The organism is Chloroflexus islandicus (assembly GCF_001650695.1).
Taxonomy (GTDB): domain Bacteria; phylum Chloroflexota; class Chloroflexia; order Chloroflexales; family Chloroflexaceae; genus Chloroflexus; species Chloroflexus islandicus.
Window position 1 is genome coordinate 57672 of record NZ_LWQS01000125.1, and the last position, 57300, is coordinate 114971.

General features: G+C 60.6%; 51 protein-coding genes and 1 tRNA gene (2 of these 52 running past the window's edge). 29 read left to right on the forward strand and 23 right to left on the reverse strand.

Annotation, left to right across the window (positions count from 1 at the left end; genetic code table 11):
• Window positions 1–758, reverse strand: partial view of a malate synthase A gene (gene aceB / locus A6A03_RS19580; RefSeq protein WP_066791598.1) — the start only. It extends 841 nt beyond the left edge of the window; the window shows 758 of its 1599 coding nt (coding positions 1–758); its start codon is at window positions 756–758; its stop codon lies off the left edge, out of view.
• 835 nt (window positions 759–1593) lie between these two features.
• On the opposite strand from aceB, the gene A6A03_RS19585 reads away from it, so the two are divergent.
• The 4 genes from A6A03_RS19585 to A6A03_RS19600 all read left to right on the forward strand — a co-directional run bounded on the left by A6A03_RS19585 (window position 1594) and on the right by A6A03_RS19600 (window position 5060).
• Window positions 1594–2256 carry a Uma2 family endonuclease gene (locus tag A6A03_RS19585; RefSeq protein ID WP_066791600.1) on the forward strand — a complete coding sequence of 221 codons (663 nt, stop codon included), beginning with the start codon at window positions 1594–1596 and terminating at the stop codon, window positions 2254–2256.
• 79 nt (window positions 2257–2335) lie between these two features.
• Complete coding sequence (gatB, locus tag A6A03_RS19590) at window positions 2336–3790, forward strand: Asp-tRNA(Asn)/Glu-tRNA(Gln) amidotransferase subunit GatB (RefSeq protein ID WP_066791602.1); 1455 nt, start codon at window positions 2336–2338, stop codon at window positions 3788–3790.
• Window positions 3787–4824, forward strand: a complete 1038-nt coding sequence (locus A6A03_RS19595) for an SH3 domain-containing protein (RefSeq protein ID WP_066791604.1) — start codon at window positions 3787–3789, stop codon at window positions 4822–4824. The genes gatB and A6A03_RS19595 overlap by 4 nt, the downstream gene beginning before the upstream one ends.
• 150 nt (window positions 4825–4974) lie before the next feature.
• A tRNA-Leu gene (locus tag A6A03_RS19600) sits at window positions 4975–5060 on the forward strand.
• Window positions 5061–5765: 705 nt separating this feature from the next.
• On the opposite strand, the gene A6A03_RS19610 is transcribed toward A6A03_RS19600, so the two are convergent.
• The 3 genes from A6A03_RS19610 to A6A03_RS19620 form a co-directional block, all read right to left on the reverse strand.
• Window positions 5766–7385 (reverse strand): FAD-dependent thymidylate synthase, encoded by a 1620-nt coding sequence (locus A6A03_RS19610; protein ID WP_066791609.1) that lies wholly within the window; start codon window positions 7383–7385, stop codon window positions 5766–5768.
• Window positions 7386–7864: 479 nt separating this feature from the next.
• The gene (locus A6A03_RS19615) at window positions 7865–8056 is read right to left on the reverse strand and encodes a hypothetical protein (RefSeq protein ID WP_066791611.1); all 192 of its coding nucleotides are present in this window, start codon (window positions 8054–8056) and stop codon (window positions 7865–7867) included.
• A 12-nt stretch (window positions 8057–8068) separates the two neighbouring features.
• On the reverse strand, window positions 8069–10501 hold the full coding sequence (locus A6A03_RS19620) for a ligand-binding sensor domain-containing protein (RefSeq protein ID WP_066791613.1): 2433 nt from the start codon (window positions 10499–10501) through the stop codon (window positions 8069–8071).
• Between the two features lie 810 nt (window positions 10502–11311).
• On the opposite strand from A6A03_RS19620, the gene A6A03_RS19625 reads away from it, so the two are divergent.
• Both A6A03_RS19625 and A6A03_RS19630 read left to right on the forward strand, forming a co-directional pair.
• Window positions 11312–11983, forward strand: a complete 672-nt coding sequence (locus tag A6A03_RS19625; protein ID WP_066791615.1) for a histidine phosphatase family protein — start codon at window positions 11312–11314, stop codon at window positions 11981–11983.
• 193 nt (window positions 11984–12176) lie between these two features.
• Window positions 12177–12980, forward strand: coding sequence for an RDD family protein (locus A6A03_RS19630; protein WP_066791617.1), 804 nt, complete (start codon window positions 12177–12179; stop codon window positions 12978–12980).
• On the opposite strand, the gene miaA is transcribed toward A6A03_RS19630, so the two are convergent.
• Window positions 12950–13840: a tRNA (adenosine(37)-N6)-dimethylallyltransferase MiaA gene (miaA, locus tag A6A03_RS19635; protein WP_066791721.1), complete on the reverse strand. Its 891-nt coding sequence runs from the start codon at window positions 13838–13840 to the stop codon at window positions 12950–12952. The two genes, A6A03_RS19630 and miaA, sit on opposite strands and share 31 nt — an antisense overlap.
• 281 nt (window positions 13841–14121) lie before the next feature.
• On the opposite strand from miaA, the gene A6A03_RS19640 reads away from it, so the two are divergent.
• The 3 genes from A6A03_RS19640 to trmD are packed head-to-tail and all read left to right on the forward strand — an operon-like array spanning window position 14122 to window position 16416.
• Window positions 14122–14715, forward strand: coding sequence for a GNAT family N-acetyltransferase (locus tag A6A03_RS19640; RefSeq protein ID WP_066791619.1), 594 nt, complete (start codon window positions 14122–14124; stop codon window positions 14713–14715).
• A 4-nt stretch (window positions 14716–14719) separates the two neighbouring features.
• Window positions 14720–15637, forward strand: coding sequence for an alpha/beta hydrolase (locus A6A03_RS19645; RefSeq protein WP_066791622.1), 918 nt, complete (start codon window positions 14720–14722; stop codon window positions 15635–15637).
• Between the two features lie 5 nt (window positions 15638–15642).
• Window positions 15643–16416 carry a tRNA (guanosine(37)-N1)-methyltransferase TrmD gene (gene trmD, locus A6A03_RS19650; protein WP_066791624.1) on the forward strand — a complete coding sequence of 258 codons (774 nt, stop codon included), beginning with the start codon at window positions 15643–15645 and terminating at the stop codon, window positions 16414–16416.
• Window positions 16417–16457: 41 nt separating this feature from the next.
• Here trmD and A6A03_RS19655 read toward each other — a convergent pair whose 3' ends face one another.
• The gene (locus A6A03_RS19655; RefSeq protein WP_066791626.1) at window positions 16458–17723 is read right to left on the reverse strand and encodes a glycoside hydrolase 5 family protein; all 1266 of its coding nucleotides are present in this window, start codon (window positions 17721–17723) and stop codon (window positions 16458–16460) included.
• Window positions 17724–17820: 97 nt separating this feature from the next.
• On the opposite strand from A6A03_RS19655, the gene A6A03_RS19660 reads away from it, so the two are divergent.
• Entirely contained in the window at window positions 17821–18855 is a 1035-nt protein-coding gene (locus A6A03_RS19660; RefSeq protein ID WP_066791628.1) for a methyltransferase domain-containing protein, read from the forward strand.
• A gap of 43 nt (window positions 18856–18898) precedes the next feature.
• Here A6A03_RS19660 and A6A03_RS19665 read toward each other — a convergent pair whose 3' ends face one another.
• From A6A03_RS19665 to A6A03_RS19680, 4 genes are read right to left on the reverse strand one after another with little or no spacing between them, the layout of a single operon-like run.
• Entirely contained in the window at window positions 18899–19999 is a 1101-nt protein-coding gene (locus tag A6A03_RS19665; RefSeq protein WP_066791630.1) for a hypothetical protein, read from the reverse strand.
• 9 nt (window positions 20000–20008) lie between these two features.
• A complete protein-coding gene (gene hisA / locus A6A03_RS19670) occupies window positions 20009–20740 on the reverse strand; it encodes a 1-(5-phosphoribosyl)-5-[(5-phosphoribosylamino)methylideneamino]imidazole-4-carboxamide isomerase (protein WP_066791631.1) in 732 nt (243 codons plus the stop codon).
• A gap of 3 nt (window positions 20741–20743) precedes the next feature.
• Window positions 20744–21379, reverse strand: coding sequence for an imidazole glycerol phosphate synthase subunit HisH (gene hisH, locus A6A03_RS19675; protein WP_066791634.1), 636 nt, complete (start codon window positions 21377–21379; stop codon window positions 20744–20746).
• Window positions 21376–22434 (reverse strand): histone deacetylase family protein, encoded by a 1059-nt coding sequence (locus A6A03_RS19680; RefSeq protein WP_066791636.1) that lies wholly within the window; start codon window positions 22432–22434, stop codon window positions 21376–21378. Before A6A03_RS19680 ends, hisH begins: the two co-directional genes overlap by 4 nt.
• 217 nt (window positions 22435–22651) lie before the next feature.
• On the opposite strand from A6A03_RS19680, the gene polA reads away from it, so the two are divergent.
• The 3 genes from polA to A6A03_RS19695 all read left to right on the forward strand — a co-directional run bounded on the left by polA (window position 22652) and on the right by A6A03_RS19695 (window position 27583).
• Window positions 22652–25465, forward strand: coding sequence for a DNA polymerase I (polA, locus tag A6A03_RS19685; protein WP_066791638.1), 2814 nt, complete (start codon window positions 22652–22654; stop codon window positions 25463–25465).
• Between the two features lie 87 nt (window positions 25466–25552).
• A complete protein-coding gene (locus tag A6A03_RS19690; RefSeq protein ID WP_066791640.1) occupies window positions 25553–26572 on the forward strand; it encodes a glycosyltransferase family 2 protein in 1020 nt (339 codons plus the stop codon).
• 54 nt (window positions 26573–26626) lie between these two features.
• Complete coding sequence (locus A6A03_RS19695; RefSeq protein ID WP_245669070.1) at window positions 26627–27583, forward strand: SPFH domain-containing protein; 957 nt, start codon at window positions 26627–26629, stop codon at window positions 27581–27583.
• A 48-nt stretch (window positions 27584–27631) separates the two neighbouring features.
• Here A6A03_RS19695 and A6A03_RS19700 read toward each other — a convergent pair whose 3' ends face one another.
• From A6A03_RS19700 to trxA, 3 genes are all read right to left on the reverse strand, one after another.
• Window positions 27632–28144, reverse strand: coding sequence for a DUF3592 domain-containing protein (locus tag A6A03_RS19700; RefSeq protein WP_076798292.1), 513 nt, complete (start codon window positions 28142–28144; stop codon window positions 27632–27634).
• A gap of 88 nt (window positions 28145–28232) precedes the next feature.
• A complete protein-coding gene (locus A6A03_RS19705; protein ID WP_066791645.1) occupies window positions 28233–31769 on the reverse strand; it encodes an ATP-binding protein in 3537 nt (1178 codons plus the stop codon).
• A gap of 142 nt (window positions 31770–31911) precedes the next feature.
• Window positions 31912–32691, reverse strand: a complete 780-nt coding sequence (gene trxA / locus A6A03_RS19710; RefSeq protein ID WP_066791647.1) for a thioredoxin — start codon at window positions 32689–32691, stop codon at window positions 31912–31914.
• A gap of 292 nt (window positions 32692–32983) precedes the next feature.
• On the opposite strand from trxA, the gene A6A03_RS19715 reads away from it, so the two are divergent.
• A complete protein-coding gene (locus tag A6A03_RS19715) occupies window positions 32984–35497 on the forward strand; it encodes a hypothetical protein (protein ID WP_156525401.1) in 2514 nt (837 codons plus the stop codon).
• A gap of 189 nt (window positions 35498–35686) precedes the next feature.
• Window positions 35687–35953, forward strand: a complete 267-nt coding sequence (locus A6A03_RS19720; RefSeq protein ID WP_066791651.1) for a hypothetical protein — start codon at window positions 35687–35689, stop codon at window positions 35951–35953.
• A gap of 240 nt (window positions 35954–36193) precedes the next feature.
• On the opposite strand, the gene argC is transcribed toward A6A03_RS19720, so the two are convergent.
• The 9 genes from argC to A6A03_RS19765 form a co-directional block, all read right to left on the reverse strand.
• Window positions 36194–37228, reverse strand: coding sequence for an N-acetyl-gamma-glutamyl-phosphate reductase (gene argC / locus A6A03_RS19725; protein WP_066791653.1), 1035 nt, complete (start codon window positions 37226–37228; stop codon window positions 36194–36196).
• Window positions 37229–37287: 59 nt separating this feature from the next.
• Window positions 37288–38136, reverse strand: coding sequence for a lysine biosynthesis protein LysX (lysX, locus tag A6A03_RS19730; protein ID WP_066791655.1), 849 nt, complete (start codon window positions 38134–38136; stop codon window positions 37288–37290).
• A gap of 11 nt (window positions 38137–38147) precedes the next feature.
• Complete coding sequence (gene lysW, locus A6A03_RS19735; protein WP_066791658.1) at window positions 38148–38315, reverse strand: lysine biosynthesis protein LysW; 168 nt, start codon at window positions 38313–38315, stop codon at window positions 38148–38150.
• Between the two features lie 37 nt (window positions 38316–38352).
• Window positions 38353–38520 carry a lysine biosynthesis protein LysW gene (lysW, locus tag A6A03_RS19740; protein WP_066791658.1) on the reverse strand — a complete coding sequence of 56 codons (168 nt, stop codon included), beginning with the start codon at window positions 38518–38520 and terminating at the stop codon, window positions 38353–38355.
• Between the two features lie 14 nt (window positions 38521–38534).
• On the reverse strand, window positions 38535–39533 hold the full coding sequence (locus A6A03_RS19745; protein ID WP_066791660.1) for an isocitrate/isopropylmalate dehydrogenase family protein: 999 nt from the start codon (window positions 39531–39533) through the stop codon (window positions 38535–38537).
• Complete coding sequence (locus A6A03_RS19750; protein WP_066791662.1) at window positions 39533–40033, reverse strand: LeuD/DmdB family oxidoreductase small subunit; 501 nt, start codon at window positions 40031–40033, stop codon at window positions 39533–39535. The genes A6A03_RS19745 and A6A03_RS19750 overlap by 1 nt, the downstream gene beginning before the upstream one ends.
• A gap of 28 nt (window positions 40034–40061) precedes the next feature.
• Entirely contained in the window at window positions 40062–41312 is a 1251-nt protein-coding gene (locus A6A03_RS19755) for a 3-isopropylmalate dehydratase large subunit (RefSeq protein ID WP_066791725.1), read from the reverse strand.
• 51 nt (window positions 41313–41363) lie between these two features.
• Entirely contained in the window at window positions 41364–42491 is a 1128-nt protein-coding gene (gene lysS / locus A6A03_RS19760) for a homocitrate synthase (protein ID WP_066791664.1), read from the reverse strand.
• A gap of 989 nt (window positions 42492–43480) precedes the next feature.
• Window positions 43481–44419 (reverse strand): prohibitin family protein, encoded by a 939-nt coding sequence (locus A6A03_RS19765; RefSeq protein ID WP_066791666.1) that lies wholly within the window; start codon window positions 44417–44419, stop codon window positions 43481–43483.
• A gap of 442 nt (window positions 44420–44861) precedes the next feature.
• Here A6A03_RS19765 and A6A03_RS19770 point away from each other — a divergent pair, with 442 nt between their 5' ends.
• From A6A03_RS19770 to A6A03_RS19795, 6 genes are all read left to right on the forward strand, one after another.
• On the forward strand, window positions 44862–45680 hold the full coding sequence (locus tag A6A03_RS19770) for an ABC transporter ATP-binding protein (protein ID WP_066791668.1): 819 nt from the start codon (window positions 44862–44864) through the stop codon (window positions 45678–45680).
• A gap of 82 nt (window positions 45681–45762) precedes the next feature.
• On the forward strand, window positions 45763–46083 hold the full coding sequence (locus A6A03_RS19775) for a cupin domain-containing protein (protein ID WP_066791670.1): 321 nt from the start codon (window positions 45763–45765) through the stop codon (window positions 46081–46083).
• Window positions 46084–46093: 10 nt separating this feature from the next.
• Window positions 46094–46915: a YwiC-like family protein gene (locus tag A6A03_RS19780; RefSeq protein WP_066791672.1), complete on the forward strand. Its 822-nt coding sequence runs from the start codon at window positions 46094–46096 to the stop codon at window positions 46913–46915.
• Between the two features lie 217 nt (window positions 46916–47132).
• Window positions 47133–47690, forward strand: coding sequence for a flavodoxin (locus tag A6A03_RS19785; RefSeq protein WP_066791674.1), 558 nt, complete (start codon window positions 47133–47135; stop codon window positions 47688–47690).
• Between the two features lie 199 nt (window positions 47691–47889).
• Window positions 47890–48843: an ABC transporter substrate-binding protein gene (locus A6A03_RS19790; RefSeq protein WP_066791675.1), complete on the forward strand. Its 954-nt coding sequence runs from the start codon at window positions 47890–47892 to the stop codon at window positions 48841–48843.
• 16 nt (window positions 48844–48859) lie between these two features.
• Complete coding sequence (locus A6A03_RS19795; RefSeq protein ID WP_066791677.1) at window positions 48860–49267, forward strand: hypothetical protein; 408 nt, start codon at window positions 48860–48862, stop codon at window positions 49265–49267.
• 134 nt (window positions 49268–49401) lie between these two features.
• Here A6A03_RS19795 and A6A03_RS19800 read toward each other — a convergent pair whose 3' ends face one another.
• On the reverse strand, window positions 49402–50442 hold the full coding sequence (locus tag A6A03_RS19800) for an NAD(P)H-dependent flavin oxidoreductase (protein ID WP_066791678.1): 1041 nt from the start codon (window positions 50440–50442) through the stop codon (window positions 49402–49404).
• A 182-nt stretch (window positions 50443–50624) separates the two neighbouring features.
• Here A6A03_RS19800 and A6A03_RS19805 point away from each other — a divergent pair, with 182 nt between their 5' ends.
• The 8 genes from A6A03_RS19805 to lon all read left to right on the forward strand — a co-directional run.
• Complete coding sequence (locus tag A6A03_RS19805; RefSeq protein WP_066791680.1) at window positions 50625–50846, forward strand: DUF2905 domain-containing protein; 222 nt, start codon at window positions 50625–50627, stop codon at window positions 50844–50846.
• Window positions 50847–50867: 21 nt separating this feature from the next.
• Complete coding sequence (locus A6A03_RS19810; RefSeq protein WP_066791682.1) at window positions 50868–52037, forward strand: VLRF1 family aeRF1-type release factor; 1170 nt, start codon at window positions 50868–50870, stop codon at window positions 52035–52037.
• 54 nt (window positions 52038–52091) lie between these two features.
• A complete protein-coding gene (locus A6A03_RS19815) occupies window positions 52092–53021 on the forward strand; it encodes a DnaJ C-terminal domain-containing protein (protein WP_066791684.1) in 930 nt (309 codons plus the stop codon).
• Between the two features lie 278 nt (window positions 53022–53299).
• Window positions 53300–54487 carry a S1C family serine protease gene (locus tag A6A03_RS19820; protein ID WP_066791687.1) on the forward strand — a complete coding sequence of 396 codons (1188 nt, stop codon included), beginning with the start codon at window positions 53300–53302 and terminating at the stop codon, window positions 54485–54487.
• Window positions 54488–54534: 47 nt separating this feature from the next.
• Entirely contained in the window at window positions 54535–54852 is a 318-nt protein-coding gene (locus A6A03_RS19825; RefSeq protein ID WP_066791692.1) for a chaperone modulator CbpM, read from the forward strand.
• Between the two features lie 22 nt (window positions 54853–54874).
• A complete protein-coding gene (locus A6A03_RS19830; RefSeq protein ID WP_066791694.1) occupies window positions 54875–55135 on the forward strand; it encodes a hypothetical protein in 261 nt (86 codons plus the stop codon).
• An 18-nt stretch (window positions 55136–55153) separates the two neighbouring features.
• On the forward strand, window positions 55154–55561 hold the full coding sequence (locus A6A03_RS19835; protein WP_066791696.1) for an Hsp20/alpha crystallin family protein: 408 nt from the start codon (window positions 55154–55156) through the stop codon (window positions 55559–55561).
• Window positions 55558–57300, forward strand: the 5' portion of a protein-coding gene (lon, locus tag A6A03_RS19840) for an endopeptidase La (RefSeq protein WP_066791698.1). The gene runs 624 nt beyond the window's last position; only the first 1743 of its 2367 coding nucleotides appear in the window; it begins with the start codon at window positions 55558–55560; its stop codon lies beyond the right edge, outside the window. The genes A6A03_RS19835 and lon overlap by 4 nt, the downstream gene beginning before the upstream one ends.

Below are 57300 nucleotides of genomic sequence, written 5' to 3' on the forward strand. Positions count from 1 at the left end.
GCGAGGATGGTCTCGATCAGCACGGTGGCCTTGATCGTGCCGCGGGGAATGCCGCGCAGCTCTTGCGCCAGCACAAAGATGTCGTTCCACAACCGCGCCTCAAGGTGGCTCTCCATCTTCGGCAGGTAGAAGTACGGGCCGCCTTGCACATCAATCGCGGTTTGGACATTGTGGAAGAAATAGAGGCCGAAATCGAAGATCGACCCCGACATCGGCTCGCCGTCAACCAGCACATGCTTCTCGTTGAGATGCCAGCCGCGCGGGCGCACGAACAAGATGGCGGGATTGGGATTGAGGGCGTAGTATTTGCCTTCGGGACTCGTGTAGGTGATCGTGCGGCGAAGCGCATCGCGCAGGTTGATCTGGCCTTCGATCTGATTTTGCCACGTGGGAGTATTGGCATCCTCGAAGTCGGCCATAAAGACCTTCGCGCCCGAATTGAGCGCATTAATGACCATTTTGCGGTCAACCGGCCCGGTAATCTCAACCCGGCGGTCGTTGAGCTGAGGCGGGAAGGGCGCGATCGTCCAGTCGCTCTCGCGGATGTGAGCCGTTTCGGGGAGGAAATCGGGCCGTTCACCGGCATCGAGCGCGCGCTGGCGCTCGGCGCGGCGGGCCAGCAGCTCAAGCCGGCGCGCGTTAAAGCGGCGATGCAGAGTCGCGAGAAATTCCAGTGCTTCCGGGGTCAGAATCTCGGCATATTCGGGTGTGATCGGGGCGGTGATCGTCACTCCGGCAGGGAGTTGGGGGGCGGTCATGCAACCCTCCTTTCATCATGCGGAAACAATTTCCGTGGACTATTATACCAGAAAAGCGGCTGTGGGCTGTCAACACTGCGGTAACACATCCTCTACGCCTTTGCATTACGCCCTCACCCCCGGCCTTCGCTCCCACCTGACGGCGGGAGAGGGGAGCCGCTGGATGGGGGGAATAGCCACAAAAAGCCGCAAAACTCACAAACATATTGTTGTGGCGCTTGGGTCGCTTGTGGCTATAATCTCCCCTCTCTCAGCGGGTTTTCCAAGGGCGGACAGAACGTATAAGCTTAGATACGGTTAATAGCTTTGAGATGTGCCGTTTCGCCCTCACCTCGGCCCCTCTCCCATGCTAGCGAGTGAGGGGATGGGGGTGAGGGATCACCCCTCCTCCGCGGGGGAGGGGTTGGGTGTGGGGGCAACGCCAAGGCGCAAACATCCTGTTGTGGGGCGCTTAAAGCGTGTCTGGCCCTTTCCCCTAGCACGGGGGAAGGGTGGGGGCAAGGGCAAAGGCGTTCCGCCCTCACCCCCGGCCCCTGTCCCATCTGACGGCGGGAGAGGGGGAGCTGCGTGCATTGCGGGACAGGCATCGTCGAGCAGGAACCGTCGCGCCTCTCACCCGCGCCAGTGGGTGAGGGTGAGGGAACACCCCTCCCCCAGCGGGGGAGGGGCCGGGGGTGGGGGTAAATAACAAGTACCAATAGCCACGAAGAGCGCAAAAGGATACTGTCCATTCTATGAGTTTTGCGTCCCTTCGTGGCTATTCCCGCCCCCCACCCTTGCACGATAGACGCAAACATAGTATAATCAAACAAATGTTCGTATGAGGAGGTGGATGATGACCAGCCAGCCGGTTGCTGCCACGCCAATCGTCTACCCCGATAGTGACGGGATGCCAATGGCAGATAATACCAAGCAATTTCGCGCCATCGTCACCATTCAGGGGAATCTCGACGCGCTGTTTCGCGAGCGGTCTGATGTGTTTGTCGCTGGCGATCTGCTCTGGTACCCGGTGGAAGGCCGGCCCGACATCCGCCGCGCGCCGGATGTGATGGTTGTCTTTGGCCGGCCCAAAGGTGACCGCGGCTCGTACCGCCAATGGGAAGAGGATAACATCGCGCCCCACGTGGTGTTTGAGGTGTTGTCGCCAGTGAATACCCTTACCGAGATGGCGGCCAAGTTGGAATTTTACGACATCTACGGGGTCGAAGAGTACTATCTGTACGATCCTGACACTGGCGATATGAGCGGCTGGCAGCGGATCGATGGCCGGTTGCGGGTCATTCCCGAACTCGATGGCTGGATCAGCCCGCGGCTAGGGGTGAAGTTTAGCCGCACCGCCGATGGCATCCAGATGTATTGGCCCGATGGGCGGCCATTTGTCAGTTTTGTCGAGTTGCAGGCCCAAGCCGAGCAAGAGCGCCAACGCGCCGAGCAAGAGCGCCAACGCGCCGAACGGCTCGCGGCGCGCCTGCGCGAGTTGGGCATCGATCCAGAATGACGGCGTTGCGACCTCCTTCGCGCACCAGCACCGAAAACCGAGTACAATAAGGGCAAGGTGACGTTGCGTGAGGAAGTCTATGCCTGAATATATCGCCACGATCGGCCTTGAGATCCATGCCCATGTGCTGACCGCCTCGAAAATGTTTGACGGTTGCAGCACCGATTACGCTGGCGCGCCACCCAATACCCGCGTCTCGGTGGTAAGCCTTGGCTTGCCCGGCGCGCTGCCTGTACTCAATGCCCGCGCCGTCGAACTGGCCGCACTGTGCGGGTTGGCGCTGGGTTGCCGGGTCAACGAACGCTCGATCTTCGCCCGTAAGTCATACCCCTATCCCGACTTGCCCAAAGGTTTTCAGATTACCCAATACGATGAGCCGCTGTGCAGTGACGGCGCGATCGAAATTCGCACCGCCGCCGGTGAAGTGCGCCGGATCGGGATCGAACGGCTCCATATCGAAGAGGATACCGGTCGCTTGGTGCATAGTCCCGACGGCGCATCGTTGATTGACTACAACCGCAGCGGGATGCCGTTGATGGAAATTGTCACCCGCCCCGATATCCGCACGCCTGAAGAGGCCCGCTTGACCTTTGAGAAGATCCGCCAGATTTTGGTTTGGATCGGGGCCAACAGCGGCAATCTCGAAGAGGGGGCCTTGCGCTGCGACGCGAATGTCAGTGTGCGTCCGGTTGGCACGGATCGGTTCGGCGCCAAGGTCGAGATCAAGAACATCAACTCGTTCCGCTTCGTCGAGCGGGCGCTGGCGTATGAGATCGAGCGGCAAATTCGCGTGCTCGAATCCGGTGGCGTGGTTGAGCAAGAGACGCGCGGCTGGCGCGAGGATTTGGGCCGCACCGAGGGCCAGCGCTCGAAAGAGTATGCCCACGACTACCGCTACTTCCCTGAACCGGATATTCCGCCGTTGGTGCTGGCGCCAGAATGGATCGCCGCTCGCAAGGCTGAGTTGCCCGAATTGCCTGACGCGCGCCGCGCTCGGCTAATGGCGACCCACGGATTGTCATGGCAAGACGCCGATTTGCTCACCCAAGAGCGGGCGATTGCCGATTATTACGAAGCGGCGGTCGCGACGGTCAATCGGCCCGATGGGGCGAAGGAAGTGGCAAACTGGGTGCTGAACGAAGGCTTTCGGTTGTTGAAAGATCGCGGCGAGCCAGCGACGGCGTTGATCGACCGTATGCCGGTGAACCGGCTGGCGACGTTGATTGATCTGGTGCAAACCGGGACGATTACGCGCGCGGTGGCCAAGCAACTGTTTGAAGAAGTGTTCGCGACCGGGGCTGATCCGGCGGCGCTGGTGGCCGAGCGGGGCCTGACCCAGATTAGCGATGACGGTGCGTTGTTGGCGGCAGTGCGGGCCGCGCTGGCTGATGAGAAGGCGGCCAAAGCGATTGCCGAGTACCGCAAAGGGAAAGCGACCGCCATTCAATTTCTGGTCGGGATGGTGATGCGGGCCACGAAGGGGCAGGCCAACGCGCAGCGGGTGCGTGAATTGTTAGAGGCGGAACTCGGATGACGCTGACAGGGGATGAGTCAACCACGCTGAACCCGCTCACGTTGCTCGAGTCGGCGCGTGAGAAGTATACGCTGGCGCGCGCTCGCCGTGAGGTGCCTGAATTGGCGTTGCTCAGTATTCACGGCGCGATCGAAGATGCGTTGCGCGCCCACCTGTTGCGCATCAATTCACCGGCGGCGCTCGGCCCGTTTGCCGGCGTACTGGCTGCGATGCAGGCTCTTGAGCGAGTGCCGCTCAGCGCCGAAGAGGTGGATGCGGTACAGCGCCTGCACCGGTTGCGCGGGCGGATTGCCCGCGGTGAACATCTGGCCGTCACCGGCGAGACGCTGGCCGCCTATCAGCGTCTCGCCGTCATGCTGTTGCCGCGCTATGGCGTGCAGGCACTGCCTACAACCGAAACGGAACGACCTCGCCCACGTCCAACCCAACCGATGCGCGCGCAGACCGCCTTGCCCGATGATGAACCGGTGCGGGTGCGGTTGCGCGACCGCCATACCGCGTATGATGAAGAGCGCCGTATTCGTGCTCTGGGCAATCGCGCGTTTGATGAAGAGACGTCGCGCGGGCCATTAGTGCCGGGCTGGGTCGCGCCAACCCTGATTATCGTCAGCATTTTTGTGATCGGCTTAGCAATCGCTCTCAGCCTGCAAAGCCCAGCGCCAGCCGTTGTACCGACGGCGCCGGCAGGCAACCCCTCGCCGGCGCCAACCGAGTTGGCGGCGACAGCCCCACCGGCGATCACTTCCCCTGAACCGGCGACGACGGTAGTGACGGAACCGGCGGCGACGGCTGTACCATTGCCATCGCCGGAAGGGTTGGCAATTGGGCGCACAGCGATCGTCAGCGCCGAGATTCCGGCGCTCAATGTGCGCGCCCTGCCGAGTATCGCCTCCGTCATTACGCTGGTGCTAGCGCCGGGGACGCAGGTCGAAATCATCGGCGGCCCGGTCGAGGCCGAGGGCCGGGTGTGGTGGCAGGTGCGCAGCGCTGGGATTGAAGGCTGGTGCGCCGGCGATTTCTTACTGCCGCAGTGAGACTATCACAGACGCTAGATTGATACCTTTGCCACGAGGCTGAGCGCATCACCGATCGAGCGTCAGTTTCCGCGCAGCGCACGGAATGGCGCGTTTGTGGCTATGCCATTGGTTTGCCCAAATTTGCTATAATAGGAAAAACGTGAGTTTGCCGGAGTGGCGAAATGGCAAACGCTGCGGTCTTAAAAACCGCTGGGGGAAACCCCTTACGGGTTCGAGTCCCGTCTCCGGCACCATTTCCCAGTTTAACACCAATCTGTTAAGGGTAAACAGCACATCTGTATGAAGAGCCCGGCCCTAATGGGCCGGGTTATGCTTGCACAGCTCGCTGTGTGGGCTGATGGCCCTTACCCCCTGCCCCCCTTTCCCATCTTACAGCAGGAGGGGGGAAGCCGCTGGATGGCGGGCAAGGTCGTGCCGGAGCGGAACACAGCAAAACCCCTCTCTCGCGCCAGTGGGAGAGGGGCTGGGGGAGAGGATCACCCCTCCCCCGCTGGGGTTTACGAGCGGACAGAACATCTGTCCGGCACCCGGCCCTTCAGGGCCGGGCTAGGGTTACAAAGCCCGCTGCGCGGGCTGATGGCTCACCCTCCGGCCCCGATCCCCTCTCCCACCTAACGGCAAAAGAAGGGGCTAGGGGTGGGGATCCCAATAACCCTCTGCGTCTCTGCGGTAAAAAATTCTCTACACCCCGCTAGGGGGAGGAGTCTGGTTCTCCTTGCCGGTGGAGGATGGCAAGAGTGGGGGACAGTTTACCGCGAAGGGGCGCTGAGGGTGCAGTAGATGAACCCATTCCAAACCCTTTGCGACCCTCTGCGTTCTCAGCGTCTTTGCGTTCCATCCTCTGCGCCTTTGCTCGCTTTGCGTCTGAATGGAGACAGCAACGGAGCGCCGAGCGCGCTTTCGCTAGCGGCCCGCGCTCCGCGGGATGGCTCCCGGCGTTACCGCCCCTGTCGCTTCTGATCGATCCGCTGCTCGGCGGCCAGCCGTTCGAGGTCGTAATCGTGCTGGTCAACAAACCGCATGCCGGCGGCGAGGGTGGGATGCACCGCGTTGATGGCCTGAAACATCAACTGGGCAATCTGGCGGTAGGCGGGGTGGCCTTGGCGCGCGCTGCGCAGTTCGATCAGATGGTAAGCTTCGCGCAGATTGAGCTTCACCCGCCAGCGGATGCGGAAGGCGAACGGCACTGCGTACTGCGCTTCATTGGGGAAGTCGCGTTGCAGGTCGGTCACTAATTTGGCGGCCTGCTCAAGCGCGGCGCGGTACTGCGGCGCAACGCCGATCAGGTCAAGTTCGGGCGGGGTGACGTAGCCGTGGCTGACGGTAAAGCGCTGCCGTTCTTGGGTCAGCACGCGGTGGCGCTGGAGATCGCGGTAGGCGCCGATGTCGGCCAAGATATCAAAGGTGTAATACGGCTCCTCGAAGGCGCGACCGGGCCGGTGGAAGCGGCTGGCCCGCTCGCCAACGGCGGCGGCGATGATTGCTTGCCGTTCATGCGCCGGCATCGCTTTGACGTGGGTGAGGATCGCATCCAGCGGCAGATCGAGATGCGGGTAGAGGATGGCGGCGACCGTCTTTTCTTCCGCCTGCGGATCGTAATCAACCAAGCGCACTGCAAGCTCTGTCCCCTCTGCCGGTGCGAGGTCGAGCTGCGCAGCCAGCGTTGCCGCCTGCTCGCGGGTAGCCGCTAGATACGCGGCATACGCCTTGCCGCGTTCGCTGCGCGCGCGTTTGACAAAGGCCGGAATGACATAATCCAACTCGGTTTGGATCGCCTCGCTCAAGGCGCGCGCTTCGGCGAAGGGGGCCGCAGCGAGCTTGATGATCAGATACTCAAAGGCGCGGCCATTGCCAAACAACCCGACGTTGGTTTGGGTTGCCATCGGCAACAACCCGCGCAACAGATCGAGCGCCTTGGCCTGAATCGCATTGCGGTAGGCGCGCGGCGTCGTCGCCTCGTCGCGGGGGAACGTCGCTTGCAGCCACGCTTGCACCGGATCGAGCAACGCACTATACGTCGCGAAGAGGTTATCCATCGTCGCCGTGTAGCGTTCCGCAAACGGTGACGCCATCAGCGCCGGCTCGCGCAGGTAGCGGTAGCCATCCGGCCCCGGCAGATCAAACCGGACATAGCGGGTCGATTTTTCCAGCGGCGACAAGCCCAACCGGCTGTCTTCGAGCAGCTTTGCGGCGATGTTGCTCACGCCTTCGCAGGCCAAGTGCGCGCCACCCAATTCGGCCACCGAGTCGTCGCCATACCCGATCAGCACCCGCTCGTAAAAGGCCTCGGCTTGGCGCGCGGCGACCAATTGCGCTGCCGGACTATCGCCTACTGCCGACACAATCGCGGCGAACCCCGACTCTGGTTCAGTGATGAATTCGTCGAGCAAGAGGCGGCGCAAGCTCTTCGTGCTGCGGCTATAGCGCGCAAACAGCGCCCCTTTCACCACTTCCGGCAAATTGCGCAAACAGAAGACTGGCCGGTCAACATTGGTGACAAACGGCTGGAGCAGGGCAATCTCTTGCGGTGTGAATTGTTCAGTCGTGTGGGTGAACATAATTTGTCCGAGTGTCTTCGTTTGAACCTTGGCCCATCATACCGCATCTTTACCATGGACAAAACGAGCCTCTTATCGTGAATTGAGCGAGAGATTGGACGCAAAAGGGAAGGGCTTTCGCTGAAGAAGGAGATTGCTTCGGCGCAGGGCAGAGCAACGCTCTGCCTATGCACCTCGCAATGACAGGAGGGGGGCGTATGGGCCGCGCGGGGCGCATTTTGCCTGTCATTGCGAGGGCGCGTAGCGCCCGAAGCAATCTCCTGCTGTAGAGGGAGAGGTGTGCTTAGAGAAATGGCTTCCGCTGAAGGGGGAGATTGCTTCGGCGCGTGGGCAGAGCAAAGCTCTGCCCACGCACCTCGCAATGACAGGAGGGGAGCGGGAGGAGCGGGCGCACAGGGGCAGCGCTCTGCGCTGCCCATGCACCTCGCAATGACAACCGGAGCGTGCGCCTGCCCAATGAGCGGCAGCAGACCAATTCCTCACCGGTTGATCGCCGGCACAAACACCCGGAACACGTCAGGCATTTGGTAGGCCGCTACGAAATCGGCGAACAGGTCGTTAGCAACGTTTTCAAAGCTGCCCCCAATGTACAATTTGCCCCTACTATCGATGGCCAGTGCATTGACGGTGTTATAGAGAATTGCGCCATCCCCATTGCCATCGCTACCCACCGCGCTCCATGTCTAGGTGATCGGATCCCATACAACCAGCGCATCGGCAGCGGCGATCCCACCCCCATCGCTAAATATGCCGCCTATGTAGACCCGTTCCTTTGCATCCACTGCCAATGCCGCAACATAGCTATATTCACTCTGTAAACCATTACCAAGCGCACTCCACCGTCCAGTTGCCGGATTCCACACTGCTACGCTATCGGCCGCAGCGATTCCGGCTAAATTATCAAAAGTGCCGCCGACATAGACCCGGCCGTTCGCATCAATGGCAAGGGCTGATACATCAACATACTCGCCGCTAATGACGCCATCGCCGCTGCTATTGCTGCCAAGGGCGCTCCATCGCTGGGTCGATGGATTCCACATGGCTACGTAATCGGCAGCGGCAATGCCAGCAACATTTATGAAATCCCCGCCAACATACACCCGCCCGTTGGCATCGATGGCCAACGCATAGACACGTGGGTAGTCTGAGCCTTGTCCGACAGCACCATCGCCGCTGCCATTGCTACCGAGAGCACCCCACTGTTCGGTAACGGGATCCCATACCGCTACATAATCGGCGGCGGCGTTCTCTGCGGCATTGGTGAAGCTGCCACCTGCGTATACCTTGCCATCGGGGGCGATGGCTAGTGCGTAGACCGTATTGCTCAATGCGCCATCGCCGCTGCCGTTGCTGCCGAGAGCGCTCCATTGCTCGTTAACCGGATCCCATATCGCTACGTTATCAGCTTCGGGAATGCCGGCAACATCGTCAAAAGCGCCACCCACATATACCTTGCCTTCGGGAGCGATGGCGAGGCTAAAGACGCTGCTACGAACACCTGCAATCGCCCCATCACCGTTGCCATTGCTCCCCAATGCGTTCCACTGCTGGGTAGCCGGATCCCACATGGCTATGTTATCAGCTTCGGGAATGCCAGCAGCATCTTCAAACCAGCCACCCACGTATACCTTGCCATCGGGGGCGATGGCCAGCGCATAGACAGAGTCATCTAATGCACCATCAGGGCCATCACCCAACGCGCTCCACGTTTGGTCCGCCGAACTCCACATAGCGATATTGTCAGCATTGAAGAGACCGGCTACGTCCTTAAAACGGCCCCCGATATAGATCCGGCCATTGCTATCGATTGCCAATGTATCGATCCCGCTCCATGGTATGGTGACAATCGAGCTGCCATCACTTCCCAACGCAGTCCACGTCTGGGTTGCCGGATTCCACATCGCCATCGAGCCATCCACCACAAACCAGCCGCCGTCAATGCCGCCACCGGCGTAGAGCCGGCCACTGGTATCGATGGCCAAGGTAAAGACCGCTATTCCCAACGCGCCGTCACCACTGCCATCGCTGCCGAGGGCACTCCATGTCAGGGTAGATGGATCCCAGCGTGCGACGTAATCAGCCTCAGCGAGGTCAGCCGCATCGGTAAACCGTCCACCTACGTATACCTTGCCACTAGTATCGACAACAAGCGCATGAACGCGATCATTCAGTGCGCCGTCGCCGCTGCCATTACTCCCCAGCGCATTCCATGTTTGAGTGACCGGATTCCACATCACGATATAGTCAGCAGCGGCGATGTTGTGCCAATTGAAGAACCATCCACCCACATACACTCGGCCACTGTTATCAACAGCGAGCGCCTGAATCGCATCACCCATCAAAACGCCGCCATTGACAGTGCCTAATCTGCTCCATGTTTGCGAAATCGGATTCCACACTACCACCCAGTTAGCGCCGCTGATTCCGGCAGCATTGGTGAACAAACCGCCGACATACACCCGGCTATTGCTCGCGATGGTGAGGGCGGTTACATCGCCGTTCAATGCGCCATTGCCACTGCCATTGCTGCCTAACGCACTCCACGTTTGGGTCGTGGGGTTCCAGCGCGCGATATAATCGGCAGTGGCGATACCGGCAGCATTGGTGAACGAACCGCCAACAAACACCCGGCCATTGCTATCGATGGCTAATGCCTTGACGTCGCCATTCAGCGCGCCATTGCCGTTGCCATTGCTGCCCAACGCGCTCCACGTTTGAGTGGCTGGATTCCACATAGCCACATGATCAGCCGTGGCAATCCCGGCGACATCGGTAAACGCGCCACCCACGTATACCCGGCCCGTGCTGTCAATCGCAATTGCATTGACCTCATCATTCAGTGCGCCGTCAATCCCCGATCCCAAATGCTCCCACCCCGTCGTGCTCGCCAGCGTGGCGGGGCGGAACACCGGCCCGCGTGCTGGGTCGAGGGTGACATTCCAGCCGGTAAGATCGAGCGCACCGGGGGCGAGCGCATCGGCCCGCAAGGCGCCATCAGCGGTTAGCAGCGGCGCTACCGGCATTGCGGCGGCCGCGACCGGCAGCGCCAACGGCATACCAGCCAAGGTGAGGGTAAGAACCGTCAGTAAGGCGACATAACGAAGCACGCTTGACATGTTGGGAACTCCTGCAACAATCGCTAAGACCTCAGGCGAACGAACACCAAGGTGTGCCACAACGCGGCTGCGCGTAAGCGAACGCTTACGACGCCATAGCCTGCGGTGGAAACAAACCTTGCGGCTGACAGATTACCTGCCCCTATTACCACATTATTACCAGCATATCTAGTATTTGATACACGGTGATGTTTACGTAAGAAAACAATGTGTTAGGTGATGAGGAAATGCGCTCACCTGTATTCCGCCGGTCATTGCGAGGGCGCGGAGCGCCCGAAGCACTCTCCTGCTGTGGCGGGAGAGGTGTGCTTAGAGAAATGGCTTCCGCTGAAGGGGGAGATTGCTTCGGCGCAGGGGCAACGCGATGCGTCGCCCCTGCACCTCGCAATGACAAGAGGGGAGCGGGAAGGGTGGGCGCGCAGAGCAGCGCGGGGCGCATGCCGCCTGTCATTGCGAGGGCGCGCAGCGCCCGAAGCAATCTCCTGCTGTGGCGGGAGAGGTGTGCTTAGAGAAATGGCTTCCGCTGAAAGAGGAGATTGCTTCGGCGCAGGGGCAACGCGATGCGTCGCCCCTGCACCTCGCAATGACAAGAGGGGAGGGGCACTGACCGGCATCTCCTCCGCTGAAGGGGGAGATTGCTTCGGCGCATTGGCGGAGCAATTGCTCCGCCTATGCATCTCGCAATGACAACAGGGGAGCGGGGGAGTCCACAGCCACGATCGCCAATCCTCTTGCCGGTCGTTTAACATTCCGGTCATAACTCTGTGTTACCATAGCAAGAGAACCAATGGCTTCTTCGCGGAGAATGACATGACCACCGTCTATTTGATCCGTCACGGCGAGACTGACTGGAATATGCAGGGACGCTGGCAAGGCCATGCTGACATTCCGCTCAACGAGATTGGCTACCGGCAGGCGCGTTTGTTAGCCAACCGGCTGGCGCGCGAGGGGGTGACATTTGCCGCTATCTATAGCAGTGATCTGTCACGCGCGTACCAGACGGCGTGGGAGATTGGCGCGGTACTGAAGGTGCCGGTGCAATTGTTGCCGGCGTTGCGCGAGATTGATACCGGGCGTTGGAGCGGTCTCACCACGGATGAGGTGCGGACGCAATTCCCTGATGAATGGGCGCAGATTATGCAGGGTCACGATTTGCCGCGCGGCGGTGGCGAGACGGTGGCGGCGCTGCGGCAGCGGGTGGTGACCGCCGTCGAGGCGATGGTGGCTCAGCATCGTGGCCAAACGCTGGCTTTTGTCACCCATGGCGGCTGTGTGCGGGCCTTGTTAGCCCATGCCGAAAACTTTCACGACACGCATTTTGGCCGCTACCCGCATATCGGCAACACATCGATCACGATTCTCGAAATTGGTTACAAGCACTGGCGGGTCAAAGCGGTGAATGATATGAAGCATCTGGAGGCGGAGCATGTACCAGAATTGGTCTCGGCGCCGCCTGATGATGCCGAGTTGCCGAGCCAGTAACGGGTTGGTGATGGATGGGCAGGTGGCGTTGAGCGCATCATTGATGATGGCTGGAAGTGGGTGTATGCTGCGCTCTGTCCTGCTCTGATCGTGATGGCAGTGTGCGGCAGTGGAACTGCCGCACTCCATAGCTGAAGAATCGCAGCGTGCGGCAGTGGAACTGCTGCACTCCATAGATTGCTACTCTACCCGAATGCTTACCGCCGATCGCATTGCCAATACGTATCGCGTCGAGACGCCCGAAGGCGTCATCATGACCTATACCACCGCCGGATTGGCCAGCCGGAGTCTGGCGGCGGTGATTGATTATACGATTTTGATCACGTTCCTGATGATGGCTTTCACCGTCATGTCTACTAGCAACAGTTTTGGGGTTGGCAATGAAGACCTGCTGTGGGCATTGTGGGCGGTGTTCGCTTTTGTGCTGAATTGGGGCTATTACGTCTTTTTCGAGTTGATCTGGAACGGCCAGACGCCGGGGAAGCGGTGGTTGCGGTTGCGCGTGTTGCGCGAGGGAGGCCGTCCGGTCGACGGTGCAGCGGTTGTGGTGCGTAATCTGATGCGGGCGATTGACTTTTTGCCGTTCGGTTACGGCATTGGCCTGCTCACCATCTTTATCGATCGCCACAACCGCCGGCTGGGTGATCTCACCGCCGGTACGGTAGTGGTGCGCGAAGGCAATCTCATCACGCTTGACCACATCTTAAGCCCGGTCAGAGTACAGGTGCCGCCGCGTGCGCCCGATGCGCCGCCAACGCCGTTGTTGCCGCACCTCGAGCGCTTATCGCTGGCGGATATGGCGCTCGTGTTTGACTTCTTGCGCTGCCGCGATACGCTCAGTGAAGATGCGCGCCTCGCGCTGGCCGGGCAGCTTGCAGCCTTAATGCGCCAGCGGCTCGAATTGCCCCCGGCTGATGGCCATCCCGAACGGTTTCTTGAGCATGTGGTGCGCGAATACGATGTTTTTCAAGCGATGATGGCGCGCCAAGCCGGGTGATCAGGCGTCCAGATTTCAAGGTTGGGCAAACGGCGGAACCACATCTCTTGCCGGCGAATGAAGGCGTGGGTGTCGAAGCGCAGCCGTTCGATGCAGGTTGTCAGGTCAGCAGTCCCTTCAAAATAAGGCCGGAACTGAATATAACCAAGGCTCGACATGGCCGGCAGCGACCAATCGTAGCCGCGGGCCAGCAGGTTTGCGACCTCTGCAACCAAGCCGGTAGCGATCATGCGTTCGATGCGGGCATCGGCGCGGGCGTAGAGTTCGGCGCGTGGCCGGTGCAACCAGATTGTGCGCGGGCGAAAGGGAGGCGGTTGCCGCTCTTGGAGGCGCGAGATCGGTTCGCCGCTGACCAGATAGACTTCGAGTGCGCGTATGACCCGCCGCACGTTGGTGGCCGGAATGCGCGCCGCCGCGACCGGATCAACCGCGGCGAGGCGGGCATGGAGCGCGGCAGCGCCCTCTTGCGCCGCAACGTGTTCAAGTTCGGCGCGTAGTTCTGGCTGGGGGGCGACGCGCGGAATCTGCCAGCCTTCCAAAACAGCCGCCAGATATTGCCCGGTGCCGCCAACCAGCAGCGGCGTGCGCCCGCGCGCTTGAATATCGGCGATCGCTGCCAGCGCCAGATCGTGAAATTCGGCCAACGAAAACGACTGGTCGGGGTCGCGGATGTCGATCAGGTGGTGCGGCGCTTGCGCGCGTTCGGCAAGGGTTGGCTTGGCGGTGCCGATGTCCATGCCACGGTAGATTTGGCGCGAATCGGCAGAGACAATCTCGCCGTTCATCTGCTGCGCCCATGCGACCGCTAGTTCGGTTTTACCCACGGCGGTGGGGCCAACAATCGCAATCAGTTCAGGCAAACGATCCTCACTGTTCATTGGCGATAAGCAGTTCATGGCGCAGTCTGCCTACTGGCCGTCCGGCAGGCCGGCGCGAGCGCAGGCAGTTTGGTTGTCATTCTTCCATAACGCATTGCGTTATGGAAGTGCAACAGTGTACCATTCTCATGCTACAATACCTTTAGCGCCGTATGTGCAGCGCAGCGGCGGCACGCATCAGCTCAGATGCTCGAAGGTGTGCAATCTGCCGTATCTGCTCTGTTTCCTCTGCTGCCAGAGCACGAGCGATGCCGGAGGTCGGTATGAACGAACAACGTGTTAGCCAGTCAATGCCGCTCACCATTACCACCCGTGATGGCCGCACGTTGCGCGTGCGCAGCCTTGCCGCTGCAGATGCCGAATTGCTCGAGCGGATGTTTTATCGCTTGTCGCCGGAATCGATCTATCGCCGGTTTTTCATCGCCGCTGAGCATGCCTCGCCGGAACTAGTGCATAAATCGGCGCAACGGTTGGCGGCGATTAATCCACGCCGCGAGGTGGCGTTGGTGGCGTTGGCCGATGAGCATGGGCGCGAGGAGTCGATTGCGGTCGCCCGTTTTGCCCGCTTGCCGCATAACCCCAAAGCGGCTGAAGCGTCGATTCTGGTGCGAGATGACTATCATGGGACTGGGGTCGGGCGTAAAATGCTGGAACTACTGCTCGCCGAGGCGCGGGCCGCTAACCTTGAGCGGTTGATCTTTTTGACGCATGCCGATAATACCGCTATGATCCGGCTGGCGACCGGCTTGGGCGTGCCATTCCATGGCCGGCATGCCGATGGGTTGTATGAGATCCATCTGCTCTTGCAGCCGCAGGCCACGCCGGTGTTTGAGTTTGTCGGAACTGCGCGAGGATAGGAGTATGGCAGCAAAATCTGGCTGGAGTCTGTTACCGATGGCGCTGACCGGCGCCATCGGTGTGTTAGGGGGGATTACCGGGACGGCGTACTATGTCAGTTTGCGGGTCAGCCCGCCGCCGCGCCGTACCTATCTCGATAGCTATACCTTTACGCCGTGGGAGTTAGGGGTGCCGTTTGAGACGGTTGAGTTTCGCAGCAGCGATGGTCTGCGGCTGGTGGGATGGTGGCTGCCGCGCCCTGAAACGAATGCGGTGATCGTGGGCAGCCATGGCCATGCCGGCAGCAAAGACGAATTATTGGGCATTGGCAGCTATTGCTGGCGAGCCGGTTACAATGTGCTGCTGTTTGATTATCGTGGCCGCGGCGAATCGGATCCATGGCCGCAGACGCTGGTGAGCCGCGAGGTTGACGATTTGCTGGCGGCGCTCGAATATGTCCGCCAGCGGATGCCTAGCGCCGCTATCGGCGTCGTTGGCTATTCGATGGGGGCAGCGGTTGGTATTCTGGCGACCGCTCGTGATCAGTCGGTGCGGGCGCTGGTGGCCGATAGCTCGTTTACCGCTGGTGATGATGTGGTGGCGCATAGCATCACTCAAGTGCTGCGCATCCCGCCCAAGCCATTAGTACACTTGGCCGATGCGATCGTCGCTCGCCGCCACGGCTACCGCTTTAGCCAAGCCCGTCCGATTGACGCCATCGGCCAAATTGCGCCACGTCCGGTCTTTATCATCCACGGTCTTGACGACTCGTTGATCCCGGTGAGCCATGCGCGCCAATTGTATGACGCTGCCCGCGAGCCGCGCATGCTGTGGGAGGTGCCCGGCGCCGAGCATTGCGGCGGGTATTTTGTCGATCGGGTGACGTATTGCCGGCGCGTTGTCGAGTTTTTCGACCAGTATCTGCGTAGCGTCGAGGCATAAGCGGCATGCGGTTTGACATTCTTACTCTCTTTCCGGCGATGTTTCAGGGGCCGCTGACCGAGAGCATTCTCAAGCGGGCGCAGCAGGCGGGCAAGATTGCCATTCACTTGCACGATATTCGCCAGTGGGCGACCGATCGCCATCGCACCGCCGATGACACGCCGTATGGCGGCGGCGCTGGTATGGTGATGAAGGCTGAGCCGTTGGCAGCAGCGATTCGGGCGGTGCGCGCCGCTGACGAGCAAGCCGGGCCAACCATTCTGCTTACGCCTGACGGCGAGCTGTTTAACCAGAGCATTGCGCGCGAATTAGCGGCCTTGCCGCGCTTGATCCTCGTTTGTGGTCACTATGAAGGGATCGATGAGCGGGTGCGCGCGACGCTGATCGACCGTGAGCTGAGCATCGGTGATTATGTGTTGACTGGCGGTGAGCTGGCGGCAATGGTGGTGGTGGATGCAGTTGCCCGTTTGGTGCCGGGTGTGATCGATAGCGAGTCGATCGTCGAAGAGAGCCACAGCGACTTTTTGCTTGAATACCCGCACTACACCCGTCCGGCGGTTTGGGAAGGGTTGAGTGTGCCGCCGGTGTTGCTTTCCGGCCACCACGGTGAGATCGCGCGCTGGCGGCGAGCCGAGCGGCTGCGCCGCACGCTGGCCCGCCGGCCCGATCTGCTAGCGCGCGCAGCGGCGGCTGGCGTCTTGACTAAGGCCGATCTGGCGTTGTTGGCCGGATGGGGTTGGCAACCGCCGCATCTTGGTGGGGAAGAGGACACGGATTGACACAGTTGGCCCGGCCCGTGCCAAGCCGTGTCCCATTGCGCTCACACCATCTCGGCCCGGTATTCACGCCAGAGGCGGCGCAGCTCGGTAGCCGGATCGCGCCAGAAGCGGTCGGGTTCCACCGGCAGGGTTGGCAACGTCCCCTGCGCCGGCAGGCTGCCAATCGTCTCGCGCAGCGCCTCCCAACCCGCTTTCGGGCGGCCATCCGCCGTCCACAAGCCCCATGTGCGCGCCGGCCAACTGCGGTCGAACGGGGGAATCTTCCATTGTTCTTCCGTTGGATCGACCATCCCGGCTAGCCAGACTGCGGCGGCGCCGGCGCGGGCCAGTGCTGGCAAGGCGGTTTGCAACGCAGTAGCGACGGCTTCTTCGTCGGCCAAGAAGGTTTGGGCCGGTTGGGCAAAGATTTCACTGCTCTGCCAGCCGCGCCATTGTGGACGAGGGGCGGTGGGCCAGCCGAGATCGGCGACCACCACCTGCGTGGCGGCGGTGTCGTTCACTTCTTCGGCCAGTAAACCGGCAACCACGGCGTGCAAGAAGCAGACTGCCTCACCGCGTGCCGGCGGCCCATCGCCGAGCGGCGGCCATGGCCCCGCGCTCACCACGACTTCGCCACCGGCCATCGCGATGTCATAGGGGCGCAAACTGGCCGGGTTGCTCAGCGCAGCAGCATCAATCTGGCCAAACAGCCGGTTGGCGCCGTGGGCGCGAGCGCGCTCGGCCAGATCGGCCCACCACGCTGCCATATCACGGTGATCGGTGGGCGGGCGCACCCGCTCGATCCCAGCCGCTAGCAACCAGCCGTGAATAGCCGGATGGGCGGCGAAATTACCGATCACTTCACGGAGCAGGTAGCGTTGCGCGGCCCGCATGTCGGGATCGGCGTACAGATCGCGCACCGGTTCGCGCCGGTAGAAGGTGTTGTCAAGAATCGTCAACGCCGGTGTCGCCAAAATCTCGCTCACCGCTTGGTTGGTCAACGCTTGCGCCGGCACCCCCAGCGCCCAATCGGGCAAATGGAGCGCCGGGCCAAGGGTGGCGCTCATCAGCGAGACAACCACGTGCAGACCGTTGGCTTGGGCGAGATCAAGGCCGCGGTGGAAGCCATCGAGCGCAGCGACCGCAATCCGCTGCGCACTTGGCTGCACCTCTGCCCAGCGCAGATCAAAGCGTACGTGTTGCAAACCGATCTCACGCGCGCGTTGCAAGTATTCACGCAGCGCGCCGTGGTCGTAGCGCGACCAACTGGCGGCCAGCGCCTGCGGTCGCGCCAGCATAGGTGGCCAAATAGTTGTTCCGATGTCCATAGGCGTTTTGCGTGTATACTAACAAGGCGATAGCGCTTAACCTCAGCTAAAGACGTTCGATAACAACGTCTCTTCATTGTCAATTAATAGTATAACAATGTCGCACCGAATTGAAATCATTATCCCCGCTGGCTTGGAAGGATTGGCGCGCGCGGAAGCGCAGCGGATCGCCGGCATCAGGCTCGACCCGCCGGGAGAGAGCGGTGTGATCAGTGCGACGATGCGCGGCCCGTTGCCGGCGCTGTTCGATATACGCTGCGCTATTTCAGTCTTTCTCGTGCGTAGTTTTGCCATTCCGCGGCCACGGGCTCTGCTCGGTGACGAGCACTTTCGCGCGGTGACAGCGATGATCGACACGGTGCGCCGGTTGCATCCCGCCAACACGTTTCAAACCCTCTTTCTCAGCGCTGCCGGCGCTGAGAGCAGTGTGCTGCGACGTTTCAAACACGAGCTCAGTGAGCGGCTTGGCCTTGCGCTGGGTGAAGAGGATGGCGATCTGGTGCTGCGCTTACGCCCCAGCCGTGATCGGGCCGGTTGGGATGTGCTGGTGCGGTTGACGCCGCGCCCATTGGCGACGCGTCCATGGCGGGTGTGCAATCGCGAAGGGGCGCTCAATGGGCCGGTAGCGCACGCGATGGCGCTGCTGAGCAAGCCGCGCGCTAGTGATCGCGTGTTGAATGTGGGATGCGGTTCGGGTACGCTGCTGATCGAGCGGTTGTTGACCGGGCCGGCAGCGCAGGCGATCGGGTGCGATACCGATCCCGAGGCGTTGGCATGCGCCTATCGCAACCTTGCCGCCGCCGGCCTGAGCCACAAGGTGACGTTGCACGATTGGGATGCGCAACAATTGCCATTGCCGCCGGCGAGTGTTGATGTGGTGTTGGCTGACCTGCCGTTTGGGCATTTAGTCGGTTCGCACGCCAGCAATGTCATGCTCTACCCGGCATTGCTGCGCGAAGCTGCCCGCGTCACGCGGCTCGATGGGTGCGCAGTGATCATCAGCCACGAAGTGCGGCTCATGGAGCGCACCTTAGCCGAGTTGCCGGAATGGCAGCTTGAGCAACACCTGCGCGTTGATCTCGGCGGGCTCTACCCGCGCATTTTCGTGTTGCGGCGGGTAGCGCAAGCGTGATGCCAAGGCGCTGAAGCGGGCAATTGCCGCCAGCGCCTTGCATTTATGATCGCTGATCGCCACCGCCCAATTCGAGATGGGCAGCACGCACCTGTTCGAGCCGTTGGCGCAGTGTGGTTAATTGGGCATTGAGGGTTTCTGCCTCGCGTCGCTCCAATTCCATAATTCGCAAGAGCTGCGCCTTTTGTTCAAGCTCCATCCGATCAGTTGTGCGCGTGAGGCGCTGCTCAAGCTCGCGCAACCATCCATCAACCCGTTCGAGCCATGCCGTCAATTGGCGTAAATATTGCTCATCAGTCTCTTGCAAGGCGCTCATGCGCTCATCAGCCATCTGGCGCAACTCTTCCAACCGTTCTTGATTCATCAGGAAACGTTCGGTCGAGATCCGCTCAATCCGCTTTATTTCGCTCACGAGGTCAGGCAGCCTTGCGTTCAACTCTTTGATTTGCGCCGGCAATGCTTCGGCGAAGAGATCGATTTGCTGGCGAATCTCTTCCAGCCGGTCGATCCGTGAACGCTGTTCATCAACGACGGGGCGGAGATCAGCGACAAACTGTTGCGCTTCCACCGCCATCCGTCGCATTTGCTGTTTCTCGACCTGTAGTTCATCATTGAAACGACGCACTTCTTGCATCACGGCGGCGTCAGCTTCGCGCAAGCGTTCGAGTTGGAGAGCGAACTGGCGTTGGCGCTCATCAAGTTCTTTGATCTGTGACGATAACGCGGCGATTTGGCGCTCGGCCTGCTCGATCCGGCTCAGCCAGCCGGCCAGAAAGTCGCGATCTTGTTTGCGCGCTTCGGCAATTTGCTGAATCTGCGACTGCATATCACGCAGCGGGCGCACACCTTCTTCAATCTTCACCAGCGCCGCCGCTACTTCGCGTCGCAACGCGACCACATCGCGGCGCACAATCTCGTTCGCCTGCGCCACTTCGCTCGTATGCCGCTCGAAGAGGCTTTGCATCTGCGCGATGGCGCCTTCATTCTTGCGCACCTGCTCCATCGCCCATTGATACTTGTTGGTCTGATCTTTGAGCAGACGGCGCAATTCGTCGATCTGGCCTTGCAAGTAAACCAGTTGCGACTGCTCTTGGGCGCGCAGGCGCTCTTCTTCGTAACGCGCAGTGAGGTCTGAATTCGACATACCATCCTCTTATGATTGTGAAGTCACCGTTTGGGCGACGGCCAATGCTTCGGGCAAGCTGATCGCTCCCACGTACAACGCCTTGCCGATAATCGCTCCCTCGACCCCAAGCTGGGCCAGCCGGCGCACGTGATCGAGGGTGGCAATGCCGCCGCTCGCGATGATCGCCGGGCCATCGGCGCGGATCAATTCGGCCAGTGCAGTGAAGTTCGGGCCGCTGAGCGCACCGTCGCGGCTAATGTCAGTATAGATGATCCGGCGTGCGCCGAGCGCCGCCATCTGTGCAGCGAGCATCGTCGCCGCCACGGTTGAGGTGACCGTCCAGCCATCAGTTGCCACCATCCCGTTCCGTGCGTCGATCCCGATCACGATCTGCTCGCCGAAGCGATGGAGCAGGCGGGCCACCAGTTCAGTTTCGGCGATCGCGGCGGTGCCGATAATCACCCGCTCGACACCGAGGGCCAAAGCCGCCTCGACATCCTCTTCGCGGCGCAAGCCGCCGCCGAGTTGCACCGGAATCTGGACGGCTTGGGTAATTGCCAAGACCGCATCGACATTCTGCGGCCTACCGGCGCGCGCGCCATCGAGATCGACCAGATGCAGGCGGGTTGCCCCTTGCGCTTGCCATGACCGGGCCACGGCGACCGGATCGTCGGCGTAGACCGTCATCTGGGCGAAATCGCCTTGATACAACCGCACGCAGCGCCCGTCTTTCAAATCAATCGCCGGAATAATCTCCATGTCTCATCCTCTCTGAGAGGTTGCGCCGCTCCACGCCACAAAGTTGGCGAGCAAGCGCAAGCCATAGTCACCGCTCTTTTCGGGGTGAAACTGCACCGCCGCCAGCCGGTCGCGGATGATCACACTCGGAAAGAGCAATCCATAATCGGTGCGCGCGGCAATGATCGCCGGATCAGCGACATCACAGTAGTACGAGTGAACGAAATAGACATCGGCCCGATCAGGAATGCCGGTAAAGAGCGGATGTTCGCGAAACGCCGGTGCAATCTGCACCTGATTCCAGCCGATTTGGGGGATTTTGCCGGCGCTGTCGGGTAGCCGCCGCACGGTTCCCGGCACAATATCGAGGCATGGATGGGGGCCGAATTCCTCGCTCTCGCTCAATAAGACCTGCATGCCGACGCAAATGCCGAGAAACGGTGTGCCTGCTGCCACCACTTCCGGCAAGACAGCGGCAATGCCGAGCTGGCGCAAACTGGCCATCGTATCGGCGGTGGCGCCGACGCCGGGCAAGACGACAGCCTGCGCCGAACGAATCACATCAGGATTGTCGGTAACGGTCAAATCGGCGCCAACTCGCCGCAATGCGCGCACCACATTGGGCAGATTGCCGGCGCCGTAGTTAATCACTGCAATCATGCTTCTCCCTGATAACCGGTCTGCATCAAGAGCGGATGTTGATTCTGCAAGGCGGTAATGATATGGTCAATCGCTGGTTCGGGCGCTTGGACGCCACCCATCGGGTCTGGGCCGGGATCCATGCCGGCCATTAGGCGGAGTGTTGCCACCACGCCGGCGGCGAGGGCGGGCAAGCTGTAGCCACCCTCCAGCACGAAGCCGATCCGGCCATCACACAGCTCGGCGGCCCAATTGAGCAAATGCTGCACGATGCGGGCAAACCCGTTGACCGAAAGCGCCATCGGCCCGATCGGGTCGCTCCAGTGGGCATCGAACCCCGCCGAGATCAGCATCATGTCGGGTTGAAAACGGCGCAACGCCGGCCCGATAATCTGGCGGAAGACGCGGTCATACCCTTGATCGCCAGTGCTGTACGGTAACGGTACATTGAGCGTAGCGCCGCCGGCAGTGCGCGGGTCTCCCATCTCGTGCATAGCGCCGGTGCCGGGGTAGAGCGGCGAAGCATGGGTCGAACAGAAGAGCACCCGCCCATCGCGGTAGAAGATGTCTTGGGTGCCGTTGCCGTGATGCACGTCAAAGTCGATGATCGCGATCCGTTTGAAGCCATAGCGGTCGAGTAGCACGCGGGCCGCGATTGCGATATTGTTGAAGAGACAGAACCCCATCGAGCGGGTATCGGTCGCGTGATGGCCGGGTGGGCGCACGAGCGCAAACCCGTTGTGACAACGCCCTTCAGCGATCGCTTCGGCCAAGCAGATCGTCGCGCCTGCCGCCAGCAACCCTACCTCCCACGAATCGGCGGTGACATAGGTGTCGCTATCGATTTGGCCGCCGCCGTAACTGGCCAGTTGGCGCACCCGGTGCAGCATATGCGGGCTATGCACGGCCAGCAATTCGGCTTCGGTCGCCGGGCGGATGGGCAATGGTTTGAGGTAGCCAAGCAAACCCGCCGATTGGATGGCGCGCTGGATCGCGTGCAGCCGGCTGGCCTGTTCGACGTGGCCGTGCCATGTATGCAGATCGAACCGCTGATCGGTCACAATGGCTGTGGTCATACAAGTGTGTCAGGTGTGTTGTGTTCGCTGCTGGCGGTGTCTGCGCAGCCATTAGGCACGCATGCGGTGGTACGCCAGCGCCGTTGACATTGTTCACATTGTACCACGCAGCGACAAGCGACCGGTTGCGTTTGGCGAGGATGTTTCTGTAGCGCGGCGTGGTATAATCCAAACGCGCATGACGAGTGTTGCGCTTCGTTGGGAATGGAGCTTTGGTATGGCGCGCCCGTTGTTGGTACTGGTTGACGGCCATGCGTTGGCGTATCGCGCGTTCTTTGCCTTGCGCGAGAGCGGTCTGCGCTCGTCGCGCGGCGAGCCGACCTATGCCGTGTTTGGCTTTGCCCAAATCTTGCTGACGGCGCTGGCCGATTACCGGCCTGAATACGCTGCCGTCGCCTTCGACGTCGGGCGTACCTTTCGCGATGATCTCTACGCCGATTACAAGGCCGGGCGCGCCGAGACGCCGGAAGAGTTCTACCCGCAGTTTGAGCGGATCACGCAGTTGGTGCGGGCGCTGTCGATCCCGATCTACACTGCCGAGGGGTATGAAGCCGATGATGTGATCGGCACACTGGCCTGCCAAGCGACTGCGCAGGGGTTGGATGTGATCATCCTCACCGGCGACTCTGATGTGCTGCAATTGGTGAACGAGCATGTGCGCGTGGCGCTGGCCAACCCATACGGCGGCAAGACGAGCGTCACGCTGTACGATGTCGAGCAGGTGCGCAAGCGGTACGATGGCCTCGAACCGGCGCAACTGGCCGATCTGCGCGGTCTGAAGGGCGATGCCTCTGACAATATTCCCGGCGTGCGCGGGATCGGTGAGAAGGGCGCGATTGCCTTGCTCAAGCAGTTTGGCTCGCTCGATCATTTGCTGTCACATATTAGTGATGCCCCCAAACGCTATCAAAACTTACTGAACGAACAAGCTGATACAGCCCGTTTCTCGCGCCAGTTGGCGACGATTGTGACCGATGCGCCGGTGCAGCTCGATCTAGCGGCGGCCCGGCTCGGTGTGTACGATCGGGCCGCGGTGATGGCTCTTTTGCAAGAGTTAGAGTTCGGTGTCAGCTCGAATTTGATCAAGAAATTGCCGCCGGTGGTGCAAGCGCCAGCGTTGGCCGAGTTGCCCGCCGATCTGCCGGCGGCGCCGCCGGCTGCCGGTGGCCCCACCCAGCTCTCGCTGTTTGGCGGCGAAGCGCCGGCAACCAATCCGTCTGCGACGGCGACGCGGATTGTGCGCGACTCAGCGGCATTGGCTGATCTGGTGGCGCGCCTGCGCGCCGCGCCGGCGTTTGCTTTCGATACCGAATGCACCAGCTTGCAAGCGGTGGGGAGTGATTTGGTCGGCATTTCCATCGCGACCACGCCCGACGACGCCTGTTATCTGCCGGTGGGGCACGAGGTTGGCGAGCAGGTGCCGCTGGCCGAGGTGGTGGCGGCGCTTGGCCCGCTGTTTGCCGACCCGCACAAGCCCAAATTCGCCCACAACGCCAAGTTCGATGCCGAAGTGCTGGCCGGCGCCGGTATCCATGTGGCCGGGTTGGCGTTCGATACTATGATCGCGGCGGCGATGTTGGGCAAACGGCAGGGGCTGAAGGATTTAGCCTTTTACGAGTTGAAATTGCCCGAACCGCCAACGACGATCGAAGACCTGATCGGGCGGGGCAGCAAGCAGATCAGCTTTGCCGCAGTGCCAATCGAGCAAGCCGCCCCCTACGCTGCCGCCGATGCGCTGCACACCCTGCTCCTCACCGAGACGTTGCGTTCCCAATTGGCCGCCGATGCCGCGCTGCGCGATCTGTACTATCGGGTCGAGCTGCCGTTGATCGACGTGCTGACCGATATGGAGCTGGCCGGGATCTTGCTCGACCACGAGTATCTGCGCGAGTTGGGCAAACGCTTCGCCCACCGCATCAACGAGCTGGCCGAACGCATCTATGCGCAGGCTGGCGGCCCGTTTAATATCAATTCCGGCCCGCAACTGAACGAGGTCTTGTTTGAGCGGATGGGCATCGATCCACGCGCCCACGGCCTCAGCAAGCTCAAGAGTGGCGGCTATTCGATTACAGCGGAAGTGTTGGAAGAGCTGAGCCAGCTCTACCCGATCGCCGCCGATATTCTGACCTATCGCCAGCTCACCAAACTCAAGAGCACTTATATCGATGCCCTGCCGGAACTGGTCAATCCGCGCACCGGACGCATCCACACCTCGTATAACCAGATCGGCGCGGCGACGGGTCGCTTGTCGTCGAACAATCCCAACCTGCAAAACATTCCGGTGCGGACTGAAGAGGGTCGCGAAATCCGGCGCGCGTTTGTCGCCGCCCCCGGCCATCGCTTCGTCGCCGCCGACTACTCGCAGATCGAGTTGCGGGTGCTAGCCCACATCAGCGGCGACGAAAACCTGATCGCCGCCTTCCAGCAGGGCCTCGATATTCACGCCGCCACGGCCAGCCGCCTGTTTGGCGTAGCGCCTGATCAGGTCGACAAAAACCAGCGCCGGGTGGCCAAGACGGTGGTGTTTGGCGTAATTTACGGCATTAGCGCCTTTGGCCTTGCCCAACGCCTCGGCATCGAGCGCGACCTTGCCCGCCAACTGATCGATAACCTGTTTGCCCAATTCCCCGGCATTCGCCGGTATATCGATCAAACGCGCGAATTTGGCCGCCAACACGGCTACGTGCAGACCTTGTTTGGCCGCCGGCGGGTGATGGAAGACCTGCGCGCTAGCGGTGCGCGGCGTGCGGCTGCCGAGCGTGAGGCGATCAACGCGCCAATCCAAGGCACTGCCGCCGACATCATGAAGATCGCGATGGTCAATGTCCATCGCGCCTTGCGCGAACGCGGCCTGCGCACTCGTTTGCTCTTACAGGTGCATGACGAGCTAATCGCCGAAGCACCGGAAGAAGAAGTGCCAGCGGCGGCCCAGCTCTTGCGCGAAGTGATGAGCAGCGCCTACCAACTGGTGGTGCCGCTCGGCGTCAATCTCGAAACTGGGCCGAATTGGGAAGAGATGGCGGCGGTGTGAGGAAAGACGTTGCATTGTCTCCTCAGGTATACGCCGTTGCTGAAATAAACGGTTTGGTTCTGCCGCCGGTTGAGGCGGGGAGGGAATATGTCTGATGTGCAACCAACCTTCTCGGTGGTCGCGCCGGTCTACAATGAAGAGCAGTTGATCGCCGAGTTTTGCCGGCGGGTGATTGCCGCGCTCGAACCGCTGGGGGAACCGTTTGAGCTGGTGTTAGTCAATGACGGCTGCCGGGATCGGTCGCCGGAAATTATGCGCGAGCTGCACGAGCGTGATCCACGGATCAAGGTGATCAACTTCTCGCGCAATTTCGGCCATCAGATTGCGATTACCGCCGGCACTGACTACGCTGCCGGCAAAGCGGTGATTGTGATCGATTCGGATTTGCAGGATCCGCCGGAGGTCATCCCTGAACTGATTGCGCGCTGGCGCGAAGGCTATCAGGTGGTGTATGGCGTGCGCGAAGAGCGTGAAGGCGAGACGTGGTTTAAGAAGACGACGGCGGCCCTCTTTTATCGCCTGATCGTGCGGATCACCAACGTCAAGATTCCGGTTGATACCGGCGATTTCCGGTTGATGGATCGTAAAGTCGTCGATGCCCTGAAGCGTATGCGCGAACATCACCGCTTTATGCGCGGCTTGTCGGCGTGGGTTGGCTTCCGCCAGACTGGGGTGCCGTATCGCCGCCATGCCCGCGCTGCCGGCGCCACTAAATATCCGCTGCGCAAGATGTTGCGTTTTGCCCTTGATGGCATTACCAGCTTTTCGTATTTACCGCTGCAACTGGCGACCTATCTCGGTTTTATCGTCGCCGCGATCAGCATGATTTTCCTCCTTGTGGTCTTTGTGATGCGGCTCGCCAATCCTGCCGCCGCCGAACCTGCGTTTTACGGGCAGGCCAGCACTTTGGCGAGTGTGCTCTTCCTTGGCGCAGTGCAACTGATTTCGCTCGGCATTATCGGCGAATATGTCGGTCGCATCTACGATGAAGTGAAAGGCCGGCCACTCTATATTGTCGCCGAAACGTTGGGCATTGCCGAGCCGGATGCAACTTCTGCCGCCGCTGTGCGTATTTCCCAACATGAACAGACGTCACTGCGAACGTGAACAAAGGGGGTTGTGATGTCGCAGCGAGCGCCGCGCACCGGTGGAGGAGGAAGTATGAATTCACGGTTGTCGTTTGTTGGCGGATTTATCGTATTGCTAATCATTGCCGGCATTGGCCTGAGCACGATGAAGTATGTGCAGGTCGATGAAGGGCAAGCCGCGATCGAGCTGGTGCAAGGCCGGATCGTGGCTGTGCATGGGCCGGGGCCGATCTTCCGCCCCTTCGCGCCGTTCACCGAGATCGAGCTGGTCAATGTGCGCCGCCAAGCGCGCCAAATTTCGCAGAATGTCGCCAGTAGCGATAAGCAACTGTACGATATCGATATTCAAGTTGATTTTCGCCGCTTGCCGACCGAGCAGGCGTTGCGCGCGGCGTATGCCGAGATCGGGGTGAGTGACACGCTGCTCGGTGATTTTCTCGATGGCTTCATCAACGATGCGCTCAAGAGCGCCAGCACCCAATTCACCCTCGATGAAGCGCTCTCGGATCGCGGATCGTTTGCCGAGCGCATCCGCCGCTTTCTCACCACCCCTCCCGGCGATGGCCAGCGCGCGCCGGTCGATCAGCTCTATATCACGATCGAGGCGGTGAAGGTGCTCGATATCAAGGTCGGCGACACCTACGCTCAATTGTTGGCCGAGAAGGCCAATCTGGAAGTGCAGATTGAGACCGAGCAGAAGCGCCGGCAGCAAATTGAGGCCCAACAGGCCAATAATCTCTTCCAAGCCGAGCAAGAGGCGCTAGTTGCGCTGACCCGCGAAAAGGGCATCACTGCCGCTGCGCTAGAGGCCGCCAACCGCGAAGCGCAGGTGCGCGCTATCGAAGGCCGTTACTGGCGCGAAAACCCCGAACTGTTCGAGCTGCGCAAGCGCGAATTGCTGGTGCAGATGATGTCGAAGGGGAATGTGTGGTTCGTTGACCCGAACACCAATCTGACCCTGCTGCTCAACAATCAAGCGGGGGATGGGCAGGCGCTAGTGATTCCGCAGCCGGCGCCGTCCAATCCTTAAGCCATATTGGTAGTGACGCCAAGACGTGACGGGTTGCGTCTTGGCGTCTTACCCTTGCTGCCGGCGCCGCCACAAGATCGCGCCGATCAGACCGAGCAATCCGCCGAGTTTCAAGAGTTTCAATCCCAGATCGAGCGCCATCAAGCTGCCAAGCCCGATCATCACGCCGCCGGCGCCAAGAAAGATATAGACTGGCAGCCAGTGTTCCCACGTATTGACGAGGGCTGATTGCGGCGTTTGCGGATCGTACAACACTTCCACTCGGTCGCCGGTTTGAAACGCCGGCGGGTTGCCGCCGAGTGTGCTCTCGAACCGGATCAATTCGCCGGTGGCGGTGCGGTACTCGACTACCGGGTAGGAGAAGGTTCGGTTCCCGCTGTTGGTGTTGACCGTGCGTGATACGACTTCAACAACGACGCCTTGCGCCGGGATCATCGCCGCCATCTGGCGCTCAAGATCGGCGCGGATGTTCCAGCCAAAGCTGAGGAAAAACATACCGGCAATAAACATCATCGGCAGGCCGATGATGATGCCGAGCGGACTGCGGACTCGTGCATTCATTGCGATAGCTCCTATCTAGTTGGGCTGATGGACGTTGATTGCTCATAGCGGCAAAGCGTCCACACGGCGTCTACATCACGGGCGCCATTCAGGCCAAGGCAGGTGGGTCAGGCCATATATCGGCTGTGTGGGCATTGAGGATCGCTTGATTGAAGGTGAAGGCGGTTAAAAATCGGTCGTGGAGTGCTGGCGGCAGTTGATGTTGCTCGCGTTGCAAATCATTCATGGCCATCTGCAGAGCGGACTGCGCTTCATCGTAGCGGCCTAAGGCGCGCAAGACTTGGGCGCGGGCAAACCAGATTTGTTGAGGGTGTTCCACGGCAGGAGCTTGCTCTAGATCACGCACGGCTTGAGCGCTGTGCATGTCGGCAGCGGCATTATCGCCAAGCCGTAGGCACGCAATGGCGAGAAAGGCGCGATCAATGCTCATATCAAGCAGACCTTGCATAGCGCGTAGCGTCAATCCCTGCTCCATCGTCATGCGGGCTTCTTCCAATCGTCCTTGTTGCAACAGTGCAGCGCCGAGGTTCGCCAAGGCGGCCGCTTGCTGCACCGGTAATTGCAGGGCCTGCGCACGCGCCAGCGAGTCGCGCAGCCAGTGTTCAGCATTTGCACCATGGCCCTGCCACACCAACGCTGCGCCGATGTTGCTCGCTGCCACGCACATACCTCGTGCATCGTTAATCGCCTGAAATAAGGTATGCGCTTCGGTTGCCAGCCTGATACCGCTAGCAAAATCGCCAAAGCGCAATGCGATCGTGGCCGCATTCACCCGACTGGCCGCCATCCCCTGTCGTAACCGAAGGGCGGCATAGCCAGCATAGGCGCGTTCGTATGCTGCCAGCGCTTCGGCGAACTGACCGAGGCGGGCCTGCGCCCGCGCAATGAGGACGCTTGCTGCTGCCGCTCGATCCGGTATCCCACGCCGATCGAATAGCTGGTACGCCTCTTGGCCATACGTTAGCGCAGTCACGAAATCATTGCGCACCGTGGCCAAATTTCCACGCAAGAGCATGATTTCCGGCAACAGCGGCGACTGCGGATCAACAAACTGGATGGCGCGTTGCAGGGCTTCTTCGGCGGCAGCAAAGCGTTCACGCGCTTGTTCATAATCAGCGCGCGCCAACCAATACCGCACGAGTAAGTCAGGCTGCGATTGCTGCTGGGCCGCCTGTTGCGCCTGTTGTAATGCTTCCTCCGCGGCTGACCAATCTTGGTGGTGCCACAGGGCACGGGCAAGCAAGGTAAGGGTGGCAACGTCGTAATGGAGGGTGTAAGCGGTTGCGCGCCGCAGCGCATCAATCGCCTCCGGCCAGTGGTTACGCGCCAGCGCATACCGGCCACGCCGCGCGTAGAAAACACCGTGCCACTCGGGATGATCTGGCGAACGCTCGCAGAACTGATCAAGGGCGGCGAGAGCGGACGCTTGTTCATCACGGCGGCCCTGTTCATGCAAGATATCTTCTTGTTCGCAGAGCAGTTGGAAGAGGAGATGGAGATCGGTGGCCAACCCTAACCCGCGCTGTACTGCAGCAAGGGCGCTCTCGTGCGCGTACCGTGATCGAGCTTGGCGAGCGACTTGAAGCCACAATTCAGCTGCTTCGTTGATCTGTTCGGCCTGTTCGAGATGGTTGGCAATGAGTGGGAGTTCGGCGTTCATCTGGCGCAGTACGCTGGCTGCTTGCCGGTGCAAGCTTTGGCGCCGGGCAGGGGTGAGCGAGGCGAGAGTTACGGCCCGTATTTCGGGATGGGCAATGGTGTACTGGGCCGCGTTTTGCGATAACCAGTTGCGCAGGCAGAGCCGTGCGCAGGCTTGTTCCACCTCAGCCGGATTGCGCCCGCTCATCTGTTGTATGACATCAATACTGCTGCTTGCTAATACGGCGATGGTTTCCATGATCCGCCGCTCAGCGGCATCGAGAGCGCATAGTTGCTGTTGAATTGCTTCGGCCAATGAAGTTGGCAATGCAGCGCCGGCAGCAGCGCCGGCGGCAGCGTGAATCATTTCAGTTACTGCCAATGGCGCCCCGCCTGTGGCTTGCCATATCGTGTGCGCCTGCTCTGGCGCAAGACCGGCAGCTTGGCCATACTGCAATACGGTTGCTTGGTCGAAGTGCGGCAAGCGCCAGTAGCATACCATAGCCTGTTGTTGGAGTTCGGCCAAGACTGAAGCAAGCGGTTCACGGTCAGCCGTGCGGCAGGTGATGAATAACACCGTTTGCGTGCCACGACAGACGCTTCCCAGCCAACGGATCGCCTCGATCGATAAGTGATCGGCCTCATCGAGGTCTTCAAAAATAACTACCGTTGGCTGGCCGCCGGCCAATGCTAATAAGGCGCGAGGCAATGCTTGCAACAGCCGCGCGAGACCCGCGTGCCGGGCAGCCGGCATCTCGTCGTTTTGGTTGCGTACTGGCAGTAACTGGGGAAAGAGCGCACGCAGCTCCGGTAGCACTCGCGTCGCTTCACTCATCCATAGATCGAGTTGGGTAGCGATGCCGCTTGGCGAATGCGCTTCATTGAGCCGTTGCAACATAGCGGTGTGCAACACGGCCCGCATCAACCCAAATGGCGTATGAGACGAGACAGTCCGTGCGCTGACCATCCAAACCTGCCGCGCAAATGGCAAGCGGGTTGGTACGGTGCGTGCCAGCCACGACTTACCGGCGCCGGCTGGCCCCTCCACCCAGATCACGGGGGCAGCGCTGCCGAATGCTGCTTGCACTGCCGTTGTCATCTCGTCGATAGGGGCAGGCGGTATGGGAAGCGATGCAATGGTGCGGGCACTGTGAGCAGGTTTGCCGGGTGCAAGCACTGGTTGGGGAAAGGCCAGTGCTCGCGCCGATTCAATCTGCTCAGCTACTATTGCTTGGTACAGCTCAACGGTGGCGCTGTCAGGCCGGACGGCCAGTTCACGTTCGAGGAGATCAAGGCAGAGCGCAAATTGGCGGATGGCGCTGCTTCGTTGGCCCAACTTGGCGTATAGCCACATTATTTTGCGATGCACCTCTTCCGATAACGCATCAATGACCAGCGCTTGTTCTGCAACGGCTAAAGCGCGCGGCAGATCGCCAATGTGGGCATAGCCATCGATAGCCCGCACAATTACATCGAAATATAAGCGCTCGAAGTGGTATCGTTGTTGTTGGAGCCAATGCTCAAATTCGGGCGCTTCTTCCAACTCAATCCCGTTGAGAAGCGGGCCGCGATAGAGCGTTGCCGCTTCGGCGATCATGGACAGACTTTGGGGAGGAGGGAGCGCACGCACGTGCTGCGATAAACGAAGGAACTCACGCGCATCGACCCGGCAGTGCTCGCTATTGAAGCGGAGCAAACTGCTATGCACCTGAGACGTACTGATCACAATCTGATCAGCAATGACACCGATCGTTTGCCGCAACTGCGAGAGCGACCGGCGCAGGCGTTGGCGGGCAACCGTTTGGGGGGCATCAGGCCATAACAGGTAACTCAATTCATCGCGGGTTACAGCGCGATCATGGAGTGCTAGCACTGCCATAATTGCCAGCGGTTGCCGGCGCTGGAACGTTACCTCCTGCTGCGCTGCCCAGAAGCGTGGCGCGCCTAACAAATGCAATTCAAACTGAGGAGAGATCGCAGTTGTCATAGCGTTTGCAGTATGAAGCAATCATAGCCGATAGCATCATTATAGCCTCCGAGCGCCTCGATTGGGGTAATGACATGAAACAGAATCACGCGCAGCCACTGCCGGCTGCGCGTGATTGTCTAGGTGCAGCGTGCGCTGCTGCTTATGCGCCGGTATGCCGGGCCAGCGCCTGCCGCAAGACCTGATACGGCTGCGCGCCGACCAGCCGTTCGACGACGCGACCGCCTTTGAAGACGTAGATTGCCGGGATGCCGGTGATGCCGAAGCGTTGGGCCGTGTACGGGTTTTCGTCAACGTTGAGCTTGGCCACCACCGCTTTGCCGGCGAACTCTTGCGCCAGCCGCTCGATCGATGGCGCGACGGCCCGGCAAGGGCCGCACCACGGCGCCCAGAAATCAACCAGCACCGGCTGTTGGCTTTGGCCAATCACTTGATCGAAGGTGGCGTCGCGCAGCACTACCGGTCCAGCCGGCGCGCGCGCGTCACTAGCAGGTTGGCGGTTCGGGGTGGGGCCGGGGGGAGCGCCATTAGCGGACGGCGCTGACCGGTGCAGCGGCACGCTCGGCCCGCTCGGCAACGGCGGCTGCGAACCCTCGCCGCTCAGGTAGCTTAGCCACGCTTGCAGCGCGGTCTCCGGCGCTGCGCCGGCAGTGCGCGCCACCGTCGCTCCATTCCTGATAAAGACTAGCCCCGGTAGATCGGTAACGTTATATTTCTGCACCAACGCCGGATTATCATCGGCATCAACCCGCGCAATCAACGCTTTGCCGGCGAAGCGTTGCGCCAACCGGTCAAGGGTTGGTTCGAGTTGCTGGCAGGTTTGGCAACCGCGCCGGTCGAAGACGAGCAAGACCGGCAAACCCGCTTGTAACACGCGGTCAATGCTCTGTTCACCGGTGCGAATTGGAGTTGAAAAGACCATAGTTTCCTCGCTTGCGTAAGATGGTTGTTTGCACAGTATCGCTATCATCACTCTACTCCGGTCACATTAGTTGCACAGTAGCGGAGTGTTAGCGCAGTGTTATAGTGCTGGCCCGTTGGTTGCCCCTTCGCAATGCGGAGTTATATCGAAGCACCGTGACAAGTGGTGCGGGACGCGCTACAACAACGGATAGGTTCCCTGTATCTGAACCATCCTTTCCCAAAGGAGGAACCGTATGCGCCCCCCGCTTGCCCCGCCGTCCACTGCCCCCCGGTGTTGCTCCGCCAACAGTTTGTCGCGCGTTCTCTATTGGTTACTGGCGCTTGGTTTAGCGAGCGGTTTGGCCGGTTGCGTGGCCGGCCCTCCCAGCACGATCGAACCCACGCCGGTTGGCGCAGAGGCGACGGCTGCGCCGCCGCCAACCGCTGTGCCGGCCCTGCTGGTGATGGAAGCGAAGCCGTTAGCTAATTTGCCGGTGCAACCCGATGGCCAACCCTACACCGATTCTTACGGCGTGCAGATCATTGCCCCACCCACTGTTATGGAAACCGGCGAACCAATTACGGTGGCTGTCAGCGCCGCTGAGGGAGCACTAGCCGCCGCCTTGCAAGAACAGGCCGTGATCGAGACGCCGCTCTACGAAGTGACTGCGCCGAACGATAGCCGGGGCCGGGTCACGCTAACGCTGCCCGCCGCTTCTCCCGAATCGCGCATTGTGGCGTTGGTCGATGACACCTACCTCGCAGTGCTCGATCAAGAACCGCGTGATGGAAAACTGGAGCTGGCGGTGCGGGTATCGCCCACCGACGTGCCTGATCTTACCTCCGGCAATGGCCGGGGTGGGACGATCCGCTACTTCGTGGCTCGCCCGAAGAGCGCCGCGAGCGACGGGAATCTGTGGCAGGCGCTAGCGCCTCCACCGGCATTCGCCGCCGACGATTATCATCTCTGCTTGCAATGGACGTCGAGCACACTGTGCCGCACCAATGGCAAAATCTACGTGATGTGGCCAATGACGGCCCAGTTCAAGCTTGATCAGGCCGATGAAGTAATTCGCCAAATCGACTCGATTCTGCGGAGTTTTGCGGAGAAAAACTTTACCGCAGCCAAGTCGAACTCGTCCGTCTTTGTGGTGATTGGCCCTGATTTCAGCGCGCCGGCATACAGCCCCAAGAGCAGCATCCTCTCGTTGCCGGTTGATAGCGCCAAAACCATTGCCAACCCGCCCGGACGTTACGAGCTGATTCACGAGCTGGCCCACTGGGTGCAAGATGAAGAGTATGCGATGACGGTGGCCGCCCTCTCTGGCCCGAAGGCATGGTGGTTAGAGACAACCGCTGAGAATATGGTCTTTCTGATCGAGCCGGAAGCGCAAGAGCACAACCTCATTCAATACGGCCAGACGACGGTTGATGGGCCGAAACTTGGCTTTCAAGCCGAACCGTTCACGTGGGGATGGAACGATGAGTCGCGCTACATTCACGCCCAATTGCTCAAGGTCAACCTCTGCGCGAACAGCGCCTGCGCGCTGAGCGAAGCAGAGCTGGTGAAGGCCATCAACGAGGGCAGCTACCCGTTGATGGATGAAGCGCGCCAAGCGAAGCTGCGCACGAACCTCGATGACTATGCCCGCTATTTGCTCGGTGTGGCCCCGGAAAGGGCCAATACCGGGATCACAGTGCCGGCGGAGCTGCAACGGCCGAACCGGGTCGGTGATGTGATCAGCATTCGCCGCAACAAGAATGAGGATTTTGCCCTCAGTTCCACTGCTGAGGCGCCGCAGATCGTGAAACAAACGCCCGATGGCCGCCCGCCTGAGTATCAGATTCAAGCTGCTATTGACAGTGGCGCCGTCTATCCGTTGAGTGTGGTGAACGGCGGGGTGAACCCGAACACATCCGGCTGGCCGGTTATGCTAACTATTGAGCCGGGAGTGGAGCTGTGGTACCGGCGTGGCAATGAGCCGGTCACCTATCACGATGGCTCTAGCCAACTGGTGCTCGGCCCGATCCATCCCCGTATGGGGTACGACATGGTGCGGGTGGTAGCTTTGGCTCGCAATCAGCCGGCAACGTTCAAGGCCAAAGTGAACTTGGTCGATTTACAGGGTGATTGGATCTTGGTGAGCCAGAAGGTGATCAGCGCGAACTTATCGTGTGAGAATAACAATGGTAATTTTAATGATGATCCAGCCGAGCTGATTAACCTAGCACAGGCGATTTCTGGGATGGTGGCGCCGCGCGGTTCGTATCAGTGGAGCGGTCTGAACGAGTTGGAGTTCACCTTTGACGAAGGGACGGCCTCGCTGACCGGCGAAGCCGATGATACCTCGCAGTTCATGGCAATAGCCTCGATCTCGCCCGATGCGATCACAGGCAAGATGCAGCTAGTTTTTCCGCCGCCGGCCACGAGCAACGCTGCACCGGTGTGGCTGGCATTGGCCTTCGTGCCTCCCGGCATCCTCGCGTGGCGGTCACGCCGCCGGATGGCGCTGCTGTTGGTGGTGCTGCTCATGAGCACGACCTTAGCAGGATGTGTGGGGGTGTCGATCACCGGCAGCATTGGTACGCACTACACCCTCGACAAACTCGAATATGTCGGCAAAGGCGACACGCTCGGCGAACCGATCTGGCGGATCAGCACGCAGAAGGATGCCTACACCGATATTGACTTGACCATTGTCGTCACCAGTGAGTCGATCGGTAACGAACCGCCAGAGCAAAAGACGACGCGCTGCGCTGGCCGGATCAACCATGATTTGGTGATCGAGATCTATCGCGATGGGGTGATTACAGATTCGGAGTAACCGAACCCAGCCCGATGCGCAGGGAACGCAAGATTCCCTGCGCATTCTATTGCAACACCTCTGCACACATATTGCAAAAAATGTGCAAAAACGGTATACTAAGGAATGGATCGCGGCGACGGTGCCGCTCAGGTCATTGTCGCCGCGGCGCTACCGGTGCGCCCGGCGAGTGTGTGTGGAGGATAGACCATGCAAGATCACTTTCGCCAGCGCATCGAAGTACTCACCGCCCGCCTCAACAGCCTGCGCCCCGGCCTCGAGCGGGCGCGCCAGTCGGTTGCCCGTCTCGAAAATGACACTGTCCCTGCCGGCGCGACGGCCTTAGCCCGTGCCGCGCAGTTGTCGGCGGCGCGCGCAATGGCCGCGACGTTGGCCGAACGCGAGCGCCAGTTGCTGGTGGCGATTCAGGCGTTGCAGGCCGAGTTGGCCGATCAACAGTTAACCGAACACGAGTAGGGGCCGGTTTCAGACCGGCCTATGTGCGGTAGAAGTTTTGGAGTGCGGCAGTCATACTGCCGCACTCCATACGATTCGTGGACGGATTCGGCGTGGTGTTTAAAGCCGCGGTTGCCCAAATATATGGAGTGCGGCAGTCCCACTGCTGCGCGCCATACCTGTTACGGATGACCCCAGCCCAGCGTTTTGGAGTGCGGCAGTTTAACTGCCGCACTCCATAAAGCATTCATCAACCCGTCCCTACGGGTGCAACCCCATAAACGTCAACGCCGTCGTCTCGGCAAACCCGCACATCAGGTTCATACACTGCACCGCGCTGCCGGCAGCCCCCTTCATCAAGTTGTCGATCGCACAGATACTGACAATCCGCCCGGTCGTTGGCTCGTAGGCGAAGCCAATGTCGGCGTAATTGGCCCCTGCCAATATCTTCGGTTCGGGGTAGCGATAAATCCCCTGCCGCTCCTTCACAATGCGCACAAATGGCTGTTCGCGGGCAAAGCCGCGGTACGCCTGCCACAGATCCTTCTCGGTCAAGTCACGCGCCGCGAAGGCATGCACTGTCGCTAACGCGCCGCGCACCAGCTCGATGGCGGTGATCGACATGTGAACGTTGCGCAAGCCAGTGATCTGCTCGACTTCAGCGAGGTGGCGGTGGCCAACCGGCGCAAACGAGCGCACCGCGCCGGAGCGTTCGGGGTGGTGGCTGGCATCGCTGGCCGTCGCGCCGCCTTCCGATGATCCCACCTTGACGTCGGCGATAATCGGGCGGGTACGGTCGATCAGATCGGCTTGCACCAGCGGCATCAGGGCAAGGTTAGTGGCAGTGGCGTTGCAACCGACGCCGCTGGCATAGCGCGCGCCGATCAGCGCAGACCGGTTCACTTCAGGCAACCCATACACAAACCGCTCCAGCCACGCCGGGGCGGGGTGCGGATTGCCGTACCACTGCTGGTAGACCGCCGGATCGCGCAGGCGGAAGTCAGCCGAACAGTCAATGATCCGCTCGGCGAGAGCGGCGTAACGCTCGATGGCCTGCGCCGCCTCGCCGTGAGGCAGGGCCAGAAAGAGCAGATCACACGGCTGCAACGTGTCCGGGTGAACGAATTGCAGGTTGGTGCGGCCGCGCAAGTTGGGATGCACCTGATAGAGGTACCTCCCCGCGTTGCGAGCGCTGGTCGCCTGCACAATCGTCACGTGCGGGTGATCGAGCAAGAGGCGCAACAGCTCGCCGCCGACATAGCCGCTCGCCCCCACAATGCTAACGCGCAAAGTCATACACGCCTCATCAACAAGACGCACCACACCATCGCCGGAAAAGGCAGCGCGGTAGGATGCTACTGGCGACCGCGGCCCACTTCCACCACGTAATCGATAATCCGGGCCGGGATGTCTACCCCCGTGGTGTCGATGCTATTGCGGAACTCCATCGTGTAATTCACTTCATTGACCAACAACTCGCCGTCGGGCGTTTCCAGAATGTCGATCGCGACCACGCCACCGCCAACCGCGTGTGCTGCGCGCACGCTCAGATCGGCCAGCTCTGGCGTGATCGGGCAGTTGGTCGCGACGCCGCCGCGGGCGGTGTTGGTGATCCAGTGCGGGCTGGTGCGGTAAATCGCCGCAATGCACTCGTCGCCGATCACGAAGCTGCGGATGTCGCGGCCCGGCTTGTTGATGTATTGCTGGATGTAGAAGATCGAATGCTGGTAGTTGCCCAGTACGTCGCGGTGCTCAAGAATGGCTTCGGCGGCGTCGCGGTCGTTGATCTTGCTCACCATCCGCCCCCACGAGCCGATCACCGGCTTGAGCACCACCGGATAGCCGAGCTGCTCGATCGCTTCGAGCGCGCTTTCCGGCGTGAAAGCGAGCAAACAGCGCGGCGTGGGCACCCCGGCATGGATAAGCGCCTGCGTGGTGAGAAACTTGTCGCCGCAGGTGAGGGCGACGTGATAGGTATTGACCGTCGGCACGCCAGCGTCGTTAAAGATTTTGAGCATATAGAGCGCGCGGCTGTGCTGGATGGCGCGCTCAAGCACGACATCGAACGGGTAGCTGGTCTGGTGGAGGTCAAAGATGTGCTCACGGTCATCGATTTTGACATAATCGAGACCACGGCGTTCTAACTCTTGAAAGAGCAGCTTCTCTTCGGCGCGGATGCGCGAGCAGAGGACGGCAATGCGCATGATCGGTTCTCCTATTCTCCCCAATCCTCTTCGACCTCAGGGGCGAGGGCGAGGGTGGGCGGGTTGAGGCTGACGACTTCCAATTCGGCGCCGCAATCGGGGCAGGCAATAATCTCGCTCTCCAGCGTGTTGGCCGGCAAAGTGATTTCGGCAGCGCATTCGGGGCATTCGGCGCGCATTGATAAACTCCTTTGGCTGTAGCACGAATACGTTATTCTATTCTCCCCAATCCTCTTCGACCTCAGGGGCGAGGGCGAGGGTAGGCGGGTTGAGGCTGACGACTTCCAATTCAGCGCCGCAATCGGGGCAGGCAATAATCTCGCTCTCCAGCGTGTTGGCCGGCAAGGTGATTTCGGCGGCGCATTCGGGGCATTCGGCGCGCATGGTTGGTGCTCCTTTCAGGCGTGGGTTGTGAGTTGTTCCAGAATCGCATCAGCTACTTCACGAGTCGTCGCGTCGCCGCCAGCGTCGGGGGTGCGAATGCCGGCAGCGGCGACGGCATCCATAGCCCGGCGCAACCGTTCGGCGGCGTGAGGCCGCCCAATCCACTCGAGCAGCATCACCACGCAGTTGAGGGCCGCAGTTGGATTGGCAATGCCACGTCCGGCGATGTCAGGCGCAGCGCCATGCACCGGCTCGAACAGCGCCCGTCCGTGACCGAGATTGCTGCTGGCGGCGACACCCAAGCCGCCGCCGTGAATGCAAGCAATATCCGAGAGAATATCGCCAAACAGGTTGGTCGTGACGATCACATCAAACCGTTGCGGTTGGGCGGCCAGTTGCATGGCGGCCACATCAACCAACCGCTCCTCAAAGGTCAATTCAGGGAAGTCGGCAGCGACTTCCAGCGCCACCGTGCGGAACAGGCCGTCGCTGACCCGCAGCACGTTGGCTTTGTGAACAATCGTGACCTTGCCGGGATGGCCGGCAGCTTGGCGGGTGCGGGCCAATTCACAGGCTGCGCGCACAATCCGGGCCGAGGCAGTGCGGGTGATGACGCGCTCGGCGATGGCGGTGTTGCCATCGTCTTCAAGCCGCTCGCGCCCGCTGTACAGGTCTTCGGTGTTCTCGCGCACGACCACCAGATCAACGCCGGGGCCGATCGTGGGCCGGATGTTGGCGTACAGGTCGAGCGTGCGGCGCAGTTCGACAATCGGACTGCGGTAGCCGGGTACCGGGTGGCTCGGCGAGGCAACCGCACCAAAGAGGATCGCGGTCGCTTCGCGGGCCGCTGCCAGCGTCTCGGCGGGCAGTGCGACGCCGGTGCGCTGGAAGACGCCCCACCCAGCCTCGGCTTCGGTCAGGGTGAGGTCAGGCGCCAGCGCGCGCAGCGCCGCTGTCGCCACGGCCATCACCTCCGGGCCGATCCCATCGCCGGGAATGACACAGATCTGCATCACGCCACCTCACCGGGGAAACGGCCATACTGGCGGTAGAACGGCACAATGCCTCCTGCGGCCCACACCTCGCGCAAGAAGAGCGGCGGCGGCGGCAAGTGGATCACGCGCCCAGCGCTGGTCGTGATCTTCCCGCTTTCCAAATCCAGCTCTACTTCATCGCCATCAGCCAGCTCGTTGGTCAGATCAGCGGTAAAGCAGGGGATGCCGAGATTGAGCGCGTTGCGGAAGAAGATGCGGGCAAAGAGCGGAGCGATAATCGCACCGATGCCGACCATACGCAGCGCCAGCGGAGCGTACTCGCGCGAGCTGCCGCAGCCAAAGTTCTTGCCGGCGACGATAATGTCGCCGGGGCGCACGTTGGGCGCGAAATCGGGCCGGTGTTCGATGAACGGGTAGCGGCGCAATTCACTCTCATCCTTCAACATATACGGCGCATAGCGACCGGGAACGATCTGATCGGTATTGATGTCGGGGCCAAAAAGCCACACGCGAGCCATAGCAAAGCCTCTCTTTCTGCGCTGAGCGTTACTGCGATACGACCGGCTGGCCATCCATCACCGCGCGCGGGTCGGTCAGATAGCCAGTGAGCGCCGTCGCGGCGGCGACTGCCGGCGAGGCGAGGTAGATCTGCGCTTCGGGACTGCCCATACGGCCACGGAAGTTACGGTTGCCGGTGAACAGGCAGACCTCGCCGGGGGCGAGCACTCCCATGTGGCGGCCAATGCACGCGCCGCACCCCGGTGTGCCGATGGTGGCGCCGGCGGCGAGCAAGGTGGCGAGGGTGCCATCGGCAGCGGCGCGTTGCAGCGCCTGTGCGCTAGCTGGCACGACGATCATGCGCACACCGGGAGCAAGCCGGCGTCCGGCCAGAATCTGGGCCGCGACCGCCATATCTTCGTAATGGCCGTTGGTGCAGGTCCCGAGGTAGACCACATCAACCGCCACCCGGCCCAGATCGCTCAGATCGGCGACGTTATCGACATAATGCGGCGCGGAGACTTGCGGCTCAAGTTGGCCGAGATCGATCTCTACCACTTCTTGATACTGCGCATCGGCATCGACAGTGGGCACGAGCGGGCCGGTGAGATCGAGACCAGCCGGCGGAATAATCCCGGCCTTGGCCCCCATTTCAATCGAGAGGGTCGCCAGCGTCATCCGCTCCATCACACTAAGCTGCTCGACACCGTGCCACTCGATCGCGGCGTAGGTCGCGCCATCGGCGCGGAGCAGACGGGCGGCGCGGAGGGCCAAATCCTTCGGGCCGACGCCGAAGCCAAATGTGCCGCTTGCACGGACGACAATCGTCTCTGGCACACGCAGCCACGTCTTGCCGGTCGCCAGCGCCAGCGCAATATCGGTGCTGCCCATCCCGGTGCCAAACGCTCCGACGCAGCCATACGCCGTGCTATGGCTATCGCTGCCCAAAATCAACATGCCCGGTTGGGCCAACCCCTCTTCAACCAAGACCGGGTGCGAAATGCCGCGCCCGACATCAAACAGGTTGGGAATGCCCTGCGCGCGCACCCAGCGCCGCACCTCCTGCTGCTTCTCGGCGGTCTGCACGCTGGCGGCGGGAGCAACGTGGTCGATCACCACCGCCACCCGCTGCGGATCCCACACCCGCTCGGCGCCCAACTCTTGGTGCAGAATGCGGATGATGCCGGGGGCCAAGCTATCATGCACCATCACCAGATCCACGTTCGCCGTCACGACATCACCGGCGCGCACCGGACGACCGGCGACGCGGCTCAAAATCTGTTCGCTCATCGTTGGCATAGTCGTATCCTCGTTGTAGTTGGTGGCCGCACGCCGCGCGGCCATACGGTGTTATTCAGCGTAACTGTACAGAATTTCGTCGATCATGGCGCCATCAAGGTCGTGTTCGTCGCCAAGGGCCTTAATGCGGGCGGCGGCAGCGCGAGCCTGCGCTTCGCTGAGGGTAATGCCCAGCTCGCGGGCCCGTTCAGCGACTGCGTGCCACCCCACAAGGCGATGGGCAACCGCGATCGTGCGCTGGCGGCCAAACAGGTTCGGATCGAGCACTTCGTAACTGCGCGGATCGGCCAGCACCGCCTTGGTATGCATCCCGGCCTTGTGGTGGAAGGCGGTGGGACTGGTGATGCACTGGTTGAACGGAATCTCGATGCCGAGCATCGTGGCGACGGTCTCATCAATCTTGGGCAGCAGGTCGAGCCGGTAACGCTGCACGCGGGCCGGGTCTACGCTGGCCAGCCGGGCGATCATCCCGCTCAGGCTGGCGATGCCATTGCGTTCGCCAATGCCGAGCACCGTCACATCAAGGTGGGTGGCGCCGGCTTCGGCAGCGCAGAAGGTATTGGCGATAGCGCAGCCGCTGTCGTTGTGGCCATGAAATTCGATGTCGCACTTGACTTCGGCGCGCACCGCGCTGACCACATCGTAGACTTGCCGTGGCGTGGCGATGCCAACCGTATCAGCGAGGCCGATCCGCTGCACTCCCATCTCTTCAACGGCGCGGTAGATGCGGATCAGGTCGGCGAGATCGGTGCGAAAGCTATCTTCGCTTGAAAAGCGCACTTCGAGGTCGTGGTCACGCAAGAAGGTGATCACCTGTCGCGCTTCTTCCAGAATCTCGCTCAAACTCCGGCCATGGCTAACCGTGCGCAGTGGTTCAGAGGTGGCGAAGAGCAGGTTCGCACCTTGCGCGCCGTGTTCAACGGCGAGGCGAGCATCGGCCATGTGGCAGCGAATATGGGTGAGGATACGAGCGCGCAAGCCGCGGCGAGCGATCGTAGCAAGATCACGCGCGCTTTGCGGCGAAGCGGCGGGCGAGGTCATTTCGATGTACTCAACGCCAAAAGCGTCGAGCATCTCGGCGATAGCGATGCGTTGAGCGGTGGTAAAGCGGGCGCTGGCGAACTGTTCGCCTTCGCGTAAGGTCGTATCGACAAAAAACAGGCGCTCAGGCAATGGCATACAGTGGCACCTCTCTCACTTGACAAGAGCCAAACAGTTCGGGCCGGCAGTAGCGTGGCGTGTAAGCAATTGGGCTGGTCATGGTGATCCGTTTCATACATTCCTCCACACAAACAATTGACCCGGCGCACCGTTGGTCTGGTGAGCCGGGTCTTGTCTCTTACACACAGCAGACAAGCGTAGCTAACCAGACCTTGCGTCCGGCTTCTTCGCGCGCTTGCTCTGCTTGGTGGATGCGTGTACGTTTCTCATAGTGCGACGAATATACCAGAAGTCGAGGATTGTGTCAAATGGGGAGCAGGTATGCGAAGGCTATGCAGCTACTCCGCAGATTCACAGGTGCAAAGCCCTAGAGACGCTTAATGCAAAGGCGCGAAGGGCGCAGCGGGTGCAAAGGGGGTTGGGGGAACGCCGCTCCCCGGATGTCATTGCGAGCCGCCGGAGGTGGCGAAGCAATCTCCCCCCGCGCGGGATTCCGTCACTCATCGATCAGCCCGCGCAGCGGGCTTCGTAACCCTAGCCCGGCCCTTCAGGGCCGGGTGATACAGCACGGGGATACACTTTCTTGCCCCCACCCCTTGCCCCTCCCCCGCTGGGGGAGGGGAATCTTACGCCTCCCCCCAGCAGGGGGAGGTTGGGAGGGGGGCATACTCTAGGCCGCAGAGGATGGTAAACGCAAAGGCGCGAAGGGCGCAGCGGGTGCAAAGGGGGTTGGGGGAACGCCGCTCCCCGGATGTCATTGCGAGCCGCCGGAGGTGGCGAAGCAATCTCCCCCCGCGCGGGATTCCGTCACTCATCGATCAGCCCGCGCAGCGGGCTTCGTAACCCTAGCCCGGCCCTTCAGGGCCGGGTGATACAGCACGGGGATACACTTTCTTGCCCCCACCCCTTGCCCCTCCCCCGCTGGGGGAGGGGAATCTTACGCCTTCCCCCAGCGGGGGGAGGTTGGGAGGGGGGCATTTTCCCAAAACGCCATACTCGTAACATACTTACGGATTCGGCGTCGCTTCCGTCCCAGCCGGTGCGATGTTCTGCGGTGTAGCGCGAGTCGTAGCTGGATCGTTCAAAATATCGTCGGTCGGAATGCTCAGCATCGTCAGCAGGCCGTTATCGCCGCCGACAAACCGGGGCATGATGCCGTCCCAGCGTTCGATGAAGCGCAGTTGCAGCAATTGCGGCGAGACCACTTCGCCGAGCAAGCGGAGCGACTCGGCTTCGGCGCGAGCGATTTCGAGGCGAGCCTTCGCTTCGGCTTCGGCACGAGCCACCTGCTGCTGGGCTTCGATCCGCGCTCGCTCAAGCTCGCGGGCAGCGCGCAGCGCATCTTGCTCGGCTACCTGCTTGGCCTCGATCGCACGGGCGAATTCCGGGCTGAAGTTAAAGTCGGTGATCGAGACATTCTCGACGATCACGCCACGCGGCATCAGCCGCTCGCTTAACACGCTCAGGATCAAATCAGAAACTTCAGGCCGGCGGGTGATCAGCTCTTCGGCGGTAAAGCGGGCCGTAGCCGCCTTAATCGCCTCTTGAATGGCTGGATCGACCACTCTGCGCTCGTAATCGACGCCAATTTCGCGCACCAGCCGGTCAACCTGCGCAGCATCGGGCCGGTAGTTGATCACCACCTGCGTCGTCACCGTCTGCAAGTCGCGCGATGCTGCGCTCGAATTCGATTCGTAGCGCTGGGTGCGCACTTCCACCACCGTCACTGAGGTGATGAACGGCATGCGGAAGTGCAATCCCTCGTCGAGTACGCCAGTAATCTCGCCGAACGTTTTCAACACGCCGCGGGTGCCGGCTTCAATGGTGGTGACTGCATTGCTGGCCATAAACACGCCGATCATCACAAGGAGCGCGATGGCGACGAATGCTGACATCGACCAGCCTTGCATTGGCGGAGTAGGAAATGATTGGCGACCTTGGTTCATAGCAGTTCTCTTTCTGGCTCTATGATGCAACGACGGCAGATGATCAATCGCTATCCCCGTCATCTATGACGCTCATGTGCAGTATACCTGATCCTGATCGGGTAATGATGGGGGATTTATCCCGTACTCGATGGGTGACATCTTTGCCAGATGGCAGCATCGCGCAATAAGGTGCGGTAGGGAAGTAGGGCAAGGCGAGGAGGGGCGGTGTATTAATTTCAAAAGATTTTGGTTGACAAACCTCTGATATTAGAGTACTCTTACTCACAATACTTGCTGCCGCGATCTTTAGGTCTAGAGGCAACTATAGCAGTTGTTGCTGAACGCATACACCTTTTTCATCACATCAATTGGAAGACCCAAGATGGCCTCATCTAGGTCTCATCATGGCGGCGGTGCAGCGTGCCGTTCGGTATGATTCTGGCGTGAAAGTAGGCGTGAAATGAGTCTCACTACCAAACAACTAACACTAGCCTATGACCATTCGGTGATCATCAACAGCATGGATATTGCCATTCCCGCCGGCCAGATAACGGCACTGGTCGGGCCAAACGGCTGCGGCAAGAGCACACTCTTGCGGGGGTTGGCGCGCCTGTTGCGTCCTAGGCATGGTGTTGCGCTGCTCGATGGCAGGTCGATCCACCATTTGCCAACTCGCGAACTTGCGAAACGACTCGGTATCTTACCGCAAAGCCCGGTAGCGCCTGAAGGCTTAACAGTGCGCGAATTGGTAGCGCAGGGGAGGTATCCGCATCAATCATGGTTTCAACAATGGTCGACCGATGATGAAACCGCAGTCCAACGGGCGCTGGAATTAACCGGGATGGTTGAGTTGGCCGAACGTCCGGTTGATGCTTTATCGGGCGGGCAGCGCCAGCGAGCATGGATTGCGATGACGCTGGCTCAAGCGACACCAGTGATCCTGCTCGATGAACCAACCACGTTTCTCGATCTCGCTCACCAAGTAGAAGTCTTGCAATTGCTCGAGCGGCTCAATCGTGCAGAGGGGCGCACCATCGTGATGGTGGTTCACGATCTTAATCATGCAACTCGCTACGCCCATCATTTGATTGCGCTCAAAGCCGGCGCTGTCGTTGCCGCTGGCCCGCCAGCTGCTATTGTTACTCCCGAATTGCTACGAATGGTGTTCGGTGTCGAAGCGGCAGTTGTGCCTGATCCGCGTACGGGTGCGCCGCTGTGTATTACGTATGGATTGGCCGAACCGGCATTGGCTGGACAAGAGGTGTTGTATGCGTCTTAACTGTCGGCATTATACTAGACAGCATACTAGGTGACCAGCGTGTTAGACGTAGATCGACGGTCGCTATAAAAGCGAGGAGACTATGGATGCAGCAACGATTCGGCAGTTGGTTGAGCAGATCAGCATCCCGGACGATGGCACGATCAGCCGGACGATCTACCAAGACGAGGCAATTAAAGCAGTGTTGTTTGGCTTTTCCGCCGGACAGGAGCTGTCAGAGCATACTGCCACAGCTCCGGCGATTCTGCACTTTGTGCAAGGCGAAGCGCGAGTGACGCTCGGCCCGGAGGTGATTGATGCCAAGCCCAATACGTGGGTGTATATGCCGGCCCGTCTGCCGCACAGTATTCAGACCCGAACACCGGTGATCATGCTGTTGTTGCTGCTCAAAGGCGCGCGGTGAGGATGAGTGCATGTCAAGCGATCATCATGTTGCCATGAAGCAATCGTCGTCTGTGCGTTTGCGCCCCATTGCCTTGCCGGTCGAGCATGGCGGCTGGGGGTTGTTGGCAGCGCCAGTTGCGTTAGGCTTATGGCTGGCTCCGTCGCTGGCCGGCGTTTGGTTGGGGCTGGCCGCGTTGGGTGCGTTTCTGACCCGCCAGCCGTTAAAGTTGGCGCTCGGCGATTACCAGCGCGGCAAACGGTATCCACGCACCATTTGGGCCGAGCGCTTTGCGCTCGGCTATGGCGCAATCGCTCTAATTGGTCTGATCTTGGCAATTAGGAGCGCGGCAGCGCCGTTTTGGCTGCCGATTGCGCTTGCTGTCCCCATTGCGCTTGGCCAATTGTTGTTCGATGTGCGTAAGCAGAGTCGCGCGCTCGTCGCTGAGTTGTTTGGCGCAGTGGCAATAAGTGCGTTGGCTGCAGCGATCATGATGGCAGATGGCTGGCCATTATGGCCAGCGTTGTTAGTGTGGTTGCTGCTGGCCATCCAATCTGTGACAGCCATCATCTATGTCAGAATTCGCTTGCGGTTGGCGCGCAACGAACCGGCGCGGCGCATGCCGGCATTCCTTTGGCACGGAGCTGCATTGGCGATTGCCAGTGGATCCGTCGCACTGGGATGGGCTGGCTGGCCGGTGTTGTTCGTCTTTGGGTTATCGGCGCTGCGCTGCTGGATCGGGCTATTGCCACGCAGTCTTGCCACGCCAACACCACTGGTCGGCGCGCAAGAGATAGTGATGAGCCTCATCACAGTCGCCGGTATTGCGCTCGGCTTGTCTCCTCTCGCATAAGGTCGCCATTGACACTATGCCGCAGTGGTTTCGCCATAGCGCTGATTAATTTTTAAAGTATTTGGTTGACAAACTAATTTTATTAGAATATACTAAGTCTAACAATTCGAGTTATGGAACTCACGATCATCACTTCGCCAGCGTTTAATGGGTGATCTCCGCCGAGGAAGGCTCTGGGGCTAAATTACTTGTAGTTCATTTCCTGAGGAGTCCGGCCATGATTGTCGTGGTGTATGGCAGCTCGACCAACAACACCAAAGATGCTGCAACGTTGATTGCCGAGACGTTGCGCTCCAAGACCACCCTGCCGGTCGATCTAATAGATGTAGCGATACTGAAGCGTGATCTGCGCCCACTGCTCGCGTATTGGGTTTGGATCATCGGCTGCCCGACGTGGAATATCGGCGAGCTGCAAGATGATTGGTACGACGCTTTTCCCCAGTTTGACCAGCTTGATCTGCATGGAACCATCGTTGCCCTGTTTGGGTTTGGTGATCAGCAGGGCTATCCCGATACTTTTCAGGATGCGCTGGGCCTTATCGGGCGCAAGGTGCGCGAACGCGGCGCCACGATTATTGGACGCTGGCCAACCGCCGGTTATGATTTCTATCATTCTCTCGGCGTCGAAGACGGCATGTTTTTTGGTCTCGCTCTCGATTACGAAAACGAGGATGACAAGACCACCGATCGGATTCAAACGTGGGTTAACCAACTGCTCGACGAGCTCGTACCGCGATTTGAGCAAGCTCCGAGTGGCGGTGCGATTGCCGGCTAAGACCACGCTTTGGCTTGATAATATTGAGAAGTTCTAAATAGTTTAGGCGTTGCCTGATGCAGTTTACTGGCTTTGGCTGAGCCAACTGATTCAACTGCTCAGATGGCCTAGTGTTGATGGTGGTCTGAGGGTGCAATGATCGCTGATGCTGCTGGCAGAATGAGCTTTCTGCCGGTAGCGGTTTGTTTGGAGAAGGCCGGTGACGCGCTTGTTGATCATTCTGCTGCTTAGCGCGATCGTTTGGCTGGCCGGTTGTACGAGCGGTGCGCCGGTCAACCAGCCGTTGCAACTGGTTGAAACGACGGCCTCATATCGCCTCATCCGGCACACGTTTGGCGAGACCCGAGCGCCACTTGCGCCGCAACGGATCTTGGCATTGGGTGAAGAAAGTTTGTTGGCCGACCTGCTCGATGCCGGCTTCCGCCCGGTGGCGTCAAATGTGAATGTACCAGACAACGTGCCATTGTTAGCAACGGAAGAATTAGCTGGGATCGCGCTGTTTCCCTCGGCAAATGATATTTCGTTAGAGACGCTCAGCGCATATCAACCAGATTTGATTATCGGCACGCGCTTCTTTATCGAGCAGATCGGGTATGAACGTTTGTCCAAGATTGCACCTACTATTGCGTTGAGTGGTGCGACGCCGCTGGAAAACTATGTCGAAACGTTAGCTGTTTTTGGCCGAGGTGAAGAGGCGCAACGGACAGTCGCCAACTTTCGCGCTGAGGTGCAGGTGATGGCTAACCGGCTGAATGCAGCCGGACAGAGCGTCTCAATGATGACCATCTATCCCGGTCCAAATGTCGCGCTTTGGTTCGATGGCCCCTCGCCGATCCCTCTGTTGGTGCGCGAGCTGGGGATCCAGTTCCGGCCTGATCCGGCAACGGTCAATGGTCTTAACATTCGCAACGGTCGCGCCTTTATCAGTTTAGAACAGTTGACGCTGGCCAGCGGCGAGACCATCTTGCTGCTGCAAACCAGCGGTGTCGAAGGCGAGGCGCAGGCGGTTGTCGAACTACAAGCCAACCCGCTCTGGCAGCAATTACCGGCCGTCCAAGCACAGCGCGTTGTGATTCTCGATCGCATCGGTTATCCCGGCTTGCGCGGCCAACGCGCATTGTTGGCCGATTTGCAGCAGGCATTGTCGCCATGAAGCGCAAGGAGAAGGTATGTGCCGTAAACTCACCATTTTGGCCCGTGATAGCGCAATGCGCATGATTGCGCAGTGTGAACACGGAACTATTCATCTGTACTGGACAAGAGCAGCGCTTTTTCTACATCCTGCTGATCTGGCACCGTTGCTTGCCTTGATTCAATGCTGGCAGCCAGCTTTTGACGAAGCGCACAGTGAAGGATTTTTGATTACGAGGCGGCCTGATGGTTCGCTCCAGTTCTGGCATCATGAGATTGGCTTGCGCCTAAGCGAAGGCGAACTCTACGATCTGGCCGCCCTGCTGTGGCATGCGGCAGGCCGTCTGAAGCTACTTGCCTCTTCTCCCTCACTCCCGCCGCGCCATTCGTTAGAGCCGAGCCGGCCCTTGACCTGTGTGCCATTGCGACCTGAATGGCGGAATTGAGCCAAAACGAGCCTTGTGTTATGTAGGCATGAATGCACTTCTCTATGGCGTGCCACTCGATAACGAGGGCAAGCCTGTGCTTTGGGAGAGATTGAAGCTACAGCATCAGGTGATGCCGGTGCATTGCTGACTGTTTAAGACAAGCCGGCGGCTAGCCCTAACGTGAGTTCGGCAGCCGGCCGCTCTTGGCATCCGCTTACGTTTTGCCCGGCCCACAGGGGCGAAAAATCGCCACTGCCTTGGCGTTCGACTTGGGCGCGGAGCGGCGCTAGGGCTGAGGCGGCTAAGGGAAAGGGCGGCGCTGCGGGATTGATCGGGCCAAGCTCGCGCATCAGGCGGTTGACGATGCCGCGGGCCGGGCGACCGCTAAACAGGTTGGTCAGCGCGGTGTGGCGGGCCGATGCGTGTTTTAGCGCCGCTCGATGGACTGCGCTCGTCTTGGCTTCCGGGCAGAGCAAGTACGCTGTGCCTACCTGCACACCGGCGGCGCCAAGCGCCAACGCCGCCTTGACCCCTCTGGCATCGGCGATTCCGCCGGCGGCAATCACCGGTGTCTTGACCGCCTGCACCATTTGCGGGATCAACGCCAAGCTCCCGACTTGCGTACTCAGATCATCGGTGAGAAACATACCGCGATGGCCGCCGGCTTCGAGACCCTGTGCGATGATCGCATCCACGCCGCGCGCTTCCAGCCATACTGCCTCGGTGACAGTGGTGGCCGAAGCGATGATGGTCGCGCCCCATGCGCGCAGTGGGGCGATGAGTTCGTCAGGCGGCAGGCCGAAATGGAAGCTGATGACGGCAGGCCGGAAGGGTCGCAACACGTCGAGCAAGGCGGCGTTGAACGGTGCGCGCTGCGGGCCAGCCGGTAGCTGCGCTTGGTCGATGCCCAATTCGCGGTAATACGGCGCAAGCAATGCTCGCCACGCCGCTTCACGAGCTGGATCTGGCTCTGGTTGCTGGTGGCAAAAGAAATTGAGGTTAAATGGTCGATCTGTCTGGGCAGTGAGTTTCACCAGTTCGGTATACAATGCTTCTGGCGAGAGCATTGCGCACGGGAGCGATCCCAAACCGCCAGCGCGGCACACTGCCAGCGCCAGCTCGCTGTCTTGCGCACCGGCCATCGGGGCTTGGATAATTGGCAGCTCGATGCCGAAGAGGCGTTTGAGAGGCATACATTCTCCTTGGTTTACGAGTAGACATCGCCAACTTGCCCCGACGTGGTTCAGTTTTGCCGGAACAATTTCATTTCTAACACATTATTAGCACCTCGTTGACCGCTGGCTAATATCGCTTCATCATAATACCAAAGCAGCAGAACATCAGGGCGCACGTCTGCCCGTCGTGAGGTGCAGCTATGACCGAGCTAGGACGTTGGTTGATCGGCGCTGGCGTGGTTTTGATCGTGATCGGGTTGGTTGTGCTCGCCGCCGGCCGTTTGCCGTGGCTAGGCCGTCTACCCGGCGATATTCTGATCGAACGCGATAATCTGACCATCTTTATTCCACTCGGCACCATGCTCGTGGTGAGTCTGGTGTTGACCGTCATTGCCAACCTCATCGCGCGTTGGTGGCGGTAACCGCCGAAAGGAAGGAAGTGTATGATCGATCGCGACGCAGTGCAACAGATTCGAGCCGAGTTAGGCGAGTTGCAGTCGCCGGTGCTTTCGCTTTACGTTGAGGTTGATCCGGCCAACCCGGACAATGCGCGGCGAGCGTGGGAGCTGCGCGCGCGCAATGCGGTAAAGGCGCTGGCCGCGCCGGCTGCGGTTGAGCAGGCAGTACTCGCGGCGCTCGAGGCCGAATTTGCCCCCGAAGCGCGCACGTTAGCGATCTTTGCCGCTGAGACTGCGGGTTCGCAAGTCACGATCACGCGCTTGCCGTTGCATATCTCGCTGCCGCTGCTCGATTTGAGCAATGGCCGGGTTGAGGCGCGTTGGGGCGAACCGTACATTGCTCCGATCATCTATGCGCTCGATCAGTACGAGCGCACGGCTGTGATCTGGTTGCGCGGCGAGGGTTGGCGTTTCTTCGAGGTCTTTTTAGGCGAGATTGTCGAGCATACCGATGTCTTCCGCAGCGTCGAGGCCGAGCTCTGGCGCGAAGTCGATCAGTTTGACCCGCAGCGGTTGCGCGAGCGACTGCGCGCGCAGGCGATGGGCAACCGCGATCGCTTTGCCCGCCGGATGGAGAATATCGCAGCGCGCTATCTGCAACGGTTGGCCGGTTTGACCGAACGGGCGCTAGCCCACTTCGGCATTCGCCGGCTCGTCTTGCTGGGCCGGGATGAGGCAACAAAGCAGTTTGCGGCCCTGTTGCCGCGCACCGTCCAACAGATGGTTGTGGCCCACGTCTCTGATCTACCGCATCCCGAAGCGTCGCCGGCCCATGTGTTAGCCAAAGTCTTGCCGGCGCTTGAGCGGGTCGAACAAGTTCACGAGCAAGAGTTGCTCAATCAGGTGACGCGCCAACCCGGGGTGTGGGGTGTCGATCCGGTGTTGGCTGCGCTGCAAGAAGGCCGGCTGAGTGTCTTGCTGGCGCCGTGGCGGCTCAACGAACAGGTGTGGCTAGCCGGTGACGGGTTGTTGGCCGGCAGTCGTGAACAGGCGCTGGTGCTAGCGCCCGATGCGGAACCGCAACCGGTTGCCTTGCGCGATGTGCTGGTTGATGCCTGCACGGCCTTTGCGACCCGGCTGGAATTTGTGTCGGGTGCAGCCGAAGAGCGCTTACTGCGCGATTTCAGCGGGTTGGCCGGCATCTTGCGCTGGTGAGCCGGCACAGATCGTTGCGCCAATCCTATCACAAACTGATACGGTAGAAATACTATGGAATTCAAAGATTATTATGCCATCTTGGGCCTAAGCCCTGATGCCGACGATCAGGCGATTAAACAAGCCTACCGCAAACTGGCGCGGCAATACCATCCTGACGTCAATCCGGGCGATAAGCAGGCCGAAGAGCGCTTTAAAGAGATAAACGAAGCCTATCAGGCACTGAGCGACCCAGAGCGGCGGCGCAAGTACGACGAGTTGCGTTCGTACTATCAGCGCTGGCAACGCAGCGGCGGGCGCGGCGATTTCAACTGGAGCCAGTGGCAAGCGGCGCCGGGCCAGCAGGTGTATACCTATAACGTTTCGCCCGAAGACCTTGAAGACCTGTTTGGGGCCGATAGTCCCTTCTCCGACTTCTTCAGCTCGATCTTCGGGCAACCGCAATTCCGCCGGCCTAGCCGTCCGGCGCGCGGACGCGACCTCGAAGCGCCGGTGACCGTCTCGCTGGAGGAGGCGTTTGCGGGCACGACTCGCTCGCTGCAAGTCGGCGACCGGCGGATCGAGGCGCGCATTCCGCGTGGTGTGCGCAGCGGCACCCGTGTACGGCTGAGCGGGCAGGGCGCTGCCGGCATTGGCGGCGGCCCGGCGGGCGATCTCTATCTGGTGGTCGAAGTCGAACCGCATCCGCAGTTCGAGCGCGATGGCGATGATTTGACCACCACGATCGAGGTCGATGCCTTTACGGCAGCGGTCGGCGGCGAGGTGCGGGTGCCGACGATCGATGGTACGGTGACGCTCAAGATTCCGCCGCGCACGCAGGCTGATAAGGTCTTCCGCCTGCGCGGCAAAGGCATGCCGCGGTTGGAAAACCCGGCAGAACGTGGCGATCTGTTTGCGCGGGTGAAATTGGTGTTGCCTGAACCGTTGACCGACGCCGAATTGAACACGTTGCGCGAATTGGTTCGCAACCGCAAACGTTCGTGACGGTATCCAACCAGTAGAGCCGCACGGCGGTGCGGCTCCCCATGGTCGGTCGATCCGAATGGCCCGTAGAGCCGCACGGCGGTGCGGCTCCCCATGGTCGGTCGATCCGAATGGCCCGTAGAGCCGCACGGCTGTGCGGATCCCCATGGTCGGTCGATCCGCATGGCCGGCAGAGCCGCACGGCGGTGCGGCTCCCCATGGTCGGTCGATCCGAATGGCCCGTAGAGCCGCACGGCGGTGCGGCTTCAATCAGAGATCATATAACAACGAGGTTTTCTATGTCGCCACAACCCGGTCGCGGTCGTTGGATCGTGTTGTTCGTCGAAGTGGTCTTGCTGGCCGTGATCGCCGGCGCATTTTTGTGGACGGCGTTCGTGGGCAATCGTTCGGCGGCCGTTGCGGTCATGCCATCGCCAACGCCGTTTACGCTGGTCGCGCCGACAGTCATCCCGCTCACCGCGACCGATCTGGAAACCCAGATCGCCGCTGTCTATCGCGAGGCCGGGCCGAGCGTGGTCAATATCACCAGCCGCTCGATCAGTTACGATTTCTTCTTTAACCCGGTGCCGCGTCAAGGCAGTGGATCAGGCTTTTTCTATGATACACTAGGCCATATCATCACCAACTATCACGTGATCGCCGACGCCGATGAGTTGCAGGTGACGCTGGCCGATGGCCGCACGCTGCCGGCTCAGATCGTGGGCAGTGATCCCTCGAACGATCTGGCCGTGATCAAGGTCGATCTGCCGGCTAGCGAGATTCGCCCGTTGCCGATCGGCGACTCGACGCAGGTCTACGTCGGCCAATTTGTGCTCGCGCTTGGCAACCCGTTTGGGTTAGAGCGAACGCTTACCTTTGGGATCGTGAGCGCCTTGGGCCGGGTGATCGAAAGCCCGAACCAGCGCTTCATCGGCGAGGTGATCCAATCGGATGTGGCGATCAATCCCGGCAACTCTGGCGGGCCGCTGCTCGATTTGTCGGGACGGGTGATTGGGGTCAATTCAGCAATTCTTAGCCCCAGCGGGGCCAATGCCGGCATCGGCTTTGCGATCTCGGCGCGCACGGTACAGCGGGTTGTGCCAGTCTTGATCCGCGAGGGGCGTTATCCGCACCCGTCGCTTGGCGTGCGTGTGATCGAACTGACTCCCCAGCGCGCCGCCCTCTTCGAGCGGGCCGGGATGCGCTTGCCGGTGACGCAAGGGTTGCTCATCGCCGAACTGATCAACGGCGGCCCGGCGGCGCAAGCCGGTTTGCGCGGCCCTGACCGGTTGGTGCGGGTGGGTAATTGGAACTTGCCGGTTGGGGGTGATGTGATCGTGGCGATCAATGGCCGCTCCATCACCACCAGTCAGGAATTGCTGGTGTATTTGGAAACAGAGACCCAAGTCGGTGAAACCGTGCAGGTGACGTTCATCCGCGATGGCCGCGAACAGACTCTGCCGGTGACATTGGCTGAATTACGATAACTATCGTGGCGAAGCGCCGCTTCGCCTCACCCAAGGAGACGCCGCCTATGTTAGTGCGACGCATGAGCTTAGAAGAATTGGCGCTGGCGGTTGGTTTGCCGGTGCCGGTGTTGAAATATCTGGCTGATATCGGGTACATTCATCCCTTCCCGCAATTGCCGGCGGCTGAATTTGATGAATTGCGCCGGATTCGCCGCCTGATCGACGATCTGGAAGTGCCTTCCGATGCGATCGATCTGGTGTTGCACATGCGCCGGCGCATGCTGGCAATGCAACGCGAAATTGCTCGCTTGCGCGCCGAGTTGGCGTACCGGCGCGCGCTCGATCGCGTCACCACGTGGGTTGACGCTGACTGGTATGAATGATAATGATTAAGGAGGTGGAGCGATGCCGGTCTATTCGATCGATTTTCGCCCGTTTGACTATATTACCGCCGAACTTTCGGCGCTCTGGTGGTTTTACCTCTCGCAAGGGATTGCGTTGGTGGCGCTCGGCGTGGCAGTGATGATTTGGCCTGAGCTACTGGCGTTCCTCGCCGCCGCGTTCTTCATTGCGATTGGCGTAGTCTTGCTGGTGCTGGGTTGGCGGGTGCGGCAGGTCAAACGCCGGTATGAACTCTTTAAGCGCTCGTTCCTGATCGAGCCATAAACGCAAAGGAAGCACACAATGAGCGATTCGTCGTACATTCGGATTCTGCGCAGCCGGTTGCCGTATGCCCAGTTCGACAGCCGGCCATGGTCGCCGCCCTTGAACGTGTTCGAGACCGATCGTGAGATGGTGCTGGTGATCGAGCTGGCCGGCGTCGATCCGGCTACGTTGCAGATTGAGGCTGCTCCGGAGGTTGTCAGGATCGCTGGCGCGCGCCAATTGTCGCTGCCGGCGGGGTTGCGCCGTCTGCACCGCATGGAGATTGCTGCCGGCGTGTTTCAGATCGAAGTGCCGTTCGAGCGCCCGATCGATCCCGAACAGACCAGCGCCCGCTCGATCCACGGCCTGCTCGAGATTCGCCTGCCCTTCGCCGGGCGCGCGCTGCGGCAGGTGGTGATTCCGGTGTTGGAGGGAGAACGACCGTGAGTGAACCAATCCCTATTCCCCGTCCGGCAACACCGGAAATACCCGAAGTTTTGCCGGTTTTGCCGATCAATAATGCCGTGCTCTTCCCCGGCATGTTTTTGCCGTTAGTGGTGAGTGGCGACGCTTGGGTGAAGTTGGTTGATGAGGCGGCGCTCTCGACCAAGACGATTGGCGTCTTTCGCCGGGCGCAAGCGAGTGAGGAGTTTGATCCGGCGGCGCTGGCGGCTACCGGCACCGCGGCGGTGATTGTGCGCATGATGCGCATGCCGCAGGGTGGGGTGCAGTTGCTGTTGCAAGGGCAGGCCCGCATCAAGGTGCAGCACTGGGTGTCGCTGAAGCCCTACCCGCAAGCGCGGGTGAGCATCTCGCGCGATCCGGTTGATGTGCCGGTGGAGGTGTCGGGCTTGGCGCGGGCCGCTTTGGCCGGCTTCCAGCAGATCGTCGAGCTGAGCCCGAATCTGCCCGATGAATTGGCGATGGCCGCCGCCAATGCGCCCCATCCCGGCATGCTGGCCGACCTGATCGCGGCTAACCTCAACCTCAACCTCGACGACCAGCAGGCGGTGCTCGATCTGCTCGATGTCACCGAGCGGTTGCAGCACGTGCTGCGCCTGCTCGATCGCGAGCGCGAAATTCTGATGATCGGGCGCAAGGCGCAGGAAGAGGTCGCGAAGAACCAGCGCGAGTATGTCTTGCGCCAGCAGCTTGAGGCGATCAAGCGCGAGTTGGGCGAGACCGACGATCACGCTGCCGAGATTGCCGAGCTGCGCCGGCGGCTGGAAGAGGCCAACCTGCCTGCCGAAGCGCGCCAAGAGGCCGAGCGCGAGCTGTCGCGGCTTGAACGCATGCCCCCCGGTGCAGCCGAGTACACGGTGGCCCGCACCTATCTCGATTGGATCCTCGATCTGCCGTGGCATAACAGCACGGTTGACAATCTCGACATGGCGCGGGCGCGCCAAGTGCTCGACGAAGATCACTACGATCTGGAACGGATCAAAGAGCGGATTGTCGAGTATCTGGCGGTGCGTAAGCTGCGGCAGGAAGAGGGAGCCGGCGGCGAGGCGCGCGGCCCGATTCTCTGCTTTGTCGGCCCACCCGGCGTCGGCAAGACGAGCCTCGGCGCGTCGATTGCGCGCGCGCTCGAGCGCAAGTTTGTGCGGGTGGCGTTGGGCGGCGTGCGCGACGAAGCCGAGATTCGCGGCCATCGCCGCACCTACATTGGCGCGCTGCCCGGTCGTATCATTCAAGGTCTCAGCCGGGCCGGCAGCAACAATCCGGTGATCTTGCTCGATGAAGTGGACAAGCTCAGCATCGGTTTTCAGGGTGATCCGGCGGCTGCCCTGCTCGAAGTGCTCGACCCTGAGCAGAACGTCGCCTTCGTCGATCGCTATCTCGATGTGCCGTTCGATCTAAGCAAAGTGCTCTTTGTCTGCACCGCCAACCGCGCCGACACCATCCCGCCGGCGCTGCTCGACCGTATGGAACTGCTAGAGTTGTCCGGCTACACCGAGCGCGAGAAACTCGAAATTGCCCGTCGCTACCTCATCCCGCGCCAGCGCAGCGAACAAGGGATGGCGGCGCGCGGCCCAGAGCTCACGACCGCTGCGGTGCAACGGCTCATCCGCGAGTATACCCACGAAGCCGGCGTGCGCGATCTCGAACGGCGGATTGGCGCAGTGTACCGCAAGATGGCGACCCGGCTGGCCGAAGGCAAAGAGCTGCCGGCCCAGATCGATGCT

Excerpts from the sequence above, each read along its gene's own strand:
- A6A03_RS19585 (WP_066791600.1), top strand. The coding sequence starts at position 1,594 with ATGACCAGCCAGCCGGTTGCTGCCACGCCAATCGTCTACCCCGATAGT.
- gatB (WP_066791602.1), top strand. The coding sequence starts at position 2,336 with ATGCCTGAATATATCGCCACGATCGGCCTTGAGATCCATGCCCATGTG.
- A6A03_RS19595 (WP_066791604.1), top strand. The coding sequence starts at position 3,787 with ATGACGCTGACAGGGGATGAGTCAACCACGCTGAACCCGCTCACGTTG.
- A6A03_RS19610 (WP_066791609.1), bottom strand. The coding sequence starts at position 7,385 with ATGTTCACCCACACGACTGAACAATTCACACCGCAAGAGATTGCCCTG.
- A6A03_RS19620 (WP_066791613.1), bottom strand. The coding sequence starts at position 10,501 with ATGTCAAGCGTGCTTCGTTATGTCGCCTTACTGACGGTTCTTACCCTC.
- A6A03_RS19625 (WP_066791615.1), top strand. The coding sequence starts at position 11,312 with ATGACCACCGTCTATTTGATCCGTCACGGCGAGACTGACTGGAATATG.
- A6A03_RS19630 (WP_066791617.1), top strand. The coding sequence starts at position 12,177 with ATGCTTACCGCCGATCGCATTGCCAATACGTATCGCGTCGAGACGCCC.
- A6A03_RS19640 (WP_066791619.1), top strand. The coding sequence starts at position 14,122 with ATGAACGAACAACGTGTTAGCCAGTCAATGCCGCTCACCATTACCACC.
- A6A03_RS19645 (WP_066791622.1), top strand. The coding sequence starts at position 14,720 with ATGGCAGCAAAATCTGGCTGGAGTCTGTTACCGATGGCGCTGACCGGC.
- trmD (WP_066791624.1), top strand. The coding sequence starts at position 15,643 with ATGCGGTTTGACATTCTTACTCTCTTTCCGGCGATGTTTCAGGGGCCG.
- A6A03_RS19655 (WP_066791626.1), bottom strand. The coding sequence starts at position 17,723 with ATGGACATCGGAACAACTATTTGGCCACCTATGCTGGCGCGACCGCAG.
- A6A03_RS19660 (WP_066791628.1), top strand. The coding sequence starts at position 17,821 with ATGTCGCACCGAATTGAAATCATTATCCCCGCTGGCTTGGAAGGATTG.
- A6A03_RS19665 (WP_066791630.1), bottom strand. The coding sequence starts at position 19,999 with ATGTCGAATTCAGACCTCACTGCGCGTTACGAAGAAGAGCGCCTGCGC.
- hisA (WP_066791631.1), bottom strand. The coding sequence starts at position 20,740 with ATGGAGATTATTCCGGCGATTGATTTGAAAGACGGGCGCTGCGTGCGG.
- hisH (WP_066791634.1), bottom strand. The coding sequence starts at position 21,379 with ATGATTGCAGTGATTAACTACGGCGCCGGCAATCTGCCCAATGTGGTG.
- A6A03_RS19680 (WP_066791636.1), bottom strand. The coding sequence starts at position 22,434 with ATGACCACAGCCATTGTGACCGATCAGCGGTTCGATCTGCATACATGG.
- polA (WP_066791638.1), top strand. The coding sequence starts at position 22,652 with ATGGCGCGCCCGTTGTTGGTACTGGTTGACGGCCATGCGTTGGCGTAT.
- A6A03_RS19690 (WP_066791640.1), top strand. The coding sequence starts at position 25,553 with ATGTCTGATGTGCAACCAACCTTCTCGGTGGTCGCGCCGGTCTACAAT.
- A6A03_RS19695 (WP_245669070.1), top strand. The coding sequence starts at position 26,627 with ATGAATTCACGGTTGTCGTTTGTTGGCGGATTTATCGTATTGCTAATC.
- A6A03_RS19700 (WP_076798292.1), bottom strand. The coding sequence starts at position 28,144 with ATGAATGCACGAGTCCGCAGTCCGCTCGGCATCATCATCGGCCTGCCG.
- A6A03_RS19705 (WP_066791645.1), bottom strand. The coding sequence starts at position 31,769 with ATGACAACTGCGATCTCTCCTCAGTTTGAATTGCATTTGTTAGGCGCG.
- trxA (WP_066791647.1), bottom strand. The coding sequence starts at position 32,691 with ATGGTCTTTTCAACTCCAATTCGCACCGGTGAACAGAGCATTGACCGC.
- A6A03_RS19720 (WP_066791651.1), top strand. The coding sequence starts at position 35,687 with ATGCAAGATCACTTTCGCCAGCGCATCGAAGTACTCACCGCCCGCCTC.
- argC (WP_066791653.1), bottom strand. The coding sequence starts at position 37,228 with ATGACTTTGCGCGTTAGCATTGTGGGGGCGAGCGGCTATGTCGGCGGC.
- lysX (WP_066791655.1), bottom strand. The coding sequence starts at position 38,136 with ATGCGCATTGCCGTCCTCTGCTCGCGCATCCGCGCCGAAGAGAAGCTG.
- lysW (WP_066791658.1), bottom strand. The coding sequence starts at position 38,315 with ATGCGCGCCGAATGCCCCGAATGCGCTGCCGAAATCACTTTGCCGGCC.
- lysW (WP_066791658.1), bottom strand. The coding sequence starts at position 38,520 with ATGCGCGCCGAATGCCCCGAATGCGCCGCCGAAATCACCTTGCCGGCC.
- A6A03_RS19745 (WP_066791660.1), bottom strand. The coding sequence starts at position 39,533 with ATGCAGATCTGTGTCATTCCCGGCGATGGGATCGGCCCGGAGGTGATG.
- A6A03_RS19750 (WP_066791662.1), bottom strand. The coding sequence starts at position 40,033 with ATGGCTCGCGTGTGGCTTTTTGGCCCCGACATCAATACCGATCAGATC.
- A6A03_RS19755 (WP_066791725.1), bottom strand. The coding sequence starts at position 41,312 with ATGCCAACGATGAGCGAACAGATTTTGAGCCGCGTCGCCGGTCGTCCG.
- lysS (WP_066791664.1), bottom strand. The coding sequence starts at position 42,491 with ATGCCATTGCCTGAGCGCCTGTTTTTTGTCGATACGACCTTACGCGAA.
- A6A03_RS19765 (WP_066791666.1), bottom strand. The coding sequence starts at position 44,419 with ATGAACCAAGGTCGCCAATCATTTCCTACTCCGCCAATGCAAGGCTGG.
- A6A03_RS19770 (WP_066791668.1), top strand. The coding sequence starts at position 44,862 with ATGAGTCTCACTACCAAACAACTAACACTAGCCTATGACCATTCGGTG.
- A6A03_RS19775 (WP_066791670.1), top strand. The coding sequence starts at position 45,763 with ATGGATGCAGCAACGATTCGGCAGTTGGTTGAGCAGATCAGCATCCCG.
- A6A03_RS19780 (WP_066791672.1), top strand. The coding sequence starts at position 46,094 with ATGTCAAGCGATCATCATGTTGCCATGAAGCAATCGTCGTCTGTGCGT.
- A6A03_RS19785 (WP_066791674.1), top strand. The coding sequence starts at position 47,133 with ATGATTGTCGTGGTGTATGGCAGCTCGACCAACAACACCAAAGATGCT.
- A6A03_RS19795 (WP_066791677.1), top strand. The coding sequence starts at position 48,860 with ATGTGCCGTAAACTCACCATTTTGGCCCGTGATAGCGCAATGCGCATG.
- A6A03_RS19800 (WP_066791678.1), bottom strand. The coding sequence starts at position 50,442 with ATGCCTCTCAAACGCCTCTTCGGCATCGAGCTGCCAATTATCCAAGCC.
- A6A03_RS19805 (WP_066791680.1), top strand. The coding sequence starts at position 50,625 with ATGACCGAGCTAGGACGTTGGTTGATCGGCGCTGGCGTGGTTTTGATC.
- A6A03_RS19810 (WP_066791682.1), top strand. The coding sequence starts at position 50,868 with ATGATCGATCGCGACGCAGTGCAACAGATTCGAGCCGAGTTAGGCGAG.
- A6A03_RS19815 (WP_066791684.1), top strand. The coding sequence starts at position 52,092 with ATGGAATTCAAAGATTATTATGCCATCTTGGGCCTAAGCCCTGATGCC.
- A6A03_RS19820 (WP_066791687.1), top strand. The coding sequence starts at position 53,300 with ATGTCGCCACAACCCGGTCGCGGTCGTTGGATCGTGTTGTTCGTCGAA.
- A6A03_RS19825 (WP_066791692.1), top strand. The coding sequence starts at position 54,535 with ATGTTAGTGCGACGCATGAGCTTAGAAGAATTGGCGCTGGCGGTTGGT.
- A6A03_RS19830 (WP_066791694.1), top strand. The coding sequence starts at position 54,875 with ATGCCGGTCTATTCGATCGATTTTCGCCCGTTTGACTATATTACCGCC.
- A6A03_RS19835 (WP_066791696.1), top strand. The coding sequence starts at position 55,154 with ATGAGCGATTCGTCGTACATTCGGATTCTGCGCAGCCGGTTGCCGTAT.